46 protein-coding genes and 7 pseudogenes (1 of these 53 running past the window's edge) are annotated in these 57,671 nt (G+C 60.7%); 20 read left to right on the top strand and 33 right to left on the bottom strand.

Annotated elements, in window-relative coordinates:
* The 3 genes in view from AC0V2S_RS17285 to galB are tightly spaced (at most 2 nt apart) and all read right to left on the bottom strand, a layout consistent with a single transcriptional unit that may run on beyond the window.
* Positions 1–711: the 5' portion of a 4-oxalomesaconate tautomerase gene (locus tag AC0V2S_RS17285; RefSeq protein WP_475510805.1), read on the bottom strand. 387 nt of this gene lie to the left of the window's left edge; 711 of the gene's 1,098 nt are visible here — the first part of the coding sequence; the start codon lies at positions 709–711; its stop codon lies off the left edge, out of view.
* A gap of 2 nt (positions 712–713) precedes the next feature.
* Positions 714–1,430, bottom strand: coding sequence for a 4-carboxy-4-hydroxy-2-oxoadipate aldolase/oxaloacetate decarboxylase (locus AC0V2S_RS17280; protein WP_475510804.1), 717 nt, complete (start codon positions 1,428–1,430; stop codon positions 714–716).
* Positions 1,427–2,173: a 4-oxalmesaconate hydratase gene (gene galB / locus AC0V2S_RS17275; RefSeq protein WP_475510803.1), complete on the bottom strand. Its 747-nt coding sequence runs from the start codon at positions 2,171–2,173 to the stop codon at positions 1,427–1,429. The genes AC0V2S_RS17280 and galB overlap by 4 nt, the downstream gene beginning before the upstream one ends.
* A gap of 158 nt (positions 2,174–2,331) precedes the next feature.
* Between galB and AC0V2S_RS17270 the strand changes: the two genes are divergently transcribed.
* Entirely contained in the window at positions 2,332–3,528 is a 1,197-nt protein-coding gene (locus AC0V2S_RS17270; protein ID WP_475510802.1) for a LysR family transcriptional regulator, read from the top strand.
* A gap of 52 nt (positions 3,529–3,580) precedes the next feature.
* On the opposite strand, the gene AC0V2S_RS17265 is transcribed toward AC0V2S_RS17270, so the two are convergent.
* The 3 genes from AC0V2S_RS17265 to AC0V2S_RS17255 all read right to left on the bottom strand — a co-directional run bounded on the left by AC0V2S_RS17265 (position 3,581) and on the right by AC0V2S_RS17255 (position 7,548).
* Positions 3,581–4,828, bottom strand: a complete 1,248-nt coding sequence (locus AC0V2S_RS17265) for an OprD family porin (RefSeq protein WP_475510801.1) — start codon at positions 4,826–4,828, stop codon at positions 3,581–3,583.
* An 87-nt stretch (positions 4,829–4,915) separates the two neighbouring features.
* The gene (locus AC0V2S_RS17260) at positions 4,916–6,178 is read right to left on the bottom strand and encodes a gallate dioxygenase (protein WP_475510800.1); all 1,263 of its coding nucleotides are present in this window, start codon (positions 6,176–6,178) and stop codon (positions 4,916–4,918) included.
* Positions 6,179–6,210: 32 nt separating this feature from the next.
* A complete protein-coding gene (locus AC0V2S_RS17255; protein ID WP_475510799.1) occupies positions 6,211–7,548 on the bottom strand; it encodes an MFS transporter in 1,338 nt (445 codons plus the stop codon).
* A gap of 665 nt (positions 7,549–8,213) precedes the next feature.
* On the opposite strand from AC0V2S_RS17255, the gene AC0V2S_RS17250 reads away from it, so the two are divergent.
* Positions 8,214–9,203 (top strand): alpha/beta fold hydrolase, encoded by a 990-nt coding sequence (locus tag AC0V2S_RS17250; protein WP_475510923.1) that lies wholly within the window; start codon positions 8,214–8,216, stop codon positions 9,201–9,203.
* A 32-nt stretch (positions 9,204–9,235) separates the two neighbouring features.
* On the opposite strand, the pseudogene AC0V2S_RS17245 reads toward AC0V2S_RS17250, so the two are convergent.
* A pseudogene (locus AC0V2S_RS17245) lies at positions 9,236–10,029 on the bottom strand (SDR family NAD(P)-dependent oxidoreductase).
* A gap of 141 nt (positions 10,030–10,170) precedes the next feature.
* Here AC0V2S_RS17245 and AC0V2S_RS17240 point away from each other — a divergent pair.
* Positions 10,171–11,571: an MFS transporter gene (locus tag AC0V2S_RS17240; RefSeq protein WP_475510798.1), complete on the top strand. Its 1,401-nt coding sequence runs from the start codon at positions 10,171–10,173 to the stop codon at positions 11,569–11,571.
* On the opposite strand, the gene AC0V2S_RS17235 is transcribed toward AC0V2S_RS17240, so the two are convergent.
* A complete protein-coding gene (locus AC0V2S_RS17235) occupies positions 11,568–12,320 on the bottom strand; it encodes an SGNH/GDSL hydrolase family protein (protein WP_475510797.1) in 753 nt (250 codons plus the stop codon). The genes AC0V2S_RS17240 and AC0V2S_RS17235 overlap by 4 nt on opposite strands.
* On the bottom strand, positions 12,313–12,603 hold the full coding sequence (locus AC0V2S_RS17230) for a hypothetical protein (protein WP_475510796.1): 291 nt from the start codon (positions 12,601–12,603) through the stop codon (positions 12,313–12,315). The genes AC0V2S_RS17235 and AC0V2S_RS17230 overlap by 8 nt, the downstream gene beginning before the upstream one ends.
* A gap of 48 nt (positions 12,604–12,651) precedes the next feature.
* On the opposite strand from AC0V2S_RS17230, the gene AC0V2S_RS17225 reads away from it, so the two are divergent.
* The 4 genes from AC0V2S_RS17225 to AC0V2S_RS17210 all read left to right on the top strand — a co-directional run bounded on the left by AC0V2S_RS17225 (position 12,652) and on the right by AC0V2S_RS17210 (position 16,099).
* The gene (locus tag AC0V2S_RS17225) at positions 12,652–12,822 is read left to right on the top strand and encodes a hypothetical protein (protein ID WP_475510795.1); all 171 of its coding nucleotides are present in this window, start codon (positions 12,652–12,654) and stop codon (positions 12,820–12,822) included.
* Positions 12,823–12,932: 110 nt separating this feature from the next.
* Complete coding sequence (locus tag AC0V2S_RS17220) at positions 12,933–13,406, top strand: MarR family winged helix-turn-helix transcriptional regulator (RefSeq protein WP_475510794.1); 474 nt, start codon at positions 12,933–12,935, stop codon at positions 13,404–13,406.
* On the top strand, positions 13,393–14,565 hold the full coding sequence (locus AC0V2S_RS17215; protein ID WP_475510793.1) for an HlyD family secretion protein: 1,173 nt from the start codon (positions 13,393–13,395) through the stop codon (positions 14,563–14,565). Before AC0V2S_RS17220 ends, AC0V2S_RS17215 begins: the two co-directional genes overlap by 14 nt.
* The gene (locus AC0V2S_RS17210; protein ID WP_475510792.1) at positions 14,558–16,099 is read left to right on the top strand and encodes a DHA2 family efflux MFS transporter permease subunit; all 1,542 of its coding nucleotides are present in this window, start codon (positions 14,558–14,560) and stop codon (positions 16,097–16,099) included. Before AC0V2S_RS17215 ends, AC0V2S_RS17210 begins: the two co-directional genes overlap by 8 nt.
* A 137-nt stretch (positions 16,100–16,236) precedes the next feature.
* Here the strand turns inward: AC0V2S_RS17210 and AC0V2S_RS17205 are convergent, their stop codons facing one another.
* The 8 genes from AC0V2S_RS17205 to AC0V2S_RS17170 form a co-directional block, all read right to left on the bottom strand.
* Positions 16,237–17,370, bottom strand: a complete 1,134-nt coding sequence (locus tag AC0V2S_RS17205; protein WP_475510791.1) for a sterol desaturase family protein — start codon at positions 17,368–17,370, stop codon at positions 16,237–16,239.
* Positions 17,371–17,528: 158 nt separating this feature from the next.
* The gene (locus AC0V2S_RS17200; RefSeq protein WP_475510790.1) at positions 17,529–17,777 is read right to left on the bottom strand and encodes a DUF3077 domain-containing protein; all 249 of its coding nucleotides are present in this window, start codon (positions 17,775–17,777) and stop codon (positions 17,529–17,531) included.
* A gap of 395 nt (positions 17,778–18,172) precedes the next feature.
* The gene (locus tag AC0V2S_RS17195) at positions 18,173–19,471 is read right to left on the bottom strand and encodes a S41 family peptidase (RefSeq protein ID WP_475510789.1); all 1,299 of its coding nucleotides are present in this window, start codon (positions 19,469–19,471) and stop codon (positions 18,173–18,175) included.
* A complete protein-coding gene (locus AC0V2S_RS17190) occupies positions 19,392–19,835 on the bottom strand; it encodes a hypothetical protein (RefSeq protein ID WP_475510788.1) in 444 nt (147 codons plus the stop codon). Before AC0V2S_RS17190 ends, AC0V2S_RS17195 begins: the two co-directional genes overlap by 80 nt.
* Positions 19,836–20,234: 399 nt before the next feature.
* Positions 20,235–21,035 carry a hypothetical protein gene (locus AC0V2S_RS17185; RefSeq protein ID WP_475510787.1) on the bottom strand — a complete coding sequence of 267 codons (801 nt, stop codon included), beginning with the start codon at positions 21,033–21,035 and terminating at the stop codon, positions 20,235–20,237.
* A gap of 132 nt (positions 21,036–21,167) precedes the next feature.
* Positions 21,168–21,602, bottom strand: coding sequence for a hypothetical protein (locus tag AC0V2S_RS17180; protein ID WP_475510786.1), 435 nt, complete (start codon positions 21,600–21,602; stop codon positions 21,168–21,170).
* Between the two features lie 19 nt (positions 21,603–21,621).
* Entirely contained in the window at positions 21,622–22,590 is a 969-nt protein-coding gene (locus AC0V2S_RS17175) for a hypothetical protein (protein WP_475510785.1), read from the bottom strand.
* A gap of 259 nt (positions 22,591–22,849) precedes the next feature.
* Complete coding sequence (locus AC0V2S_RS17170; protein ID WP_475510784.1) at positions 22,850–27,691, bottom strand: NAD-glutamate dehydrogenase; 4,842 nt, start codon at positions 27,689–27,691, stop codon at positions 22,850–22,852.
* Between the two features lie 713 nt (positions 27,692–28,404).
* Between AC0V2S_RS17170 and AC0V2S_RS17165 the strand changes: the two genes are divergently transcribed.
* The 7 genes and pseudogenes from AC0V2S_RS17165 to AC0V2S_RS17135 form a co-directional block, all read left to right on the top strand.
* Positions 28,405–29,364, top strand: a complete 960-nt coding sequence (locus AC0V2S_RS17165; RefSeq protein ID WP_475510783.1) for an AAA family ATPase — start codon at positions 28,405–28,407, stop codon at positions 29,362–29,364.
* 5 nt (positions 29,365–29,369) lie between these two features.
* Positions 29,370–30,314, top strand: a complete 945-nt coding sequence (locus tag AC0V2S_RS17160) for a DUF58 domain-containing protein (RefSeq protein ID WP_475510782.1) — start codon at positions 29,370–29,372, stop codon at positions 30,312–30,314.
* Positions 30,311–30,805: a DUF4381 domain-containing protein gene (locus AC0V2S_RS17155; RefSeq protein ID WP_475510781.1), complete on the top strand. Its 495-nt coding sequence runs from the start codon at positions 30,311–30,313 to the stop codon at positions 30,803–30,805. The genes AC0V2S_RS17160 and AC0V2S_RS17155 overlap by 4 nt, the downstream gene beginning before the upstream one ends.
* The gene (locus AC0V2S_RS17150) at positions 30,798–31,847 is read left to right on the top strand and encodes a vWA domain-containing protein (protein ID WP_475510780.1); all 1,050 of its coding nucleotides are present in this window, start codon (positions 30,798–30,800) and stop codon (positions 31,845–31,847) included. Before AC0V2S_RS17155 ends, AC0V2S_RS17150 begins: the two co-directional genes overlap by 8 nt.
* Complete coding sequence (locus tag AC0V2S_RS17145; RefSeq protein WP_475510779.1) at positions 31,844–33,652, top strand: VWA domain-containing protein; 1,809 nt, start codon at positions 31,844–31,846, stop codon at positions 33,650–33,652. The genes AC0V2S_RS17150 and AC0V2S_RS17145 overlap by 4 nt, the downstream gene beginning before the upstream one ends.
* Before the next feature lie 3 nt (positions 33,653–33,655).
* Positions 33,656–35,296, top strand: a complete 1,641-nt coding sequence (locus AC0V2S_RS17140) for a BatD family protein (protein WP_475510778.1) — start codon at positions 33,656–33,658, stop codon at positions 35,294–35,296.
* Between the two features lie 157 nt (positions 35,297–35,453).
* Positions 35,454–36,620, top strand: a pseudogene (locus tag AC0V2S_RS17135) (IS3 family transposase); the annotation flags it as partial.
* Between the two features lie 77 nt (positions 36,621–36,697).
* Here the strand turns inward: AC0V2S_RS17135 and AC0V2S_RS17130 are convergent.
* The 15 genes and pseudogenes from AC0V2S_RS17130 to AC0V2S_RS17060 all read right to left on the bottom strand — a co-directional run bounded on the left by AC0V2S_RS17130 (position 36,698) and on the right by AC0V2S_RS17060 (position 53,794).
* Positions 36,698–37,519, bottom strand: coding sequence for a cache domain-containing protein (locus tag AC0V2S_RS17130; protein ID WP_475510777.1), 822 nt, complete (start codon positions 37,517–37,519; stop codon positions 36,698–36,700).
* Positions 37,520–37,621: 102 nt separating this feature from the next.
* Positions 37,622–38,422 carry a cyclase family protein gene (locus tag AC0V2S_RS17125; RefSeq protein ID WP_475510776.1) on the bottom strand — a complete coding sequence of 267 codons (801 nt, stop codon included), beginning with the start codon at positions 38,420–38,422 and terminating at the stop codon, positions 37,622–37,624.
* A complete protein-coding gene (locus AC0V2S_RS17120; protein ID WP_475510775.1) occupies positions 38,406–39,404 on the bottom strand; it encodes an NAD-dependent epimerase/dehydratase family protein in 999 nt (332 codons plus the stop codon). Before AC0V2S_RS17120 ends, AC0V2S_RS17125 begins: the two co-directional genes overlap by 17 nt.
* 10 nt (positions 39,405–39,414) lie before the next feature.
* A pseudogene (locus AC0V2S_RS17115) lies at positions 39,415–40,397 on the bottom strand (fumarylacetoacetate hydrolase family protein).
* Complete coding sequence (locus AC0V2S_RS17110; RefSeq protein ID WP_475510922.1) at positions 40,394–40,963, bottom strand: cupin domain-containing protein; 570 nt, start codon at positions 40,961–40,963, stop codon at positions 40,394–40,396. The pseudogene AC0V2S_RS17115 and the gene AC0V2S_RS17110 overlap by 4 nt, the downstream one beginning before the upstream one ends.
* Before the next feature lie 2 nt (positions 40,964–40,965).
* A complete protein-coding gene (locus tag AC0V2S_RS17105; RefSeq protein WP_475510774.1) occupies positions 40,966–42,033 on the bottom strand; it encodes a Rieske 2Fe-2S domain-containing protein in 1,068 nt (355 codons plus the stop codon).
* Positions 42,034–42,075: 42 nt separating this feature from the next.
* Positions 42,076–43,025 (bottom strand): annotated as a pseudogene (locus AC0V2S_RS17100) (PDR/VanB family oxidoreductase).
* A gap of 14 nt (positions 43,026–43,039) precedes the next feature.
* Positions 43,040–44,226, bottom strand: a pseudogene (locus AC0V2S_RS17095) (MFS transporter).
* Between the two features lie 130 nt (positions 44,227–44,356).
* Complete coding sequence (locus tag AC0V2S_RS17090) at positions 44,357–46,834, bottom strand: efflux RND transporter permease subunit (RefSeq protein ID WP_475510773.1); 2,478 nt, start codon at positions 46,832–46,834, stop codon at positions 44,357–44,359.
* Positions 46,835–46,838: 4 nt separating this feature from the next.
* On the bottom strand, positions 46,839–47,897 hold the full coding sequence (locus tag AC0V2S_RS17085) for a WD40/YVTN/BNR-like repeat-containing protein (RefSeq protein ID WP_475510772.1): 1,059 nt from the start codon (positions 47,895–47,897) through the stop codon (positions 46,839–46,841).
* Positions 47,898–47,950: 53 nt separating this feature from the next.
* On the bottom strand, positions 47,951–49,306 hold the full coding sequence (locus AC0V2S_RS17080) for a DUF1329 domain-containing protein (protein WP_475510771.1): 1,356 nt from the start codon (positions 49,304–49,306) through the stop codon (positions 47,951–47,953).
* A 10-nt stretch (positions 49,307–49,316) separates the two neighbouring features.
* The gene (locus AC0V2S_RS17075; RefSeq protein WP_475510770.1) at positions 49,317–50,987 is read right to left on the bottom strand and encodes a DUF1302 domain-containing protein; all 1,671 of its coding nucleotides are present in this window, start codon (positions 50,985–50,987) and stop codon (positions 49,317–49,319) included.
* A 126-nt stretch (positions 50,988–51,113) separates the two neighbouring features.
* Positions 51,114–52,253, bottom strand: coding sequence for an FAD-dependent oxidoreductase (locus tag AC0V2S_RS17070; RefSeq protein WP_475510769.1), 1,140 nt, complete (start codon positions 52,251–52,253; stop codon positions 51,114–51,116).
* A 269-nt stretch (positions 52,254–52,522) separates the two neighbouring features.
* On the bottom strand, positions 52,523–52,849 hold the full coding sequence (locus AC0V2S_RS17065; protein WP_475510768.1) for a Rieske (2Fe-2S) protein: 327 nt from the start codon (positions 52,847–52,849) through the stop codon (positions 52,523–52,525).
* 3 nt (positions 52,850–52,852) lie between these two features.
* Positions 52,853–53,794, bottom strand: coding sequence for a VOC family protein (locus tag AC0V2S_RS17060; protein ID WP_475510767.1), 942 nt, complete (start codon positions 53,792–53,794; stop codon positions 52,853–52,855).
* A gap of 278 nt (positions 53,795–54,072) precedes the next feature.
* Between AC0V2S_RS17060 and AC0V2S_RS17055 the strand changes: the two are divergent.
* A pseudogene (locus AC0V2S_RS17055) lies at positions 54,073–54,993 on the top strand (LysR family transcriptional regulator).
* Between the two features lie 26 nt (positions 54,994–55,019).
* On the opposite strand, the gene AC0V2S_RS17050 reads toward AC0V2S_RS17055, so the two are convergent.
* Positions 55,020–55,418 carry a GFA family protein gene (locus AC0V2S_RS17050; protein ID WP_475510766.1) on the bottom strand — a complete coding sequence of 133 codons (399 nt, stop codon included), beginning with the start codon at positions 55,416–55,418 and terminating at the stop codon, positions 55,020–55,022.
* A gap of 265 nt (positions 55,419–55,683) precedes the next feature.
* On the opposite strand from AC0V2S_RS17050, the pseudogene AC0V2S_RS17045 reads away from it, so the two are divergent.
* The 5 genes and pseudogenes from AC0V2S_RS17045 to AC0V2S_RS17025 form a co-directional block, all read left to right on the top strand.
* Positions 55,684–56,210, top strand: a pseudogene (locus AC0V2S_RS17045) (DUF3087 family protein).
* A gap of 117 nt (positions 56,211–56,327) precedes the next feature.
* Positions 56,328–56,651, top strand: a complete 324-nt coding sequence (locus tag AC0V2S_RS17040) for a hypothetical protein (RefSeq protein WP_475510765.1) — start codon at positions 56,328–56,330, stop codon at positions 56,649–56,651.
* A complete protein-coding gene (locus tag AC0V2S_RS17035; RefSeq protein WP_475510764.1) occupies positions 56,651–57,175 on the top strand; it encodes a GAF domain-containing protein in 525 nt (174 codons plus the stop codon). Before AC0V2S_RS17040 ends, AC0V2S_RS17035 begins: the two co-directional genes overlap by 1 nt.
* A 57-nt stretch (positions 57,176–57,232) precedes the next feature.
* Complete coding sequence (locus tag AC0V2S_RS17030; RefSeq protein ID WP_475510763.1) at positions 57,233–57,499, top strand: hypothetical protein; 267 nt, start codon at positions 57,233–57,235, stop codon at positions 57,497–57,499.
* Positions 57,439–57,671: GAF domain-containing protein (locus AC0V2S_RS17025; protein WP_475510921.1), on the top strand; the 233-nt coding region annotated here is incomplete at its 3' end. The genes AC0V2S_RS17030 and AC0V2S_RS17025, both read left to right, overlap by 61 nt.

Raw genomic sequence — 57,671 nt, 5'->3', positions numbered from 1 at the left:
CCCGGCTTGCAGGCGAATGGCTTCCAGGCGAACCTTCAATTCAGTGTCGAGGTCCAGCTCTTCGTGGCTTTCGTAGCCGCTGCGGCCCAGGTCCTCGGCACGCAGCAGCACCACGGGCATGCCGTTGTCGATGCAAGTCACTTCAATGCCATTGAAGCGGTCCGTCAGGTTCCCGGTGGGCAACAGCGCACCACAGCTGGAGCCGGCAACGTCATCGAACGCAATCATTTGCGCGGCCGCCATGCCGGGCACGCCGTCAATGCGCGCCTCCCCGCTGTAGCGCACCGCGCCGTTTTCGGTCGGCACGTGGGCGACGGCGATCTGTCCGGTGTTCTGCATGAAAATCCGCACGGCAGTCATGGCGCCGCTTACGGCGACCAGCCCGCGCTCGATAGCAAAGGGCCCGACGCCAGCGAGGATGTTGCCGCAGTTCTGCCCGTAGTCCACACGCGGTTCATCCACCACCACCTGGGCAAACAGGTAATCGACATCGGCGTCAGCACGGGACGATGGCTGAATGATCGCGACTTTGCTGGTCAACGAATCGGCCCCACCGATGCCGTCAATCTGTCGGCTGTCTGGCGAGCCCATGGCGGCTAACAGCACTTGATCGCGCACGGCTGGCGCAGCAGGCAAATCACTGGCGAGAAAATACGCGCCCTTGGACGTGCCACCACGCATCATCAGGCACGGAATACGGGTTTGGCTCATGGTCAGTGGTCCAGCTCGTCCAGGCTATCCACGTAGCGCAGGCCTTTCTCCGCCAGGCGCTCTCGCATGTTGTAGATGTCCAGCCCCAACTCGCCATTGGCCAGTCGCAGGCGTTTCTGCTCTTCCAGGTCAGCGCGCTTGCGGGTGGCGTCGCTCACCTTTGCCACCTCGTTGCGGCGCACCACGACCACACCGTCATCGTCGGCCACGATCACATCGCCGGGGTTGATCAACTGACCGGCGCACAACAGCGGCAGGTTCACCGAACCCAGTACTTCCTTCACCGTACCCTGGGCATTGATGGCGCTGGACCACACGTAAAAGCCCATATCGCGCAGCGTCTGCGTGTCGCGAACGCCCGCGTCAATGACCAGGCCGCGCACACCGCGGGCCTTGAGCGACGTCGCCAGCAGGTCGCCGAAGTAACCGTCGGTGCATGGCGAGCTTGGCGCTACCACCAGAATGTCACCGGGTTGGCACTGTTCGACGGCCACATGGAACATCCAGTTATCACCGGGCGCCACCAGCACGGTTACCGCCGAACCGCTGATGCCCACGCCCTGCTGAATGGGCCGCAGCTGGGTGCCCAACAACCCTTTGCGGCCCTGGGCTTCGTGCACGGTGGCCACGCCGTAACGGCCCAACTCGTCGACCAAGCCGGCCTCGGCGCGGGCGATGTGGCGCAGCACCACGCCGGTGGTTCCAATCAATGCGCTCATGCCAGGTTCTCCGTCACACGCGGGAAGATGCTCTGGTAGCCCTCGCCGTACACGATGTTACGGGTGGAAGCGATGCCGACATTGCGCTTGGCCTGCACGCCGCGCTGCAGCGCCACGCGGGTGTAGTACTCCCACAGGTGTTCCTGACCGGCCATGCATTGAATGGCCGCGTATTTCTTGTCCCACACCTCGGTGATATCCAGCAGCACGTCAGGGCGCCATTCGCACTGCTCGGGCTGATGCGGTTCGAATGCGTAAACCGGCGGCGCGCCTACTATTTTTTCGCCCGGCCGGAAGCCTTCGGCCTGAGCGATGATGCGTGCCTCCTGCGTCAGGTTCATGGCCAACGGATGATCGTAGTTGTACGGGTCTTTCAGCGAATGGCTGAGCACGAATTCGGGCTGCACGCGGCGGAATACATCGGCCAGGCGAAACAAGGTGTCTTTGTCAGCCCGCATCGGGTAGTCGCCGATATCGAAAAACTCCACGCTCGCGCCGAGAATCTCTGCGGCCGCCGAGGCTTCCTGGCGGCGTGCGGCTTTGACTTTTTCTTCGGTCATTTCGCCCTTGCGCCAGAGTTTGGCGGACTCGCCCCGCTCGCCAAACGACAGACAAACGATATGCACCGCGTAGCCCTGCTGAGCATGCAAGGCGATGGCACCGCCGGCGCGCCAAACGAAATCGGCGGAGTGAGCACTGACGATCAGTGCTGATTTTTGTGTAGTGGCTTGTACCTCAGACATCGCGGAAAACTCCTGCTGCGTTTTGCCAGAGCATGTCAGCCAGGCCGCGCACGGAGAAATGCGTTCAGCTGTTGCAGGTATGCTTTTTTCTTATTGCCTGCGTTCAGGTTCGCCGGCATAGTCCCGCCACAACAAGGCTGCGCAAGGTAATACCTGCTATGACCACTGATGAGCTGATCAACCTGATGCAGGTCCGTGCCTTTGTGCGGGTAGCCGAACTAGGCAGTGTGTCCAAGGCGTCCGAAGCGCTGTTTCGCGCGCAATCGGTGGTTACCCGGGCGATATCCGAACTGGAAACTCGATTTGCCGTGCCCCTGTTCGAGCGCCACGCCAACGGCATGCGTTTAAGCAATTATGGCGAGCGCGTGCTACCTCGTGCGCTGCGGGTGCTGGCCGAGCTTGGCAGCGTGCCGCCGCTGGTGGGTGCCAGCAAAAACGAACCGTTGTACTTGTTCCAGACCCGCCGCTTGCAGGTGTTTGTAAAACTCTGCGAAACCCACCATATGCAAACCGTGGCCAGTCATTTCGGCTTGAGCCAGCCGGCCATCAGTTCCGCGCTGAAAGTGCTCGAAGGTGGCTGCGGCATGGCGCTGTTCGAGCGCACGCCCAGGGGCTTGCAACCGACCCGTGCCAGCCAGGAAATCGTCTTCCCCATTCGCCGCGCCCTCAACGAGCTGCGCCATATGGAGACCGATATCAGCGCCATGCGCGGTGCCCTCAAAGGCGTGGTGCATGTCGGCGCATTGCCGCTGGGCCGCACCTCGATTCTGCCCGAGGCCATCGTCCGTCTGACCGTGCAACATCCCGACATTCAGGTGATCACCAACGAAAGCCCGTTCGACCTGTTGGCCACCGAACTGCGTGCTGGTGATATCGATTTTGTCTTTGGCGCATTGCGCTCGGCCAGCTACGCCAGCGATCTGACGGGCGAGCCGCTGCTCACCGAAGACATGGTGGTGCTGGCACGCCACGACCATCCGCTGCGCAGCGCGAAGCTGAGCCGTGACGACCTGCTCAACGCCCGCTGGGTGCTACCACGCGCCGGTTCGCCGGCCCGGCAGATGCTCGACACACGCTTTGTCGAGTCTGGTATGGCGCCGCCCTGGGCGGTGGTGGAAAGCGGCGACCTGGCGATTATTCGTGGGTTACTGCTGCGCTCGGACATGCTGGCTGTGGTGTCGACGCACCAACTGGAAATGGAGATTGCCTCGGGAGAATTGTGCGTAGTGCCGGTAGGCCTCAAACGCACCACGCGCGCCATCGGCATGACGTACCGCAGCGCCAGCTTGCACTCGCCGGTGGCGGAGGCGTTGATGGCAGCGATTCGTCAGGTGATCGGTGAGATGAGCGCTTAAAACCTTCACCCCAGTCCTCTCCCGCCTGCGGGAGAGGACTAGCGATCTGCGATCAAAGCAGCTTGAACGGATAGCTGACGATCAGGCGGTTCTCGTCGAAGCTGTTGGTGCTGCCCCAGTCACGACGCATGCTGGAGTTGCGCCATTTGACGTTGAAGCTTTTGAGCGTGCCGCTCTGCACGGTATAGGCCAGCTCGGTTTCACGCCCCCATTCGCTGCCGTCATCGGTGGCGCTGTTATGCACGTTGTCGCCGGACAGGTAGCGGTTCATCAACGTCAGGCCAGGTACGCCCAGTGCGGCGAAATCATAGTCGTGGCGCACTTGCCAGGAGCGTTCCTGGGCACTCTCGTAGCTGGAGTTGTACGCATCGTTGGCCAGCGTGCCGCCACTGGTGCCGTTGACGCGAAACCATTCATCGTCGCCCATGACTTTCTGCAGACCGACATAAAACGTGTTGCCGCCATATTTGGCCGAAAACAACCCGGAGAAGGTGCGGTTATCGAGATCGCCCGCCAAGGCACTGCCATCTTCCTTGCCCCAGAAGTAGCCGAGGTTGGCGCCCAGCACGAAGTCGCCAACGGGCTGCGAGTGTTGGATCTGCAGGTATTGCTGCTGGTAGATATCTTCCAGCTCGGCGGTCCACAGACCGATCAGCGTGTGGTCCTGGTTGAAGCGATATTCGCCGCCGGCGAAGTTGAAACGATCAGACTTGTAGGCGCTGCGATTGAACAGCGACATGTCCTCCATGCTGGCGTCGTTGCGAGGGCTGTTCCCCTGCATCTGGCCGCCGTAGAGGGTCAGGCCGTCAATTTCCCGCGAGGTCACTTGCGCGCCCTGGAAAGTCTGCGGCAACGAACGACCATCGTCCGAGCGCAGGATCGGCAGCACCACGCTCCACTCCCCCACTTTCAACTCGGTTTTCGAAATACGTGCTTTACCGGCTACCGCCAGCCGCCCGAAATCATCTGCCGGCTCACCATCGGTATGCACCGGTAACAACTGCGTATTGGTAGTGCCGGCGCCGCCGTCGAGCTTCAGGCTGTATAAACCCAATGCATCCACACCGAAACCTACGGTGCCTTGGGTAAAGCCGGATTTGAAATCCCAGATCAGGTTCTGCGTCCACTCCTCGGCTTTGCCTTGGCCGGTATCGCCGACAAAGTTGCGGTTCAGATAGAAATTGCGCAGCGTCAGCGTACTGGTGCTGTCGTCGATAAAACCAGCGGCGTGGACCTGTAGAGGCAGGCTGGCAGCCAACGCCAGGGTGCAGACCAGACGACGGTCAGGGGCGGTTTTCATTGTTGTTATTCTCCGTTTTTTGGGCAAAGCGTTGCCGGTCGCCCTGGTGAACAGGGCAACAAGCCAAGGTGTGTAGCGTTAAGGGAATTAGCGCGGCGTTTTGCCTGCGACCGAATAAAGAACCTGTTGATTACGGGTTTGCATAAAGTCTTCCAGGCTTTGCCCACGCATGGCGGCATACACCGCCAGGTTCGGCACGCCCACTACGGCCGCAAGCTTTTCCAGCACGAAAAAAATCGCGCCGTACTGAATCAATCCGCGCCAGTCACGACGGCGCAACAGGTCACACTCCAGCTCGCTCAACCCCGCCTCGGCAAACATGGCTTCGGGCTCGGCAAGAAAGCGCGTGCGCCAGGCCGGCTCGATCATGCGGTGCAGAAACTTGTTGAGCCGATAGCCCCTGGCACTGCGCTCCAGGGTGAAGGGGTAAGTGCCTTCGAGTTTTTCGATACCCGCCAGTTGGTGCTGCATGTGTTGCAAGTGGCGCGCGTTGGCATCCACCGGCAGCGGGCGGTCGCGGTTCTCCAGCAGCAGCGTGGCGATGCCGGTCATCGACGGCAGGTAGTAACCGTGGTGCAGCTTGTCTACGCAGGCCGTCAGGGCCCCGCGCATGATCAGCCAGGTAATCACTTCGGCGCCTTCCATACCGCCCAGCGTGGCGTATTCGGCCTGGGTCATGGCGGTGAGACGCTCGGGGTCGTTGACCAGCAACTCGATGAACTCGGCGTCCCATTCTGGGTTGTTGAAGCCACAGCGTTCGCCATGCACCTGATGCGACACACCGCCGGTGGCGACGATGGCCACCTTTAAATCTTCCGGGTAGCTCTCGATAGCCCGGCGCAGTGCCTGGCCCAGCTTGTAGCAGCGCTTGGCAGTGGGAATCGGGAACTGCAATACGCCCACCTGCAGCGGCACGATCTCAACCGGCCAGCCGGACTCATGCGGCAACAACGCCGACATCGGCGAGAAGAAGCCGTGATCCAGCGGCTTGTCGCGGAAAAAACTCATGTCGAACTCGTCGGCCATCAGGCTCTCGCCGATATGCCGGGACAACGCTGCATGGCCCCCAATACCAGGCAAATCGCGTGGATTGCCGCCCTCGTCCGCTACCTCGTAACGCTCATCCACGCCAAGGCAAAACGCGCCGTAGTGGTCGAAGAAAAACGAGGTCACGTGGTCGTTGAAGATGTAGAACAACACATCCGGACGTTTCTCTTGCAGCCACTGCTTGATCGGCTCGAAGCTTTGGAAGATCGGCGCCCAGGCGGCATCTTCCTGCTTGTCGTGATCAACGGCAAAGCCAATGGTTGGCGTGTGGGAGACGGCGAGGCCACCAATAATGCGTGCCATGGAGCGTTTTCCTGAGTAGCTGAAACAGTGAGTTATTGAGTGACCAGCGCATGTGTGGCACGCCGACGTGCCAGGCCGTTAGCCAGAATTGCCAGGGCCGCAACAAACGCCGGAAGGCCGAGCACGGTAAACAGAAACGGCAGGCTCAAGCCCAAGCTTAGAATTGCACCACCAATCAGCGAACCGAAAATGGCACCAAAGCGACCGATGCCCAGCATCCAGCTGACGCCAGTGGCGCGGAAGTCGGTTGGGTAGTAGCCCGGCGCAAAAGCATTCAAACCGGTCTGAGCACCACTCATGCAGAAGCCGGCCGCCACTACGCCAAGGGCAAACAGACTGGACTCCAGGCTGAACGCACCCAGCAGCACGATAAACAGGCCACCCAATGCATAGGCGGTTGCAATCACGCGGTTGGGATTGCGCCGGTCCATGATCCAGCCGACCACAATGGCGCCGACCGTGCCGCCAATCTGAAACAGGCCAGTGAAGGTCGCCGCCTTCTCAATCGACAGGCCGCCATCGCGCAGCAATGTTGGCAGCCAGCCCATGGTCAGGTAAATCACCAGCAGGCCCATGAAGTAGGTAACCCACAGCGCCAGCGTGCCCATGCGATAACGCTCGTTGAACAGCATGCTGACCGGCGCCTTGCCCTGCACCACAGGTTCGCTGACGGTGAACTGCGTCGTGGCAGAAAAGTGCCCGCCCATCTTGTTCAAGGCCTTGGCAATCACCGCACCTGGCGCATTGCGCGCGGCCATGAAGCGCGCCGACTCCGGCAACAGCAGCCACAGAAACGGCAGCAGCAACAACGGCAATACGCCGCCGGCAATCAACACGGCCTGCCAGCCGTAGCTCGGGATCAGCCACGCAGCCATAAAGCCGCCACCGCCCGAACCCAGGTTGAAGCCGGTAAACATGATGGTGATCAGCAACGAGCGATTACGCTCAGGCAGGTATTCAGACAACAGCGTGGTGCACTGCGGTAGCGCCGCGCCCAGGGCAATACCGATCAACAAACGCAAGCCACCCAGCTCATAAGGGCTACGGGCAAAAGCACAGCCCAGGCTCAGCACGCTGAACGCGGTCACTGCGATCAATAACACTTTCTTGCGGCCAAACCGGTCGGCATAGGGGCCGGCGGTCAATGCGCCGATAGCCAGGCCGATCATGCCGGCACTCATCACCGGGCCGAATGCTGCCCGCGACAAACCCCACTCTTGCATCAGCGACGGCGCAATAAAGCCCATCACCGCCACATCGAAACCATCGAACATCACCACCAGAAAACACAGGCACAGGATCAGCCACTGGAAGCGGGTGATCGGCTGATTGTCGATCCATTGTTTTACATCGACAGGTTGATTGAGCATTCGCATTCACCTTTTGTTTTTGTAATGGTGAAAATTCTGCAGGCAATCGAAATACCTGATGACCTGCAAGAATCACCTTCCCGCTATGCGGTGAGGGAAGACTCTATCCCCTGGCAACGCTGGGCCGCCTCTGGGAAATCTTTAAGCAGGTATCTGTTTTTGTTATCAGGTCAGCTTATCGCTGTGCGTCAACTTGCTTACAAAAGCGTGCAAAACAGGTGCTCGGCGAGCGGCAATGGTACCCGCCACGTAACCAGATATGCCCGTCTGATCCATCACCTGGGCGCGCATCACTCGGCTACGTCAGCTACACCAACCTCTTCAAGCAGCAGAGTTACTTCGATACGGCCGGCTCAATCGTCGAGCCTGTCACCGGCAAGAACGATGAGCTGAAATCTCCTCGGTCACGGTTCCTGGCAACGTGTATTGCGAGGCGCGTAACTTGATACTGTCTGTGAAATAGACGCTCTTGGATGAGGGCAGAGTCGGTTTTTTTGACTGCTGAACTCAGGGCCGATGGCGTACTGTCGTGAGGGCCGCTATCGGCCAGAGCAGGCGTTTACAGCAAAAAGTAAACGCGCCTGAGCCAAACCGGTCTGTTCTGCAGATCGACAATCCTTTAGGAGGAAATTACGTTGCGCTCATTAGCCCGGTTAAGCCTCGCCCTGATCTGTGCCTTGCCATCGCTTTACACGCTAGCTGCTGACGGCACGGCCGCCACTGGCTACGGCCAGCAACTGGAAGGCTTCAAATATCCGTACCCGCTGAACCACTACCGTTTCAGGTCCCAGGGCCAGTCGCTCGAAATGGGCTACATGGACGTCTCTCCTGACGGCCCGCCAAACGGCCGAACCGCCGTGCTCATGCATGGCAAAAACTTCTGCGCCGCCACCTGGGAAGACAGCATCAAAGCTCTGAGCGCCGCCGGCTACCGGGTGGTGGCGGCCGATCAGATCGGCTTTTGTACGTCCAGCAAACCAGAACACTACCAATACAGCTTTCAGCAACTGGCCGATAACACCCACGCGCTGCTGGCGAGCCTGGGCATCGACAAAGCGGACATCATCGGCCACTCCACCGGCGGCATGCTCGCCGCGCGTTATGCGCTGATGTACCCGCAAAACAGCGCGCACCTCGTGCTGGTAAATCCCATCGGCCTGGAAGACTGGAAAGCGCTGGGCGTGCCGTGGCGCAGCGTGGACCAGTGGTACGAACGTGAGCTGAAACTGACCGCCGAGGGCGTTCGCAAGTACGAACAGAGCACGTACTACGCCGGGCACTGGAAGCCTGAATATGATCGCTGGGTGGATATGCTGGCCGGTTTGAATTCAGGGCCTGGGCATCGCCTGGTGGCGTGGAACTCGGCGCTTATCTACGACATGATCTTCACCCAGCCGGTGTACTACGAGCTGCCTAACCTGAGGGTGGCGACGGTGTTGCTGATCGGCGATGCCGATACCACAGCCATCGGTAGCGACATCGCGCCGCCCGAGGTCAAAGCAAAAATCGGTAACTACAAGGCGTTAGGCAAAGACACCGCGAAACGCATACCGGGCTCCCGGCTGATCGAATTCTCCGGCAAAGGCCATGCGCCACAAATGGAAGACCCGGCGGGCTTTAACAAGGTGTTGATCGAGGCTTTATCAGGCAAGTGACGGCCCGAGGGCCGTCGCTGTTTACCGCTCACTCAGAGAATATCGTCCACTACCCCGCCATCGACCCGCAGCGCCGCACCGCTGGTAGCGGACGCTTGAATCGAGCAGAGATAGACCACCATATTCGCTACCTCATCCACCGTGGCCGCCCGTTGAATCAACGAGGTCGGCCGGTGCGCCATCACGAATTCGGCGGCAACCGCCTCGATGGTTTTGCCAGATTTGGCCCGTGTTTCTTCCAGCATCTCGGCCAAGCCATCGGACAACGTTGGCCCCGGCAGCACACTGTTCACGGTCACGCCGCTGCCAGCCACGCGTTTGGCCAACCCGCGCGAAACCGCCAGTTGCGCGGTTTTGGTCACGCCGTAATGCACCATATCTGCCGGAATATTTCGGCCCGATTCCGAGGAAATAAACACCACCCTGCCCCAGCCCTTTTTGACCATGGCCGGAACCAGCGCCCGGCTAAGGCGCACGCCCGACATCACGTTGGTTTGCCAATACTCTTCCCACACTTCATCCGAGGTATCGAAGTAATCGACGAGGCCGAAGATGCCCGTGTTGTTCACCAGAATGTCGACCGCAGGCAGCGCGGCTACCAGTTTGTCCGCCCCCTTCGCATCACTCAAATCGGCGGCGACACCACTCAAGGTCGCCTGCGGCGCCGCTTCACGCAGCCGCGCTATGGCTTTTCCACCGAGCCTTCGCTGCGACCGTTGATAATCACATGAGCCCCGCTAAGCGCCAGACCATGGGCGATGGCAAAACCAATGCCGCCGGTAGAGCCCGTGACCAGAGCGGTCTTGCCAGCCAGATTTATTTGCATGGGTTGTTCTCCGTTGCGTGCCAGGTACTATCCGAGGGATGCGCCAGCGAGTGATTGGGTAGAGGGAAAAGCCTAGTAGCCAACGTGTTAGTTCGCTGGCTATTTACAGGCGCCGGCGCGGGCACACAGCAAAGAGGATGTATGGGACTGTTTACCGACCTACCCGGCGATGACGGCGCCTCCGGCAAAGAACGGCGGCTGGCGACCATCGCGGTAATGACCACCACGGCGATGGCCGTGCTCGATGGCACCATCGTCAACGTTGCCCTCCCCTCGATTTCCACCGCCCTTGATGTGTCCGCGGCAGACGCAATCTGGGTCGCCAACGGCTATTTACTGGCGGCGGCAATGACCCTGATTACCTTCTCCGCCCTCGCCACCCGCGTCGGTTTTCGCGCGCTGTATGCCAGCGGCGCAGCGGTGTTCACCCTGGCCTCGCTGGGCTGCGCGTTATCGACCAACCTTGAAATGCTCACTGCCATGCGCGTGTTGCAAGGCATCGGCGGCGCGGCGGCGTTAAGCATTGGGCCGGCGATTTATCGCACGGTTTTCCCTACCCGTTTGCTGGGGCGCATTTTGGGTTTGAACGCCCTGCTGGTCGCCGCCAGTACCGCCGTCGGCCCAACCCTGGGCGGCGTTCTGTTGTCGGTGGCGGGCTGGGAATGGTTGTTTGCGCTAAATATTCCGCTGGGCATTGTGGGCGTCACCCTCGCCCTGCGCGCCATTCCCAAAACCGCAACCGTCAAAGGTCCCTTCGACTTGATCGGCGCGTGCCTCTCCGCCATCGCCATGGGCGCGGCAATTATGGCGACTGATGCGTTTAGCAACGGCCCGAATGCAGCGATTGCCGCTGTTTACAGCGTGGTAACGGTGGTGTCGGCGCTGGCGTTTGTGCGTCGGCAACGGCGCGCGCCCGCCCCGCTACTGCCGCTGGATATTTTTATATCTTCACGCTTTTCCCTGGCCGCCATGACCTCGCTGGCGGCTTTCGTCGCCCAGGGCATCATGATTATTTCGCTGCCGTTTCTGTTCCAGAACGCCTACGGCTACAGCGTGTTTCACGCCGCGCTGCTGTTTACCGCCTGGCCCATCGGCATCGTGCTGGCCGCACCGCAAGCTGGGCGCCTGGCCGACCACTACCGACCGGCATTGTTGTCCACCATCGGGCTCGGCCTGTTTACTCTGGGCTTGCTGTTACTGGCCTTTGTGCCGAGCCCGCAGGCACTGGATATTCTCTGGAAAGAGTTCCTATGCGGCGTGGGGTTCGGCTTCTTTCAAAGCCCTAACAATCGAGAAATACTCGCCAACGTAACGCGTGAGCGCAGCGGTAGTGCGTCGGGGGTATTGGCAATTGTGCGCACCTTCGGGCAATGCTTTGGCGCCGCGCTGGTGGCGATCATTCTGGCGACGTATACCAATAACTCAGGCGGCCACGCGGGAGCCGTTGCGGCGGATATTCATGCGATGCACCTGGCGATTGCGGTGGCTGCGGCAGCATCGGGGTTGGCGGCGTGCGTGAGTTTTGCGCGGATAAGAAGCTAGGCACGTGCGGACGTCGTCACCAACCGCCCACCCAACGAAACCGGATCGGCAAAATATCGCCGCAATGCGGTCGCCGTGTCCTCCGCCCAAATCGAATAAATGGCTGCCCCAGGGTGAAACCCATCCGCCGCCAACGCATCACCCTGCAACGCAAACTCGCTAGCCTGCAGCACGCAATCCACCCGCGCACCGGCCAACTGCGCCAATGCCACATTGAACTGCCGCGCCCGTCGCCCCAGGTACCAGCGCAACGGCTGCGGCAACGCCGGGAATAGCTGCATAGGCGGCACCGGCGCCAACAACACCTGGCGTGCGCCGTACTTCCACAGCAGCACATCCAGCAGCCGCCCCATGGCCACACTCCACTCGGACGCCGACAACCTGCCGGTTACGTCGTTTACGCCTACCGACACCAGCACCGCGTCATAGGGCTCAGTCGCCGTGCGATCGACCATGGCCAACACCTCGGCAATACCGAAGCCCGACTGCGCCATCAACTTCCAGCTCACGCGATAGTCCGCCGCCAGATTGGCAACCAGCCGCCCGCTCAGCGCCTCGGCCTGGCTGCTAACCCCAACGCCAGCGGCCGCCGAGTCTCCCAACACCAGCAACCGCATATGCGGCCCGCTGCCGCTTACGCCGTTCCGCTCACCCGCAGGCTCCGGCAGTTTCGGCGTAACCCGGCGCACATAGAGCCCTTGCAGCAACAGCAAAGGCGCCAGTAACAGTTTGATCAGGGTTTCAACCATGGATGCTCTGCCCTGCCCCTTTGAGGTAGCCGTTAAGCCGCCGTTTGATTCTGGCCTCCAACTGAGGGTCGTCCATCGCGACCAACTGCAGGCGTACCCACTCGCGCCACCCAGCTTTCTTTTCACCCCGGGCATCGAGCAAACGGCTGCATTCCCACGCAGCGTCTACCGACAGTTGCGCGTCCAATTCGAGCTGGCGTTGATAGCTTTCGAAGCAACCTTGGCGATGCTGTTGAATGGCCATCCGTTCGGCGGCAGGAAGCTGGCTGAGGTTGAAGGTCATGACAAAATCCCTGTAAGCTGGTTATGCATACAGTATTTGGAGCAAGTGATGAACTGTCAACACGCGTCTGAACACGATAGCCAAAATCATCTGGAAAACACCGACCCGCAGCCCATGGAAACCATGGATTACCTGCGCCTGGCCAGTTTTATCCAATACCTGCGCAATGGCACCGCAGAGCCCCACAACGCAGAGAATTCGGGCGTTGTAGAAGCCTGAGCCGCTCTGCTACGGGCATAAGCGGGCTGAAAACGCGCGCAAAATATCAATAGCCAGCATTCCACAAGCCTGATTATCATAAGCATGCTTATGTATTCTCAGGTGAGTGTATGGCTGTCCAGACTATTGGTTTTGCGTTGCATGACGTCGCGCGGTTAATGCGCAAACGCTTCGAACAGCGTGCCCGGCAATTGGACCTAACACGCTCGCAGTGGCAGGTGCTGGCCAAGCTGGCGCACAACGAAGGTATTCATCAGAAAGGCCTGGCCGACCTATTGGAGATTGAGTCGATCACCCTGGTCCGCCTGCTGGACAAAATGGCCGAGCGCGGCCTGATCGAACGGCGCCCCCACCCCACCGACCGCCGTATGACTTTGCTCTACCTTACCGAAGCGGCCCACCCACTGCTCGAGACAATGCGCGCATTGGGCGAGCGCACGCGTCAGGAAACCATGGCCGACTTCACCTCGGACGAACACCAACTGCTTCAGCAGTTTCTCGACCGCATGCGCAGCAACCTGCTGGAAGCCTGCGGTAACCCGGTTGATGAAGACGACGAGGAGCTTGCCCATGGCCACCTCTGAAATGCGCCCCGTAAAGCTCGACTCCCAGCACATTGACCGCCCCCAGCAGCCACCGGCCGAGCCCACCACCAGCGCCCAGCCGGCAGAAACCGTGGACCCCAAACGCCAACGCCTGCGCACCGGCCTGTTCCTGCTGCTGCCCGTTGCGCTCGTCGCCTGCGCCTGCCTGTATATGTTCGGCGGCCAGGTGGTAAGCACCGACAACGCCTATATCCAGGCCGACCGCGTGGGCGTTTCCACCGATGTGGCAGGCATTGTCGAAGCCGTTGAAGTCACCGATAACCAGCTCGTCAGCAAAGGCCAGGTACTGTTTCGTCTGCGCCCCGAGCCGTTCCAGATCGCGCTCAACAACGCCAAGGCGCAGCTGGGCGAAGTGCGTAATCAGTTGATGAACCTCAAGGCCAGCTACGAGCAAGCCCAAGCCGAGATCACCCAGGCCCAGGCCGACGCGCCGTATTACCAGAAGAACCTGGCCCGCTTGGAAAAGCTGGTAAGCGTGTCCGCCGTGTCGCAAACCCAGTACGACGACGCCCTGCATAACCTGCAAACCACCCAACAGAAAGTCGCCGTCGCCCGCGCCCAGGCGCAAGCCACCCTGGCGCAATTGGGCGGCAGCCTGGATCTGCCGCTTGAACAACAACCCACCTACCAACAAGCCCAGGCCCGCGTCGATGAAGCCCAGCGCAACCTGAGCAACTCCGTGGTGGTAGCGCCGTTTGCCGGCGTGGTCACCAACGTCGATTCACTATCTGCCGGCGCCTACCTGCAACCGCCGCAGTCCGGCTTTAGCCTGGTATCCAGCGAACATATGTGGGTAGCCGCCTCGCCCAAGGAAACCGAACTCACCCATATGCAAGCCGGCCAACCGGTCACCATCAGCGTCGACGCCTACCCCGGTGTCACCTGGCACGGCACGGTCGACAGCATCAGCCCGGCCTCTGGCTCGAGCTTTTCCCTGCTGCCCGCGCAAAACACCACCGGCAACTGGGTGAAAGTTGTACAGCGCATCCCCGTGCGCATCCGCATCGACGACATGCCCGGCAAGCCGCCGCTGCGCCACGGCATGAGCGTGGAAGCCGACGTCGATACCGGCCAGGCCCGCGGTTTGCCTGACTTTCTGACCGGCCTGTTCGCCGCCAAAGCCCAGGCCCATGAGTGACACCAATGCCGTAATGGCGCCCTCCACCGAGCGCCTGATGATCACCGCCTGCGTGGTATTGGCCGTGATCATGCAGGCGCTGGACACCACCATCGCCAACGTCGCGCTGCCCTATATGCAAGGCAGCGTGTCGGCCAGCTCCGACCAGATCAACTGGGTGCTCACTTCCTACATCGTCGCCGCCGCCATCATGACCCCGCCGTCGGCCTTTCTGGCCCGCCGCTTCGGCCGTAAGACCGTGCTGCTGTGGGCCATTGCCGGGTTTGTGGCAGCGTCGGTGCTGTGCGGCATTGCCCACTCGCTTGGCGAAATCATCACCTTTCGCCTGCTGCAAGGTCTGGCGGGCGCCGCATTGGTGCCGTTGTCGCAAGGCATTCTGCTGGATATCTACCCGCTCGAAGAGCGCGGTTCGGCCATGGCGCTGTTTGGTGTGTCCGTCATGGTCGGCCCGGTGCTGGGGCCCATGCTCGGCGGCTGGCTGACCGAAAACTTCAGCTGGCGCTGGGTGTTCTTTATCAACTTGCCGATTGGCCTGCTGGCCTTTGTCGGCATCGTTCGCTACGTGCAGGAAACCACGGCACAAAAGGACGCACGCCTCGACTGGTTAGGCTTTGGCGCACTGAGCGTGGCGATTATGGCGCTGCAATTGTTCCTCGATCGCGGCGAACAACTGGGTTGGTTTTCATCGGTGGAAATCCTGATCGAAGCCGTGGTGGCCGCCTCGGCCGTCTACATCTTTCTGGTCCACACCTTCACCTCGAAAACACCCTTTATCAGCCCCAAGCTGTTCCACGACCGTAACTTCGCCTTGAGCGTGGTGTTTATCTTCATCATCGGCATCACCTACCTGGCTTCGCTCGCGCTGATGACCCCGTACCTGCAAAACCTGATGGGCTACCCAGTGCTAAAAGCCGGCATGGCCATGGGGCCGCGCGGCCTTGGCACCATGCTGACCATGTATGTGGCCGGCAACCTGATCGGCAAAGTCGACACCCGCTTGTTGCTGTTTTGGGGGCTTGCGCTGTCGTCTGGCTCAATGTGGCTGATGACCGGCTGGACGCCCGACGTGTCGATGCAAACCATCATCTGGGTCGGCTTTATCCAGGGCGCCAGTTTGGGCCTGCTGTTTGTGCCGCTATCGACCGTGGCCTTCGCCACCCTGCCCGCCCATTTGCGCGCCGACGGTACGGGCCTTTACAGCTTGTCGCGCAACGTGGGGTCCAGCGTCGGCATCTCTATCGTCACCGTGCTGCTCTCGCAGAACATGCAGGTGAACCACGCCGAGATCGGCGCCCATGTCACGCCGTTCAATCGCCTGTTCAGCGCCTGGCCCATCAGCAGCTTTCTCGACCCAATGACCGCCAGCGGCCGCGCGATGCTGGATGGGTTGATCAGCAAGCAGGCGGCGTGGGTGGCCTATATCGACGACTTCAAACTGCTGATGGTGCTGTCGCTGCTGGTGATGCCGCTGTTGGTGTTTATCAAGCCGAACGCAGCGCCGGCGGCCAGTGACCACGGCCCCGTGTTGGAGTAATCCGCTGTTGCTTTTGTAGGGTGTGCTACGCGCACCATGGCGTATTCCCAGGGATCGCTTGGTGCGCATAGCACACCCTACAAAGGCCAGATCAAGCGCAACAAAAAGCCCCGCACTTGGCGGGGCTTCTACTTTCACTAAACCGGCTCTTTCTTCTTCAACGGATACACCAACTGCTTGAGCATCCCGTTAGGCAATTCCTTGCCAAACACCCCATAACGCTTGGGCCACTCGTTCGGCGGCAGCTTGAACGTGCCGAACAGCATGTCCACCAGCGGCGTGTGAATCGCGTAATTCTTGTAGATGTAATCAATGTGCCGCGCGTGGTGCCAATGGTGATAACGAGGCAACACCAGAATGTAATTCAGCCAGCCGCCATTGATCTTCACATTCGCATGCGCCAACACCGCCTGCACGCCGATCAGAATTACATAGGCATTCATCGCCTCGGTCGAAAAGCCCAGCAACATCAGCGGCACCAACACCCCGGTGCGCGTCAGCAACACCTCGGCAAAATGCACCCGCGAACCCGCCAGCCAGTCCATGGAGGTGCTGGAGTGATGCACCGCGTGGAACTTCCACATCCACGGCACCACGTGATACAGACGATGCAGCCAGTATTGGCCCAGGTCCGCGACAAACACCGCCATCACAAACTGCACCGCAATTGGCAGGCCGCGAACGAACCCCTGCACCGTATCCGACACCGCCCAACCGGCCAGAAAGCTCGACGAGGCCGTGACAAAAATCAGGATAAATTGCACCGCCATATGGCTGACAAAGAAGTAGCACAGGTCCGTGCGCCAATGCGGCCGCAGAATCTTCAGCTCCGGGTCTTTGGCGTACAGCTTTTCCAGCGGAATAAACACGATGGCCGACACCAGCAACGCCAGAATGAACCAGTCCAACCCCAGCGAATACGGCGAATGCCCCACCGTGTCGAACTGAATATTGGTGCCACCCAGCAATAGCGCCGCCCCCGAACTCACCATGCCGGTGATGCCCAGGCGCTTACGGTTGTTTAAAAGAATATTCAGCGTGCCCAAGGCAAAGGAAACGGCCAGCCCGATCAGCAGCGCCGTGCGGGCAAACTGCTCGCTGTATACCTTGCGAAACTCGGCAAAGGTCAGCCATTCAGGAAAGAGAAAACACAACACCGCCAGCAAACTGAGCAACCCGGTGGCGGCCGAGATATAGCCACTGATACGGCCCTCGCCGATGCGAAATGCATCCGAGCCATGGCGGTCGAAATAGGCTTTGATTTTTTGCATGCACGGTTCTCCTTGTGCGCGGTGTGAATATCAGATGCCAGGTGCAGCAAATTCATCACAGCATCCGCTGTGACAACCCCCACAACTCCGCCCTACAGAAACCAAGCCTATAAAAAAGGGGGCTACGCCCCCTTCTCCGCACGCCCGGCAAACACCCTTTAGGCAGCCGCGCCCTGGCACGCTCTAGTCAGCGCTTTAGCCATTTCACTCAAGGTCTGCAGAATGGCCCGCTCGTGATCTTTATTCATCAGCGAGTCAGCGGCAGCCAGGGTTTCGACGTACATCATCAAGTCGGCCGCTCGTGCGAGCGCCTCTTCGACAGGTGCGCCGGCATTGACCAGGAACAGCGGTTCGCTGCCCGCGAGGTCGAAGGGTTGGAACGTGGTTATTTTGGATTTTGCTTTCATGGTGAATCCTTCCGAAAAGTGAGAGGACCGCCACGACTCGTCGCCAAACGATAGGGTGGCAGCTGTACACGGGTTGGCGAACCGGTTCGGAAGCACACCGGCATACCCGAAGGTATCCCGCGCACAGCCGCCATAGCTGTGCAGCGGACGCAAAAAAAGCGCCTGCTTCACAGAGATGGGCGCTTATGCGCATTCCGAACTTTGGGTCGCCAAACCCAATCGCTAATGTGTAGCGACGGCGGGACTATAGGATGGGCTCGGCGGAGATGGCAACGGCTTTTTTGGGCTAAAAACGTCTGCGGGAAATGTCACACGTAGGGTGTGCTGTGTGCACACCAGCTTTTTCTTTCCGGAGATTCGTCCACCTATTGTCGGAACACGAGACGAGTTTGTTCCTAACGAACCACCAGCCTTGCCGCCATCGCCAACACTGCGTCATGACCCACCAGCAAATCTGCGACGTCCAGCGCCACCTCTATATCCGGTTCAATCCCCACTCCCTCAAGTGCGCGCCCATCGCTCAAATACTCACGCCTCGCACCGACGGCAAAAATCATGTCGGTACCAATCGAAGTGAAATACGGTTGCCCGCTACTGCCAAACGTACTCTCCCCCACTAGCGTGGTTCTCGGGCGTTGTTTGAGTGCCAGAATCAGGTTCTCGCAGGCGGAGGCGCAGCCTCGATCAATCAGCACGATCAACTGGCGGGTAAATACGGGGTTGGATTTCTTCAGTACTGGTTGTTTGAAACGTAGCGCCACACGCGTTTTCTCGAACAGTTCAAGGCTCGGCGGATCGTCTCTGATCGTGGCGGTAGATAACTCAGCCTCCCGCCCGCTTTGGTGTTCTCGCTCGCCGATTTTCGGCCAAAGCCACTCGGCCATCAGGGCGCCAATAAGCCGTACCGGTGTGCTGCCGCCACCATTGCCACGCAAATCAAGAATGAGCGAAGAACGCGCGGCATTGGTCGCGAAAAAGTCGATGGCTGCGCGTTCAAAGTCTGGATGGGAGAACGATTTGATCGGGTGGTAGATGGGTGCGAGTTCGTCGGGTGGTCTATTCAATACCGGTTCGGCCAGGGCTTCGGAGCGGTCGATGGAAACCGTCACGCCCGTCCCTAGCGTAAGGGAGAACACCTGCGGCCAAAGCGCAGCTGAACTGGTGAGTTTGGCTGCGCGCGCGCGTTCGCTACTGGCCGATATCAGGGGCGCCAGCTCCAGATAAAACTCGTCGATGGCCTGACCGTCGATTTGCTGCACAGTGCTGCCCACTGGGAGTTGCTGCCGCTGGGAACGCACCACCAACCACGCGTTATCAACCCGGTACAGCGCAAACCCGAGCGGTTGGCCAAAGCACCTTTGCATCCAGCTATCAAAGAAAAAGGTGTGGGCGTTTTTCAGGCTGGCGGCCAGCCGCAGCAACGATTTTGCGTAGTCGGCTCTGCTGTTGCTGGCAACCGACTCCTCCAGGTGTGCGTTGAAATTCACCTCAAACTCAGCGCGCGACCCCCCTTCCCAGTGGGCAAAGTACTTATCTACCGCCGCATACACCCGCGCAGAATAGTGCAGGCGTTGAGCGAGCGATAACGTGCTGGTGTCTCCAAGCGAACTCACGTCAATCCTTCTCGCTTGTGGCGCCAGTAGACGAGCCTGCCTGCCCACCAAACGGCTCAGTCGTTGCTGAGCGTTGAGCACCCAGCAACATCTCAACTCCAAACGGCTCCTCACCCAGCGGCTTTTCCTTGGCAGGCGTGGCGGCGACGTTGGCCAGGCGGTTATCGGCCACCGACTTGGCGCGGGCTTTACGCTGCGACTTGGACGGTATCTGCTCGAAACATTGCAGCCGGGCAGCTTCGTTCTTGATGTCCTTGCAGGTGGCCTGCATGGCCAGGCGTACGCATTTGGGCGAATCGCTGAGCCCTGAGCCACCCATACATGGCACCGCGAACACGGCAGCCGAAGCAGTGCCCCAGTTGCTGGATTCATCGGCCTGAGTAGTCGCCGAAAGCGGCGCCAATAGAAGGATAAAAGCGAGGTTACGAAACTGCGGTTTGACCATGGACGTTCTCCTGAACTGACGACACTTAGTCCCTTATGAAGGCAATCGCATACACCGTCGTTTGATACACGAAGCGCATGACATTTCAAAGGACAGATGCGGCCGAGGGTCCTGGTCAGGTGTCAAGATTGCAGAATCGGCTTGAGCCTTGACGGTCTTTACTCGGTTTCCCGATAGAAGCCCATAAGACCTAAAAGGGGGAGGATTTATTAATTCGTCCTGGTTTAGGTTTTCCCCTCGCAGTTAATTCTCAGCGCTGTTATCGCTCTCTAAACAAGCGTTCAGCGAATCCGGTTTTTAAAATACTCTACGCAATAAAATTAGAGCCGCTTGATAAATCCGCCCTCCTTTTGTCTTTACATCATCTAGATAAGGCATTCCACATCTTCACCATGTGCGTTATTTAGCTTCCAAAGTACCAATGTACTCTCGTATTCTTTTATCGAACTCAATCCAACTGCCATCAACTAGATGACTGCCATAAATCAAATACCTTACTTTCAACCCCGGAGCCACTCTGCTTACAACTTTACAAGAAAAACTTTTTTCACCCTCGCCAGAGATTGGAGGTGCCGCACAGGATGCGTAAGCATAAGAGTAATTTGTCGAAACATATATCCTCCTTCTTTCACCGCACTCATTAAGTCGAGCAATGGTCGCGCCATCTTTGCCAGCGCAATTTACATCATCGTACAAATAGGTATTTTTTACGTCGCTGGGAATAATTCTATAACTTCTATTCCCCACTTGCCAAAAATCAACCTCCCGCCTCACAAACTCATCAGACGACTCTTCTTCATCTGCTGCTGAAACAGTTAACTGCCCTGAAGAAATGTAACTAATTTCACTCCCAGCCAAAGGCCTTAGATCTCTAAAACTAATGACTGGCCTAATCTCTTGTTTTGTCACATAGACGGACAAGACGACATCAAATTCGTACCGCCTTAGATTACCAATCCCTTGCATTTCGGGCGGAATTCTCAGGGTGAATTTCGTGCCGTTTGGATCCGGCACATAACAGGGACCGGTTCCTTTGACCTCTACGCTGCAAGGCACCTTCTTCCCTTTTGATGTAATACCGACCAATCTTTCTTTATCGTGCTCAAAAAAACCAAAGAATTGAAAACCGATGGACAGGCTCAACAAAACGAAAATAACCACAACCAACCTAACTAGACCAGCTCTAACCGACCTAATCATTACTCGCTCCTCATTACTTCAGATACTTACCGCAATCTCTGGAGATAAAAAAGCGGACAGATTTATTAATCTGCTCTAATTTTGGCCGCCCCTTCCCGTCTCTTCTTTCTCGCTAGTCAGGCGCCATTTAAGCTAATAATCTGAAATCTTCTCCAAAACCCCTCCGATTCCACCTTGCACTCCGCAGAAGTTTCTACAGTCACCTTCACCCTTGCTCACTTCCACCACATTGCCTTTGAAGCTGAATAAAATTACGCATTGAGCACTTTTTTTAGAACTCACAAGATAACCTTCGAAGTTACCTTTCCACCGTTGGTGTTCCGGGTCGTTGCGGAACACATAAGTCTTTTCTTGTGGGGTGGTGGGCGTTGTTTCAGTTGCATAGCCAGGCACTTCACAGCGAGAAAGCGGCGATTCGGACACATACTTAAAAACAAGGTGATCCCCCTCATCCATGGCTAACAAGGTCTGATATCCATTGGCGCTAGACGCCCGCCATACACCATCTGCTTTCGCCATGCTGATTAACGCCGAACTAGCAACGATCACCAAAATACAAGTTCGCATTTCTCCGGTCTCCCCGGTTTTAGTTGGCGTCCGCACCAAGCCGCGCGACCCCAGCCAAACGCCCACGTCGAATGCTTCCAAGCCGCCTGGAGCGTTTCATATTGCGATATAGCCTTGGCAGCTCCGGCATTGGCGCCGTGCCCAATCGAAATGCCCAATAAGCGACGCCTGTGGTCACCATCAATATCCGTCGCTCTTTGCGTTCCTGTAGCTCTAGAAGTTCTTTGATAAAGCTGAAGAAACTCGCCTGACTTAGGTAGTCGTCGTTGGCTTTTTCAATAAGTCGCTCGGCAACTGATCGCGCGCTGCCTATCAGCGATGCCAGCGGGATTACCACGACGGCAAAGGGAAAGACCAAGTGTTTGGTTATCAGCCAGGAAATTTCGCCGATGTCGCTGAAAAGTGTCGGCAGTTGCGCATAAAAGGTTTGCTTATCCAGCAAGGTTACGACGATGGCCGCCACCACCGCGAGAAGCCCGCCCAGGTATGAGGCAAAGTTGCTCGCAGCGGGAATACCGAAAAAGGCTCGCGCTTTTTTAACAACCGGGTCACCGGACTTGGCGTCGATTGACTGGTGCCATTCCCACTTGTCGATTAGCGATCGGGCCAGCACTTCGAAGTCTCGTTGCTCGCCAAACAGCTCGATGATGGTGGCGACTCGCTCCTTCTCAGTAGCCATTAACGCACGCCGAAGTTTGGGTTCTGCAGCGCCCGGGTTTGAGCGCAAGTAGCGGCGTTTATTGGCCTCTACGATCAATTGAACGAAGCCACATATCAGCGCCAACTCGACAGACAGAACGACCCAAGGAATGTGGGAGTAAGCGGTTGAACCGTAGACCACACTGGCTATCACGGACAGCGCGATAGCCGCCGTCAGAACAGTGGCGAGCGTAAAAGTCAGACAAAAGATACGTGAGTTGAACACGTAGGAAGGGATCGGGCGGAATTGCCGCCGGTAGGTTTTGACCTTGTGCGAGATCGACCGCATTTACACATCCTTGTCGTAGCAGTTGCGCGCTACTAGAGCACATGGCCACGGGCATTGCGATAGTTGGTTGGGCGGGGCTGGCATTTTCGTTTACAGGAATCGAGGCTGAAGCGCTCTCCCACAAGAGCGCGCAATACATGTGGGAGAGACCGGTCCGGCGCTCCGGTTAGCCTCGATAGCCTTTACTCAGTGTCCCGATAGCACCCATAAAAAAAGCCCCGCACTAAGCGGGGCTTCCTTTTGCTGCGTTACACAGCCCTCACCCGCGCTGCGACAAGTCCATCAACTCCCGATTCGCCACTGCATACATGGCGTAATCCGTCCCCGTGGCTGCACGCAGTTCGCCGAGCATGGCCTTCCAGCGATCAACCATCGGCCGATGCTGTTCGATCCACACCTGGGTGCGTTCTTCCATATCCGCCGGGGCGTCGGCCATTTGTAGTACCGACACGGTGATGGCCCGCTGTTGCCAGTCGAGGTCGTCGCGAAAGGCTTCGCGGGCCAGCGCTTGCCAGTTGTTTTCTACCGGCAGGCTGGTGATCTGTTGCAGGTACCACGACAGTTCCAGCGTGCCACCCACGGCGAAGTACGCGGCCGCCACCTGGGCCGGGTCCTGGCCGGTGATGTCGGCGGCTTCGATGATCGGCAGCAGGGTGTAGAGGTGGCTGGTGCCGGCCACTACGCGCGCCAGTTCTTCGGGTACGCCTTGTTCCACGTAGTTCTGGAATTTGGCCAGCCATTGTTCACGCGCCGGGCCTTCGAGCAGGCCGTCGAGCTGTTTGGCTAACGCTTCCAGGCGTGGGGCGAAGTGGCCGACGTCGCGGGCGGCGTCCAGTTCGTTGCGGCGGCTGCGCAGGAACCAGCGCGTGGCGCGCCGGCCGAGGCGCATCAGTTCGTCCATCAGCTGCAGCTGCAGGTCGGCGGGCACTTTGTAGTCGAGTGCTTCGATCTGCGCCCACCAGTACGGCAGACGGAAGACGTCCCGCACGATCACATAGGCGCCGGCCACGTTGGCGGCGCTCATGCCGGTGGATTCCTTCAGGCGCTGCACGAAGGTGATGCCCATGTGGTTGACCAGGTCGTTGGCGATCTGGTTGCTGACGATCTCGCGTTTGAGGCGGTGGCGGCGCATGGCTTCACCGAACTTCTTCGCCAGCAGCGGCGGGAAGGCGATTTCCATTTCGCGCGCCAGGTAGTCGTCGTCCGGCACCAGGGAGGTGAGCAGCGATTCCTTGAGGTCGATTTTGCTGTAGCTGATCAGCACCGACAGCTCCGGCCGGGTCAGGCCATGGCCGTTGGAGACGCGCTCGGCCAGTTGCTCGTCGGTGGGCAAGAACTCCATGGGGCGGTCGAGTTTGCCGGCGGCTTCCAGGGCGGTAATCAGGCGTTTGTATTCGCCCATGCTGCCGCGTGCGCGGCGTTGGGCCAGGGACAATGCCTGGGTTTGCTTGTAGTTGTTGGCCAACACCAGGCTGCCCACGGCGTCGGTCATTTCGGCCAGCAGTTTGTTGCGCTGTTTGCCGGTCATGTCGCCGGCGGCGACGATTTCGTTGAGCAGAATCTTGATGTTCACTTCGTGGTCGGAGCAGTCCACACCACCGGCGTTGTCGATAAAATCGGTGTTGCTCGCGCCGCCATTCAGGCCGTATTCAACGCGGCCCAGTTGGGTCATGCCGAGGTTGCCGCCCTCGCCCACCACCTTGGCGCGCAGTTCGCGGCCGTCGACGCGCAGGGCGTCGTTGGCTTTGTCGCCGACGTCTACGTGGCTTTCGGTGCTGGCTTTTACGTAGGTGCCGATGCCGCCGTTCCACAGCAAATCCACCGGTGCTTTAAGCAAGGCGTTGAGCAGTTCGGTGGGTGGCAGCTTGTCGGCGGTTATGTCGAAGCGTTCTTTCATTTCCGGGCTGATGGCGATGCTTTTGGCGCTGCGCAAAAACAGACCGCCGCCTTTGGAAATCAGCGAAGCGTCGTAGTCGGCCCAGCTGGAGCGCGGCAGGTCGAACAGGCGTTTGCGTTCTACAAAGCTCGAGGCTGCATCCGGGTTCGGGTCGATAAAGATATGCAGGTGGTTGAAGGCGGCGACCATTTGCAGTTTGTCCGACAGCAGCAGGCCGTTGCCGAATACGTCGCCGGCCATGTCGCCGATCCCGATCACGGTGGTCAGGTCTTTCTGCACATCGATGCCGCGTTCGCGGAAGTGGCGTTGCACCGAAACCCAGCCGCCTTTCGCGGTAATGCCCATGCCTTTGTGGTCGTAGCCGGCCGAGCCGCCGGAGGCGAACGCGTCGCCGAGCCAGAAGCCGTATTCGCCGGCAATGCCGTTGGCAATGTCGGAGAAGGTGGCGGTGCCTTTGTCCGCGGCCACCACCAGGTACGGGTCGTCTTCGTCGTGGCGTACGACGTTTTGCGGCGGTACTACGTCGCCTTCTTTCAGGTTGTCGGTAATGTCCAACAGGCCGGAAATAAAGATGCGGTAGCAGGCGATGCCTTCGGCCAGCACTTCATCGCGGCTGCCGCCAATCGGCATGCGGCGTGGTACGAAACCGCCCTTGGCGCCCACCGGCACGATCACCGCGTTTTTCACTTGCTGGGCTTTCACCAGGCCGAGCACTTCGGTGCGGTAGTCCTCTTCACGGTCGGACCAGCGCAAGCCGCCGCGCGCTACTTTGCCGCCGCGCAGGTGCACGCCTTCCACCCGTGGCGAGTACACGAAGATTTCGAACAACGGCACCGGTTTCGGCAGGTCGGCGATGGTGCGCGAGTTGAATTTGAAGCTGAAGTAAGGCTTGGCTTTACCGTCGGCATCGGCCTGGTAGAAGTTGGTGCGCAGGGTGGCTTTGATCAGGTCCAGGTAGCGCCGCAGGATGCGGTCTTCGTTCAGCACCGCTACGTCGTCCAGGGCGGTGAGAATCGCCTGTTCTAGACGCAGCTGTTTGTCGGCCAGATCGTCAGCCGTCAGCTTGCGCGCCAGGTAGAAACGGGTTTTGAACAGACGCACCAGTTCCTTGGCGATGTCGACGTGGTTGAGCAAGGCGCTGGCGATATAGCTGAGGTCGAAGCCCAGGCGAATCTGTTTCAGGTAGCGGGCGTAGGCACGCAGCAAGGCCACGTCGCGCCACGGCATAGCGGCGGTGAGGACCAGGCGGTTGAAGGCGTCGTTTTCGGCGGCGCCACCGACGATCTGCACGAAGGCGTCTTGCAGCGTGTCGTTGAGTTGCTGGATATCCAGGTCCAGGCCTTCGGCGTAGGTGAAGGCGAAGTCGTGAATCCAGAATTCGCGGCCGTTCTGGTGGTGCAGGCGGTACGGGAATTCACCCAGCACGCGCAGGCCGAGGTTTTCCAGAATCGGCAGCACGTCCGAAAGCGCCAGCGGCGTGTCGGCGTGGTAGAGCTTGCAGTGCAGTTCCTGGCCACCGGCGCTTAGCGGCTGGTAGAAGCTCATCACCAGCGGACGTTCGTCCGACAGGCTCAGCAGGTGCTGCATATCCACCACAGCGGAGTGCGGTGCAAAGCGCTCGCGGTAGCCGGCGGGGAAGCTTTTCGGGAAGTCGGCAAGCACGCGGGTGCCTTTGGCTTCGCCGAGGCTTTCCACCACAAGGCCGGCGTAATCGTCTTTCCACGAGCGGCAGGCTTGAATGACTTCGCGCTCGATCTGCGCCTGGTCGATGTTCAGCTTGGTTTTCGGGTCGATGCGCAGAATGAATTGCACGCGGGCCAGTACGGACTCGGAGAAGTAGGTCCAGAACTCGCAGTCGGTGGCTTGCAGGCGGTCGACCAGCACTTGCTGAATGCGGATGCGGCTTTCGGTGGAGTACACGTCGCGCGGCACATAGGCCAGCGCGTACACAAAACGGCCGTACGGATCGGCGCGCAGGAACAGGCGGATTTTGTTGCGTTCCTGAATCTGCACGATGGCCAGCGAGGTGTTGTACAGCTCGTCGACCGGGGTTTGGAACAGGTCATCGCGCGGCAGCACTTCCAGCACTTTCACCAGCTCTTTGCCCAGGTGACCCTGCGCGGTAAAGCCTGAACGCTGCTCGACCTCGGCAACCTTGCGGCGGATATACGGAATGCTGCGCACGCTTTCGCTGTAGGCGATGGAGGTGTAAATGCCCATAAAGCGGCATTCCTTCACGACCTTGCCCTTGGCATCCAACTCACGGATGGAGACAAAATCCGGGTACGCCGGGCGGTGCACGCGGCTGGGTTGCGCGGCCTTGGCGAACGACAGCAGCACCGGCTCGCGCAGGTATTTTACGGCGTACTCTTCGATATGCAGGTCCGCGGCGGTGAGGCCGGTGCGCAGGCGCTTGGACAGCCCCAACAGGCTGCTCTCGTCGTAGGTGATATGGCCGCCTTCGGCCTCATCCGCCACGGTGAATTCTTCGTAACCCAAAAACGTGAAGTGGTGTTCCATCAGCCAGGCGAGGAACACTTTGATTTCCGCCAGCTCAGCGGCGTCAACCTTGAGCTTGGCTTTGCCCAACCAGGTGAGCAGTTCGGTGACCTTGTTACGCATCGGCTGGAAGTCGGCGACGGTGATGCGCACTTCTTCCAATACTTCGAGCAGCGCATTTTCGAGCGTGCGCATATCGGTGGCGTTGGCGCTGCGGTCGATCTCCAGAAAGATCAGCGACTCTTGCTGCACGTCTTTGCCGGTGGCGCCTTTGGCCAACACTTCCAGCAGCTCGCCTTTCTTGTTGCGACGGGTGCTGAGCACGCTGTTTTGCAGGGTATGGATGCTGTAACCGCGGCGGTTCAGTTCCATGCGTACCGAGTCGACCAGAAACGGCACGTCGGGGTGCAGCACTTCCACGGCGGTGTGGGTGGACTGCCAACCATGTTTTTCGTAATCGGGGTTGAAGACCCGCACCTGCGGCTTGGCGCTGTCGAAGCGCTCCAGCAGGCGCCAGGCTGACAAGGTGCAGCCGACGAGGTCAGAGAGGCGACGCTGGGTCAGTTCCTCGAGGGCGATGATGCCGAAAAATTGCTCGGCGAACAGGGCAACTTGTGCCAATGCCTGTTCGCTAACGTGCTGCGCCAGTGCCGCTTGCAGTTGCTGCTGAAAGTCGGCTTTGCTGGCCGCCGTAAAGAACGCCATGGTTATGCTCCGCGGGGTTTGTTATTCATGGAAGAGCTCGCTGAATTCATACCTGACCGAACGCGCCGTGTGCCGGTGCCGACAATTACATGGGCAGGGCACCTTGCTATTCGGGTTGCACAACAGTCTAGGCCATTGTTGAAACCCGCCAGTGCACGCGGCGACCATCAAGTCACGCGTAGCTTAACGATAGGCTGTGACCGAGGGATTGCGATGGGGCGACATATTCGGTCAACAGATGCGGTGCTCTATTCCGGCGCTTGTACACCAGTCGGTACAAAACCACCGTCGTCCCAGCGCAGGCTGGGACCCAGTGGTCCGGCATTCCGGATGTCGGAACGATCACCGCTCTCCTGAACGACTCTGGATTCCTGCCTGCGCAGGAATGACGGAAGTTGGGCGCAAACCTCCGTCGCCCCAGCGAAGGCTGGGACCCAGTGGTCCGGCATTCCGGATGTCGGAACGATCACCGCTCTCCTGAACGACTCTGGATTCCTGCCTGCGCAGGAATGACGGTGAAAACTTTCACACCATCGACATGCCTGCGCTGGAACGACGGTGTTGTGCGTGACCCGCCGCTCATTCCCCCCGCGCACGATAGCCGCCACTCCTCGTTATGCATTAAAGTGTCACGCCATTCGCAGCCACCCCGCAGGCCTAGCCGCTGGCTGTGAGCCGTTGCACCTCGTCAATCCGCCAGGAAACCTTCCACGATGGAACACCGCGAAGCGCTAGTCGCCCTGCGTCAATTTCTCTCCACGCAGATTCTGGGCCAGGAAAAACTCATCGAGCGGTTGTTGATTGCCCTCCTCGCCGACGGCCATATTCTGGTGGAAGGCGCGCCAGGTCTGGCCAAGACCAAGGCGATCAAGGAACTGGCAGAAGGCGTCGAGGCCGAATTCCACCGCATTCAGTTCACCCCCGATTTGCTGCCTGCCGACATCACCGGCACGGAAATCTATCGTCCGGAAACCGGCAGCTTTGTGTTCCAGCAGGGGCCGATTTTCCACAATCTGGTGCTGGCGGACGAAATCAACCGGGCCCCGGCCAAGGTGCAATCGGCGTTGCTCGAAGCCATGGCCGAGCGCCAGGTGAGTGTGGGGCGCAGCACCTACGATCTGTCGCCGCTGTTTTTGGTAATGGCCACGCAAAACCCGATTGAGCAGGAAGGCACCTATCCGTTGCCCGAGGCTCAGCTCGACCGCTTTCTGATGTACGTGAAAATCGGTTTCCCCGACGCCTCGGTGGAACGCAAGATTCTCCAGCAAGCTCGCGGCGAAGCCCTGAACGGTGAAACCAAGCCGGAACATAAAGTGAGCCAGCAAGCCATCTTCGCCGCGCGCAAAGAAGTGCTCGGCTTATATATGGCCGACGCGGTGGAGGAATACCTGGTGCAGCTGGTGATGGCCACGCGCACCCCGGCCAAGTTCGACCCGGAACTGGCCGAGTGGATTTCCTATGGCGCCAGCCCGCGCGGTTCCATTTCCCTTGACCGTTGCGCCCGCGCCCACGCCTGGTTGGCCGGCCGTGATTTCGTGTCGCCGGAAGATATTCAGGCCGTGCTGTTCGACGTGCTGCGTCACCGCATCATTCTGTCGTTCGAAGCCGAGGCCGCCGGTATCGACCAGGACCGGGTGCTGCAACGCATCCTCGATGTGGTTGCCGTGGCCTGATCGCCATGCAACCTATCGCCGCCAGCGAACCGGGCATTCGCGTCAGCCTGGCCGAACTGATCGACATGCGTCACCGCATTCGCGAAGTGCAGCTGTTTTCCACGCCGGCGCGGCGCAGCCCGCTGGTGGGTTTGCACCACTCGAAATTGCGTGGCCGTGGCGTGGACTTTGATCAGGTGCGCGTGTACCAGCCCGGCGACGACGTACGCACCATCGACTGGCGCGTAACGGCGCGTACGCAAGAGCCGCACACCAAGCTGTTCCATGAAGAACGCGAACGGCCGATTTTTATTCTGGTGGAGCAAAGCCAGCGGCTGTTTTTCGGCTCAGGCCTCGCCTTCAAATCCGTACTGGCCGCGCAAGTGGCGGCGCTGATTGGCTGGGCCGCACTGAGCCATAACGACCGCGTCGGCGGCCTGGTGTTTGGCGACAACGAGCACCACGAAATCAAACCCCGGCGCAGCAAGATGAGCCTGCTGCAATTGCTCAACCGCTTGGTGCGCGCCAACCAGAATCTTAATGCCGATATTCCCGCTGGCCGCGACACCTTCGGACTGGCCCTGCGCCGCGCCCGTGAAGTGTTGCGCCCTGGCAGCCTTGCGGTGGTGCTGTGTGATGAGCGCGCGCTGAACGACAGCGCCGAACAGCAACTCACCCTCCTCGCTCGCCACACCGATTTGCTGTTGCTGCCGATATCCGATCCGCTCGACCACGCCCTACCCGCTGCCGGCCTGCTGCAGTTCAGCCAGCGCAGCGCCTTGCTGGAACTCGATACCCACAACACCGAGCTGCGCGCGACCTATCACGCCCTCGGTGAAGCGCGGCAAACGCGCTGGCAAGTGTTGGCGCAGAAACTCGGAGTTCCGCTGTTTCCGCTGAGCACGATGAACGACCCGATTGAACAACTGCGCGACCACCTGCAAGCGCAGCGGCCGAGAAAGAAACAATGAATCCCCTCGACCAACTGCAACCGCTGATTGCCCCGCCGCCGGTTTCCTGGTGGCCGCCCGCGCCGGGCTGGTGGTTGCTCGTCGCACTGGTTCCCGTGCTGTTGTGGGGGTTGTGGCGCCTGCGTCATCGCCTGCCGCAACGCAATAAAAAGAACCAGACCAACGTGCCGCTGGACCCACTGCGCCTGGCCGCCCTGCAAGAACTCGGTCAGCTTAAAAAGCCCTACGACGGCGTTAACGCAGGCCCTTGGTTACAGCAACTGAATGCCCTGCTCAAACGCCTGTGCCGCAGCCATTACCCCAATAGCCAAAGCCACACCATGAGCGGCCGCGCCTGGTTGGCCTACCTCGACAATCGCTGCCCGGCTGCTGGCCTTACGCGCTGGATGATTCTGGTGGAAGGCGGTTACCGGCCGGAATCCAAACTCGACGACAAGGCCGTGGATGGCCTCAACCAAGCCGTCGACACCTGGATTCGCAAACATGTTTGAGTTCACCTGGCCCTGGCTGTTTGTGCTGCTGCCACTGCCGTGGTTGCTGCGCCTGGTATTGCCTGCGGCGGACAGCGGTGAAGCGGCGCTGAAGGTGAGTTTTCTCAATGAACTGGAAGGCCTCGCCGGCCGCCGCGCCCGCGCCAACCTGCCGGCCTGGCGGCAACAAGCGCCGTTCGCTTTGCTGTGGTTGTTGCTGCTGTGCGCGGCCGCGCGCCCGGCCTGGGTGGGTGAGCCGTTGCCGGTGTCGGCCAGTGGCCGCGACCTGCTGCTCGCGGTAGATGTGTCCGGCTCCATGGACTACCAGGATATGCAGTGGAACGACAACGACGTCAGCCGCCTGACCCTGGTGAAAAACCTGCTCGGCGACTTTATCGAAGGGCGCAAAGGCGACCGCGTGGGCCTCATTCTGTTTGGCAGCCAGGCTTATCTGCAGGCACCACTGACTTTCGACCGCCACACCGTGCGCATCTGGCTGGACGAAGCGCTGATCGGCATCGCCGGCAAAAATACCGCCATCGGTGATGCCATCGGCCTGGCGGTAAAACGCCTGCGCCAACGCCCGGCCAATAGCCGCGTGCTGGTGTTGGTTACCGACGGCGCGAGCAACGGCGGGCAGATCGACCCGCTTACCGCCGCACGGTTGGCCGCAGAGGAACAGGTCAAGGTCTACACCATCGGCATTGGTGCCGACCCGGAGCGCGGCGCCTTCGGCATGCTTGGTTTGAACCCTGGCCTGGACCTGGACGAAGCCACCTTGCAGAAGATCGCCGACATGACTGGCGGCCAATACTTCCGCGCCCGTGACAGCGATGAACTGACCCTGATCGAAGCCAGCCTGGACAAACTTGAACCCGTGGCCCAACAACCCACCATCGCCCGCCCGGCCCTTGAGCTGTATGCCTGGCCGCTGGCCGGCGCGCTGCTGATGAGCCTGATTCTGGTGGCCAATGCACTGTGGCCGCACCTGCTGCAAACCCGCCTGCAACAAGCCCTGCCCGCCCGGCCGAAATGGCGTCCACGTATGAGGAAGCGGCAATGATCGCCCTCTGGCCCCATTGGTTACGCCCGTTCTGGCTGCTGTTGCTGCCACTGCTGGTGTGGCTGCTTTGGCAACTCTGGCACCGCCAACGCCGTGCCGGGCGCTGGCAAATGCTGCTGCCACCGGCCTTTCATAAAGTGCTGCTCAGTGGCGGCAATCGGCGGGTCAGTCGGTTGCCGTGGATTGCCCTCGGGTTGTCCTGGTTGCTCTGTGTGCTCGCCCTCCTCGGCCCGAGCTGGCAGCACGTGGAACAAAGCACCCAGAAACGTGCTGACCCGCTGGTGGTCATGCTCGACATGACCCCGTCGATGCTCGCCGGCGACGTACAGCCCAATCGCCTGGAACACGCCAAGCGAAAAGTGCTCGACCTGCTGGAAGCGCGCCACGATGCGCAAACCGGCATCGTGCTGTATGCCGGCAGTGCCCACACCTTGGTGCCGCTGTCTGACGACCTGGGCACCGCGCGCAATCTTTTGGAATCGGTAAAGCCGGCGATCATGCCCGAAGCCGGGCGCCGCGCCGATCTGGCTGTGGGCAAAGCGTTAACCCTGCTCGACCAGGGCTCGCAGGGCAAAGGTCGCTTGCTGCTTATTACCTCGGGGCTGGATGACCAGGAACGCCAGGGCATTCGTCAGGCGCTGGGGAAAAACGGCAGTCGTCTGGAAATTCTCGGCGTGGGGTCTGCCCAAGGCGCACCCATCGCCCAGGAAGGCGGCGGTTTTCTGAAAGACGCCCAGGGCGGCATTTTGCTGCCGCGTCTGGACAGCGGCGGTCTGCGCCGTTTCGCCAGTGATCTGGGCGGCAACTACTTACGCTCACGCCTGGACGAGACCGACCTGCGCGACCTTGGCCTGCTGGAAAACACCGAAAGCCTGCGCGACAGCGAACCCACGCAACTGGAAACCTGGGCAGACCAGGGTTACTGGCTGCTCTTGCCTCTGTTGCTGTTGGCCGCCTGCGCCGGTCGGCGTGGCTGGCTATTCTGCCTACCGTTGCTGCTGATGATGGGCCCGCGCCCGAGCTACGCGTTCGACTTCACCGACCTGTGGCTGAACGCCGATCAGCAAGGTGCTCGCCTGCTGCATCAGCACAAAGCCGCTGAAGCCGCCGACACGTTCAACGACCCGAAATGGCAAGGCCAGGCGCTCTATGAAGCCGGCGACTACGCCGGCGCCGCCAACCGTTTTGCCACCGGTAAAAGCGCCGCCGACCACTACAACCGCGGCAACGCCTTGGCCCGCAGCGGCGAACTGGAAGCGGCGCTGGATGCCTACGACCAGGCCCTGGAACGCCAGCCCGATCTGCCCCAGGCACTGAAGAACAAAGCGCTGGTCGAAGACCTGCTGAAAAAACAGCAGCAACAGGAAAAAGAACAGCAGCAAAAAGACAAGCAGCAGCAAAAGCAGCAAGGCAAAAAGGGTCAGCAAAAGCAGCCCGACCAAAACCCCGGCAGCGACGCGGACAACAAACAACCGCCGCAACCGCAGCAGAGCCAGCAAGACAAGCAGGACGAACAAAACAAACAGCAAGACCAGCAGCAAGCCGGCCAACAAGGTGCCAAGCAAGACGCCAAAGCCGATCACCAGAGTGACCAGGCCGGCGGCGAAAGCGACGCCAAGCAAAACAAGGCCGAGCCAAAGGAAGGCGGCAAACCCCAGGCCGATGATGGCCAACAGCAGCACCTCGGCGCCGAACAGCGCCAAGCCATGGAGCAGTGGCTGCGGCAGATCCCCGACGACCCGGGTGAGCTGCTGCGCCGCAAATTCTGGTACGAACAGCAACAACACCAAGAACCCAGGAACTAGTTGATGACCCGTCTGTTTTGTTCCTTTTTGCTGTGCCTGCTGGCCATGCAGGCCAGCGCCGCCAACTTCACCGCCTCGGTGGATCGCAGCCGCCTGAGCGAAGGTGAAACCCTGGAGCTGTCGCTGGAATCCGACGATGCCACGCTGTTCGGCAAACCAGACCTGGCGCCGCTGGATGAAGCCTTCGACGTGCTCGGCACCCGGCAGATCAACCGCCTGACCACCATCGACGGCTCGGCCCGCGCCACCACGCGCTGGATTATCACGCTGCAACCCAAAGACGTCGGCACCGTGGTCATTCCGTCGATCAGCCTGGGCGACAACAAAAGCGAGCCCATTACCCTGCAAGTGATAAAGACCGAGCAGAACGCCGACAGTGAATCGGTGGCGCCGGTGTTTATCGACGCGAGCCTTGATGCAGACAGCGTCTACGTGCAGGCCCAGGCCATTCTGACCTTGCGCATTTACCACTCCGTGTCGCTCTACGACGACAGCGCCCTCACCCCGCTGCAAATCGGCAATGCGCGCATCGAATCGCTCGGCGACCCGCGCACCTACGAGAAAGAAATCAACGGCGTGCGCCATGGCGTGATCGAGCTGCGTTATGCCATCTACCCGCAGCAAAGTGGGGAGCTGGAAATTCCGTCGCTGGTATTCAGTGCCACGGTTGCCGACCGCAGCCAGAACAACAACACCTACCAACCCTTCGGCCCGCGCCCTGGGCGGTTGATGCGGGTTAAGTCGCCGGTAATTCCGCTGGAGGTGAAAGCCAAACCCGACGACTACCCGGCCGATGCGCCGTGGCTGCCGGCACGTGCTGTGGCACTTAACGAAGGCTGGAGCCCGGAGCCAGACAAAGCCCAGGTGGGCGATTCGCTCACCCGTAGCCTGACATTGAAAGTGGACGGCCTTTCCAGCGCCCAGCTACCGCCGTTGCCGGCGACTTCCGTACCTGGCCTGCGCCGCTACCCGGACCAGCCGCAACTGAGCAACAGCACCAATGAACGCGGCCTGATCGGCAGCCGTGAAGAACGCGAAGCCCTGGTGCCCAACCGCAGCGGGCGCATCGAGCTGCCCGCCGTGGACCTGGTGTGGTGGAACACCAAGGAAGACCGCCTGGAAACCACCAGCGTGCCGGCGCGCACTTTGATGGTCGCCAATAATCCGGCCATGGACGTGGAAGCGCCGGTGAGCACCGACAGCACCGAACCGCTGATTGAAGGCCCACCGTTGTGGCCGTGGCAGCTGGCGACATTGGTGCTGGCCCTCACCACCCTGCTCGGCTTTGGCCTGTGGTGGCATGCCCGTCGCCAGCCAGCGGTGTCGCGCACCACGCAACCGGGCCCCAGCCCACGCAGCTTGCTGGACGACCTCAAGCGCGCCTGCCTGGCCAACGACTCGCAAGCCACCCGCCAGGCGCTCGATGCCTGGGCGCGGCAACAGCCGGAAACCCTGGCCGATATGGCGGCGCGGTTTGTGCCGCTGTCGGAAAGCCTGGATGGATTGAACGGCGCGCTGTACAGCGAGAGTGGCCAATACTGGCAAGGCGAAGAACTGTGGAAAGCCATCCGCGCGTTGCCGGCGGCTGAAGCGCCAGCGGCGGCGCAGGAAACCAGTCCGTTGCCGCCGTTGTATCCACGCTGATTAAAGGCAAAAGCGACCCTCTCCCCTAGCCCCTCTCCCGCCAGCGGGAGAGGGGAACAGCCCGCGATTCGCCGATCCTGCGCGGTCGGCCTGAAGTGGCCTAATGATTCTGGACACCTCGATAGGGCGTTAAGATTCGCCCACAGCAGAGGTGGATATGAACAGAAGAGTGTTTAGTTCGGAATTCAAACTGGAAGCAGCGGGTCTGGTTGTGGACCAGGGATACTCGGTACCGGCAGCCTGCAAGGCGATGGGTGTGGGAGAAACTGCCATGCGCCGTTGGGTCGAACAATTAACGCTTGAGCGCAACGGCCGAACACCTGAGCGCAGCAAGGCTCTGACGCCTGAGCAGCGGCGCATTCAGGATCTGGAAAAGCAGGTTCGCCGCTTGGAGCAGGAGAAAGAGATTCTAAAAAAGGCTACCGCTCTCTTGATGTCGGGCGCGCTCGACTAGTTCACCTGGTCGAGGCATTGGGCGAGCAATACCCTTGTGCACTGCTTTGTCGCTTGTTCGAAGTGAACCGCAGCAGCCTCTATGCGGAGCGTCAGAGCCGCAAAAAGGAGTCGTTGCGGCGTGATCTTTTGCGCCAGCGTGCGATGACATTGCATGCTCAAAGCCGGCGATCTGCGGGCGCGAGGAGTCTTTCGGCGGCCTTGCACAAAGAGGGATTTAAGGTCGGGCGTTTTCTCGCTGGGCGTTTGATGCAGGAAGCCGGTTTGTTCAGTACTCAACATCGCCGCCATAAGTACCGTCAAGCAGACGGTGAAAGCGTTATTGCCACCAATGAACTGAATCGCCAGTTCACCACCAGCAAGCCAAACCAAGTGTGGTGCGGCGACGTGACTTACCTCTGGGCTGGCGCGCGCTGGATCTATCTGGCGGTTGTAATGGATCTGCATGCACGACGAATTGTCGGCTGGGCCATCTCTGATCGGGCGGACTCGCAGCTTACGAAACGCGCTTTGCGCGTCGCCTTTGAGGCTCGCGGATGCCCTCAAGGACTGCTTTTTCACTCTGACCAGGGCAGCCATTACAGCAGCTTGGCGTTTCGCCAATTGCTTTGGAGTTATCAGATTCGCCAGAGCATGAGTCGGCGGGGTAACTGCTGGGATAACGCACCTATGGAGCGTTTCTTCAGGAGCCTCAAGTCAGAATGGATCCCTTCGTTGGGGTATACAACGCAGGAGTTGGCCGAGCGCGATGTTCTGCGTTACATCACCGAGTACTACAACCATCAACGCCCACACAGCTACAACGAATACCAAACACCAGCAGCGCGCGAAGCGCTGGCTGGTTAAACCTAAACCGGTGTCTAGTTTTAGTTGACCACTTCAGCCCCCTCTCCCGCTTGCGGGAGAGGGCTGGGGAGAGGGCCAGCCGTTACGCGGTTACCCCGCAAATCACGGCTTGTAGTAACCCACCGCCACCAGATACTTGCCCACCTTACGCAACAACGCGTGCTTGGCTTCCACCTTGCTGGTCACCGGGTTCTTCCAGCGGTAGTCGTACCCGCCTTCGTTCTGCTTGGCCATCAACGCCAATATCGGCGCGCCAACCGGCTTGCGTTGCGGGTCTTGAATGGTGGCGAAGTCCACGCCCACCAGGCGCAGGTTGTAGCCGTGGGCGACGTAGCGATGGGTGGCCAGGTCGATCACAAACACATACAGGTCGTCTTCGTGGAAGTCGGGATCCAACCCGTTGATGGCCTTGAAGCTAGCGGCCGGGTCTTTTTCGATGGCCTGCGCGGCGTGGCTGAGCAACGCCTGCGCTTGCTCCGGCGAGGCCCGAGGCACGTACTCGCCCACGGCAATAACGCGGTCACCCACGCGCTGAAAATACGCGCGCTTGCGCTCGATCTTGCCATTGGCCCAGCTCTTCCAGCGGTACTCCGCCGTTTGCACGCCCGCATTGGCATCAGTCTTCAATGCCTGCTCGAAGGCACTGTGCAGTTCTGGCGGCAACACCGTGGAAACATCACGGCCAATCAGTACGGCCGAGGTGCCGCCGCTGGCGAGCATGATGCCGTGGGTGTCGACGACAAACACGTAGCGCTCAGCAGTGGTGAACTCACCCTGACGGCTGAAGGCGGCCAGCGCGGCATCGCCCTGCACCTGGTAATACTCCACCGCCCGTTGCAACAAGCCCTGGGCCGTTTCGGCCGCGCTCGCTGCCTGGGCAAACAGCACCACGGCTAGCACCACCAACGCTTTTATCGATTTCATCGCGGACTCTCTTATCAAATACGGTGACCCTAATGCCGGGCACGGCAATAGACCAATCACGAAAGTCGCTAGCCGGTAGTGGCGTTGGTTATGGCAGCGCACTCACTCGTTAAAAATCGCCACCGCACGCACAAACCCGGCAGAGGCATGTTTGATCTTGTACGGGAAGCACGACACCACAAAACCGGTCGCCGGCAGGCTCTCAAGGTTGGCGAGTTTTTCCATCTGCCCGTAGCCGATATCGCGCCCGGCCTTGTGCCCTTCCCAGATCAGCGACGCATCACCCGATGCAGCAAACCGCTCGCGGGTGTATTTGAACGGCGCATCCCAGCTCCAGGCATCGGTTCCGACCACGCGCACACCGCGCTCGAGCAAATACAGCGTGGCTTCGCGGCCCATGCCGATACCGGCGTCCAGATACCCAGGCTGGCCAAACAACGCGCCGGCGCGGGTGTTGATCAGCACGATATCCAGCGGTTGCAGCTGATGGTCGATGCGCACCAGCTCCGCTTCCACCTCGGCAGCCGTCACCACATGGCCGTCGGGCAGGTGGCGGAAGTCCAGCTTCACACCGGGTTGCAGGCACCAGTCCAGCGGCAGTTCGTCGATACCAAAAGCCGGCTTGCCGCCGTCGGTGGTCGAGGCGTAGTGCCAGGGTGCGTCCATATGGGTGCCGCTGTGGGTGGTGATCTGCAGGCGCTCGGCGGCCCAGCTTTCATTGCCCGGCATCTGCTCCAGTTGCAGGCCGGGGAACATCGCGGCCATCTCCGGCCAGCCTTGCTGGTGGTCCATGTAGTCGATCTTGGGCAACAACGGCGGCGGATCGGTATAGGGGTTGTTGTCCAGGGTGACGGACAAATCGACCAGGCGGCGTTTGGATTTCAATTCAGCGGCGTGCGACATGGGCAGGCGCTCCAGCTAATGACAGGGGCCGCGGGGCGGCAGGATTAAGGGCGTTGCGGATCAGGGCGGCGGCGTTGCCGTCGTGGCTGAAACCCAAGGCGCGGGCGTGTGGTGTTTTTAGCGGCGGCAAGCGCCCGAATAGCGCTTCAAGGTGTTCATCGGCGGCAAAGCTGATCAAGCTGCGGCGGTCTTCGCCGTAGGCGGTGGCCAGCGCATCCAGTACCTGGGCGATGGACAGGTGCAGCACCGGCAACTGCCACACCCGTTGCAGACCGAGTTCAGCGCCGTCCAGCTCGGCCGCGCGCAGCAGGTTGTTGACGCAGCAGCGCGCCGACATCCACCAGCACGTCGCCTCGGCTGCCACCGGGCAGCAATAGGGTTCGCCGGCCGCAAACGCGCGCAGCAGGTCGCTCATAAACGCCGAACGCAGGCCGTTGGGTTCCCGTGGCCGCGCGACGATACCGGGCAGGCGCAGCACCCGGCCGTCCACTTCGCCACGCCGCGCCAGGTCGTTGACCACCGACTCCACCATTGCTTTATGGGTGCCATACGACAGCTGCGGATTCACCTCGGCCTGCTCGGTCATCCGCGCCGGCAAGTCGCCGCCGTACACCGCCACGCTGCTGGCGTACACCAACACCGGTGGGCGGGCTTTATTGCGCAGTTGGTTCAGCAGTTCCAGGCTGGCCAGCAGGTTGACCTGATAGCCCACGTCGTACTGCGCTTCGGCGGCACCGCCGGGCACGCTGACCAGGTGAAACACCACGTCCACGCCATCGGCCAATACCCGGCGCAGCAACGCGGCGTCGGTGATATTGCCGGCTTGCTGGCGCACTCGAGGGTCGGCGGCAGGCTCGGCAAATTCGCGGTCCAGCAGCAACAAAGAGTCAATGGCTTGGCCACGCAAACTGCCGCGCGCCAATAGGCAACGCACCAGTTCACGGCCGACAAACCCGTTGGCGCCGGTGATCAGTACCCGCATACGCAGCTCCTCATGGCTTCGCCTGCACAACGCGCTGGTCGATGCCGCCAAACAGCGACTGACCGGCGCTATTCAGCACCTCCATCCGCACCCGGTCACCGAAGCGCATAAAGGCGGTTTGCGCACTGCCCTGCTCGATCATCTCGATGGCCCGACGTTCGGCAATGCACGCCGACCCCACGCTGCGATCGGCATTGGACACAGTGCCCGACCCAATCACCGTGCCGGCCCGCAACCGCCGGGTGAGCGCGGCATGGGCAATCAATTGCCCGAAGTGGAAATTCATCGCGCCGCCATGGGGATGGCCAAACCACTCGCCATTCCACTGCACCTGCAACGGCAGCTGCACGGCGCCGTCGCGCCAGGCATCACCCAGTTCCTCCGGCGTCAGCGCCAGGGGCGCGAAACTGCTGGAGGGTTTGGCCTGTAAAAAGCCGAAGCCGGTAACCATTTCCCGTGGTGCCAGGGCACGCAAACTGACGTCGTTGATCTGCACAATCAGCCTGATGTGCTGCAAAGCCTGCTCGGCGCTGCAGCCCATCGGCACCTCGTCGACGATCACGCCAAACTCGCCTTCAAAGTCGATGCCCTGGGCTTCGCTGGGTAGCGGAATGTCGTCACGGCCACCGAGAAAATCATCGCCCGCGCCCTGGTACATCAGCGGCGTGTGTTCGGCGCCGTCGATGGGTTTGAGGTTGAAGGCTTTTGCATCAGCGCGCCATGGCTCATAAAGGCCGAGCCATCGCACCACTGATACGCGCGCGGCAACGGCGCCATCGCCGCTGCCGGGTCGAACGAAAAAGCGTCCACTGCCCGGCCCGCATTAAGCTCATCGGACAGCAGACGCAAACGCGGTTCGGCGCTGGCCCAATTCTCCAGCGCCTGTTGCAAGGTTGGCGCAACCGGCGAGGCATCCAGCGCCCACTGGTTGTCGCGCGATATCAGAACCAGCTGGCCGTCACGGCCGCCGTTTTTCAGGGTGGCGAGTTTCATTGGCCGCCTCCCAGCTCTGCGGCAAAACGGCCGTCGAGCAAAATAAACACCATGCGTGCCATGGCTTCAGTGCGGTTGCTCCAGGCGTGGTTGGTGCCGCGCTGCACCACCACATCGCCGCGCTTGAGGTGCACCTCTTCCTCGTCCAGCACCAGCCACACTTCACCCTCGGTGACGATGCCGTAGTCGAGGGTTTCGGTGCGGTGCATCAGTTTGTGTTTGGAATCGGCCTGACTGGTGCCGGCATGGGCTTGGCCGATTTCGGCAAAGGCGGCGGCCGCGTCTTCAGGGCTGATCTGGTTTTGCAGGCTGTCCGGCGGAATATCCACCACACGGATCACGCTGCCCAAGGGGCTCGGGCTTAGCTGCAACGGTTTGGCGGTGGGGTCGCTGGCGTTGTCGAGCACGGCCGGGCTGGCGGTGCTGTTCCAGATTTCATAGAACACCGTGCCGGGCACGGCGGCTAACGGAAACACATCGGGCGTCGGCCCGCTGCTGGCGACCACGGCCTGGCCGCTGGCGTTATGGCCGGTGACGACGCGTTTGAACGATGGCAATTCGTGCAGGCTCATACCTGGCCCTCCTTGAGCAGGCGGTCGACGATACGGCGCGCGCGATTGGGGCCAACATCCACGTGGATATCGATCATCGGCAAGGTGCCAAAGCGGCGCATATTGGCGAACTGCGCCTCGATGATTTGTTTGTCTTCATCGAAGGTCTGGCGGGTCTGGTCCACCACTTTGCGCGTGGTGCCTTCTGGGTCAGTGAGCGGGTTGGTGGCCATGGTCCAGAAGTAGTGGCAGGTGGTGGCGGTTTCCGGCGTGATGCCATGGAAACCACGCATATGAAAGCCACCGCGATCAGGGTTGGCCACCGGCTCGCTGCCGGCGTCCACCGCGCCGGTCCAGATTTTCAAATGCGACAGTTGAAATTCAATTTCCTGCCAACGGTCGATGCGCCCTTTGAAGGGGTACGCGGCGGTGTAAGTGGGCGGCGGCTCCGAGTCGAGCATATGGCGCACGACTGTCACCGAGGACTCGTCCCCCGTCACCTGCATCTGCGCGTTCATATGAATGCTCGCGTTGCCGCCAATGGTCAGCAGGTGCACGTAGCCCAGGTGGCTCAAGTCCAGCAGGTTGTCGTGGATAAGCTGCCAGGGCGCGTCGTAGTGGTACACGTCGCCCTCAAACAGGTACTGGCCGCTGCTGTGGTGCGGATAAGCCGGCGGTTCTTCGACGGGCGTGGCATCGCCAAACCAGAGCCATAGAATCTGATCGCGCTCGCGCACGGTAAACGCCTTGACCAGCGCTTTACCCGGCACCTTTACCTGGCCGGGGATTTCCAGGCACTGGCCCTGGGCGCCGAACAACAGGCCGTGATAACCACAGCGCACGCCCTCGGCTTCCAGCGTACCGAGCGACAGCGGCAGTGCGCGGTGGCAGCAGCGGTCTTCCAGTGCAGCCACTTCGCCACTGGCGGTGCGGAACAACACCAACGGCTGGCCGAGCAAGGTACGGGCTAACGGTTTATCACCCAGTTCCCAGGCGAAGCCGGCCACGTACCACTGGTTGCGCGGGTAGCTGGCTGTTGTTGCGGGTGCCTGCGGGTCGCAGGCTTGGACGGACGGATTAGGCATAACGGTCTCCTGGCCCGCAGGCGCGAGGTAAACACAGGCGGTTCATAGGTCCAGCACCAGGCGCGGGCTTTTTGCCCGTGAGCAACACGGTGTGAATTGGTCGTTGCGGGCGTGTTCGGCGGCGGTCATGAACTGGTCGTGGTGTTCCGGCTCGCCCTCCAACACGCGGGTCAGGCAGGTGCCGCAGATGCCAGCCTCGCAGGACAGCGGAATGTCGATGCCGGCCTCCAGCAGTACCTCGGCAACGCTGCGGTCGGCCGGAATCTGCAAGCATTGCCCGCTGCTCGCCAGTTGCACTTCAAAGGCACCGCCCGCATCCGTAATCGGCGCGGCGGCAAAGTATTCGCGGTGCAGATTGGCCTCGTTCCAGCCGATGCTGCGGGCGCTGTCGAGGACGGCGTCCATAAAGCCGTTGGGGCCGCACACGTACACATGGCGCTCGCTGCTCACTTGCGCCAGCACCGGGCGCGGGTCAAACCGTTTAGCCGCTTCGCCCTGACTGAAATGCAGGTGCACGCGATGAGCAAACAGGACTCGCGAAGGCGTTGGACGAAGGCTGCACGGGGTTCGGAATGGGCGCAGTAATGCAGCTCGAACGCGGCACCACTCAGGGCCAGCCGCTCGGCCATACACAGAATCGGGGTGATGCCGATACCGGCGGCAAACAACACGCTGTACTGCGCGTCGTGTACCAGCGGGAACAAGTTGCGCGGTTCACTGATTCGCAGCTGACTGCCGGTTTCCACCTGCTCGTGCAAGGCCTTGGAACCGCCACGCGAGGCCGGGTCCTGGAGCACCGCGATCAGATACCGGTCGCGCTGTTCGGTCTGGTTGCACAGCGAATACTGACGCACCGGACCGTCGCCAACTTGCACATCGATATGCGCGCCGGCGCTGAAAGGCGGCAGGTTATGAGGTGCCACGGCCGCTAGTTCGAAGCTGAAAATGGCCTCGGCTTCGCGGCGCTTGGCGGTGACTATGACGTCGATCATCAGGCGGCACTCGTTCAGTTGAGGGTGTTGGCAGGAGCCAGGCTGGGCGAATGGCGTAGCCCCAGGCACACCAATGCCACCAGCAACTGCACCACGGCGACGGCAATCAGCGCCGTTGGCAGTTGCGCGTTGTCGCCCGCCGTCATCGCCAGTACCACCAACGGACTGATGAACTCACCGGCAAAGATCGCCGCGGTAAAACCACCGGCAGCGCGGCCACGGTGTTCGAAGTCGACGTAGGACATGATCCAGGTGATCAGCGTGGGCAACATCAGACCGATGCCCAGACCGTTCACCAGCACCGCAATCACCACCAGCGCATGGCTGCCTGCTACGCCATCAGCAAGCCGCCAGCACTGGCCAGTACAAAGGCCAGCAGTAACTGCCGGGAAGCGCGCATACCACTCAGCACACCAAAGCCCAGGGCGCCGGCCAGCACGCCGAGTTGGTTGGCGCCCATGGTCATGCCGATCTGTTGGGGGGCGTCGACGTGCAATAAGTTGAGCAAGAAGCCCGCTTGGACCGGCACGATAAACAGGCTGATCCCCGCCAATACGGTGAGCAGGTACAGCGGCAGCAAACGGGCCAGCGGGAAGTTACGGGTGCTAGTCGCAACATGCGTGGTCTGCGCCTCTGGCTCCCAGAGCAGCTTGGCCATCAGCGGCAAAAACAGCAGGCCCACTGCATACAAGGCAAACGGCGTACGCCAGCCGTTCTCACCGAGTGCGCCGCCCACGGCCATAAAGATGGCGGCCGACAACGACGTGGCAACCATCTGCAAAGCGAACAGGCGCTCACGGCGTGCGCCGCTGTAGTAGTCGCCCATCAGCGTGGTGCAGCCGGTCATGATCGCCGCTTCCGCCAGGCCGATGCCGGCGCGGCTGGCGACGATGGCGGTGAGCGAATCCAGCCACAGCGGCAGCAGGCCACAAAGGCTGTACAGCACCATGGCCCAGAGCAGCAGCGGTTTGCGCCCTACCCGGTCGGCGATCAGACCGGCAAACGGGGCGACCAGTGCGATGACCAGCGCCGGCAAGGTCAGCGCGATAGGCACCAGCACGGTGGCGCCGGGGGTGTCGGCGAAGTGTTCTTGCATACGCGGCAGCACCGGCGCGAGCAGTACTGCGCCGAGTACGGGCAGGCAGCTACCGAGTAGAAGCAGCAGCGATTGCGGCAAACCGGCTTGGCGGTTAGTGGGCATGGTGGGCTCCTGCAACTGTCGAGGTTTGCAGGAATCGAGGCTGAAGCCTCTCCCACAAGGGAATTCCGTCAACTGTGGGAGAGGCTTCAGCCTCGATGCTTTTCAATTCAAAGGGCATGGCGGTTCTCTCTTATTGTTGTTTGGCGAAAGCGGCGCGCACGGGCGGTTTGGCCGCAGGCTCAGGCAGCGTTTCGCGCACGGTCACAGGTACAAAACGGGTCTGGTTTACCGCACGGGTTTGCGGCAACAGGAAGTAGGCCAAGGCCGGCAGCAGAATCAGCGCGCCTACCATGTTCCACACGAACATAAAGGCCAGCAGCACGCCCATGTCGGCCTGGAATTTGATCGGCGAAAACATCCAGGTGCCCACGCCGATGGCCAGCGTCACGCCGGTCAGCATCACCACCTTGCCGGTGAACAACAGCGCCCGGTAATACGCCTGCGACAAACTCGCGCCCTGGCGCAACTGGGCCAGCACGATGCTCATCACATACAGCGCGTAGTCCACGCCGATGCCGACACCGAGGGCGATCACCGGCAAGGTCGCGACCTTCACGCCGATGCCCAGCCACACCATCAGCGCTTCGCACAGGATGGACGTGAGCACCAGCGGCAGCACGGCGCAGAGCACCGCACGCCAGGAACGGAAGGTGATCAGGCACAGCAGAATCACCGCGCCATACACCCACCAGAGCATCTCGTGGCTGGCCTGTTTCACCACGATATTGGTGGCGGCTTCGATACCAGCGCTGCCGGCGGCCAGCAGAAATTGCGCCTGCTCGCTGTCGTTGTCTTTGGCGAACGCCTGCACGCTGTCCACCACGCGGCCAAGTGTGTCGGCCTTGTGGTCGGTGAGGTAGGCATAGAGGGTCAGCAGGCTGCAGTCTTCGTTGTACAAACCGCGTGGCGCACCAGCCGTGACCATATTGAGCGTGGCCTGGTTATTCACCAGCTCGTACCACTTGGGATTGCCTTCGGACAGGCCGACCAGCACCCGGCGGTTGAGCAGTGCCAGGGAGTTGGTGGAGTCCACGCCCGGCAAACCGCGCAGTTGCCAATCAAGATTATCTACGCGTTGCAACGTGTCGTAGCTGGAGCAACCGCCAGCCGGGGTTTTCACCATCACGGCAAAGATGTCGCTGCTGGCGCCGTAGTGTTGGGTCAGGTAGGCGTTGTCGAGGTTGTAGCGCGAGTCGGCACGCAGCTCGGGCGCTCCGGCATCCAGGTCGCCGATTTTCAAATGCAGGCTGACCCAGTAACCGCCGCCAGCCAATACAGCCGCCAGCAGCACGCAAATCGTGGCCCAACGACGTTGGGTAAACAGATCGAGAAACCGCCAGATCGCCTGCTTGCCGGCGCCATCGATTTCCGCCTGTTCGCTGCGCAGACTGCGCACCGCCGCTGCCGGCGTAACACCGACATACGAGAGCAGCACTGGCAGCAGAATCAGGTTGGTAAAAATCAGCACGGCCACGCCGATGCTGGCGATTACGGCCAGGTCTTGAATCACCTGGATCTTGATGATCATCAGCACCGCAAAGCCCACGGCGTCGCACAGCAGCGCGGTAAGGCCGGCGAGAAACAGACGGCGGAAGGTAAAGCGCGCCGCCACCAGGCGGTGCATGCCGCGCCCGATGTCTTGCATGATGCCGTTCATTTTCTGCGCGCCATGGCTCATGCCGATGGCGAACACCAGAAACGGCACCAACACCGAATAAGGGTCCAGCTGATAGCCCAGCAACGGCAGCAAACCGAGCTGCCACACCACGGCTACCAACGAGCAGGCCATCACCAATGCGGTGCTGCGCAGGCAGCGGGTGTACCAGTAAAGGACCACGGCGGTGATGACGATGGCGGCGGCAAAGAACAGCAGAATCTGCCGCAGGCCATCGATTAAATCGCCGACCACTTTGGCAAAGCCGGTGATGCGAATTTCGATGCCTTGCTGCTGGTATTTACCGCGCAGGCTTTCCAGCTCCTGGGCCAGGGCGCTGTAGTCCAGCGGTTTGCCGTCGACGTCTTTAGCCAACAGCGGCAGGTAGATAATGCTCGACTGCTGGTCGAAGGCCACCAGTTGGCCGATCTCGTTGGAGCGTTCGATATTGCGTTGCAACGCTTCGAGGCTGGCGGCCGAACCGTCGTAGCCATCGGGAATCACCGGCCCGCCTTCCAGGCCTTCTTCAGTGACGCCGACCCAGCGGGTAGACGGCGTCCACAGCGATTTCATAAAGGCGCGGTCTACACCGGGCAGCAAATACACCTCGTCATTGAGTTGCTGCAGGGTTTGCAGGTAGGCCGCGTCGTAGATGCTGCCTTTCTGGTTGATGACCGCAATACGCACGGCATTGCCCAGGCCGCTGAGTTCCTGACGGTGCTCCAGGTAGTTGGCAATAAAGGGATGATCGGTGGGGATCATCTTTTCAAAGCTGGCATTGAGTTCCAGGCGCGTGGCTTGCCAGCCCAACAGCGCTGTCACTAACAGACAGATCAGCAACACCAGACGCCGGTGGTTGAACAGCGCGCGCTCGAGCAGCGAGCCGGAGCGGCTGTCGAAGTCGTCCAGGGTGCTGTGAATAGGCGTCGCAGCGGATGAACTCGGGACGTGCATGGGGTTACTCCGCAATCGATGGTTGGGGTGTCGCCAAGCGCTGCGGCCCGGCAAAACCAACGCCTACCAGGGCGCCGTCGGCGGCCTGGGTGACGGCCAGCAACGGCGCGCCGGGCGGCAAGGCAACCGGGCGCAGGGCATCGCTGCTCACCGCGCCTTGCAGCAGCCCGCCGGCCTGGTTGACCAGCAGCAATCGGCGGTCGATGACCACGGCCGCGTTGATGGAAATGGGGATGGGATTGGTCAGTGCCTGAAAGCTCGCGCCCTGGTCCACCGAGCGGAACAGATTGCCGCGCAGGCCACCGACGACCACGCCGCCGGCTGGCTCCAACGCCAGGCTGAAAAAGCTGCCCTCATAGGGGCTGGTGAGCGTGCTGAATTGCCCGCCACCGTCTTGCGAACCGAGCAGCAAACCTTGCTCGCCGGCCAGGTAAAGCTGCTGGCCTTGTTGGGCCACGGCGTATAGATGCAGGCCGCGTGGGTTGGGCAGACGGTCCATCCAGGAGGTCCAGGTGGCGCCGCCATCGTCGGTGTGCAGGGCCAGGCCATAGGCACCGACGACCAGCCCTTCACGGTTATTGTTGAAGCTCAGCGCCAACAGGGGTTTATCCGCCCCATCGGCCACCAAGCGTTCGGCATTGGCTTGCCGAGGTGCATCACCGGCGGCCTGTGCAGCCGCCAATTCCGCGGCGGCGGCGCGTTTGCCATCCAGCTGCAACGTCCAGCTTTCGCCACCGTCGGCGCTGTGCAGCACCACGCCGGCATGGCCCACGGCCCAGCCCTGTTTACTGTCGACAAACTGCACCGCCGTCAGCGTGCTGCTGACCGGCACGCTGGCCTGGCGCCAGGTAACACCGTTGTCGTCGGAGAGCAGCGCAATGCCCCGCTCACCCACCGCCACCAGCCGTTCGCCGGCACGGGTAATGCCGAGCAGCACCGCGTGTTGTGCCTGCATGCCTTGCACGGCCGGCTGGCTCAGCACATCCAGTGCCGTAACGGCACCGGCATTTGCGCAAGCCATGGCCAACACCAACAACGCCAGCGCTTTGCGATTTTTACTCATCACGTGTGCCTCTAAAAAACGGGCAGCGGCCTTGACCCCGCTGCCCTGCCCACTTAGCGAATGCCTTCACCAGCCAGTGCATCGGGGGTGAATACCGAGTCGGCGTATGGCGCGACGATGCGGTACTGCTCGTTCTTGCCGGCGAACAGGTCGCCCGCAAACCAAGCCCCGGAGAGCAGGTCATAGAAACCGTTGGTAACGGTGACTACACCTGGCAGGTCGGGCAGCACGATCGGCGTGGTCCACAGCACTTTGGCCAGTTGGTTTTTGCTGTCGTAGCGCTCGCCCAGTACGGCGGCCCAGGTGTCTTCGTCGAGGTAGTAGGTGCTTTTCGGCATCACGTGGCGCTTGCCGCTTTTCAACGTGGCTTCCACCACCCACACGCGGTGCAGTTCCCAACGCAGTGCGTCAGATTTGAGGTGGTGTTCATCCAGTAACGCTTCCGGCGAATCGGCATTCAGCACGCGGTTGGAGTTGTAGGGGATGTACAGCTCCTTCTTGCCCACCAGCTTCCAGTCGAAGCGGTCAACACGGCCGTTGAACACATAGAGTTCGTCAAAGCTCATCACCCCAGCGGTGGCCGGTGTCGGCGTGTCGCAGCAGGCGTTGGGCAGACGGCGCACGCGGCGTTGGCCTGGCAGGTAAGTCCAGGCGCCGGCTTTGTCTGCGTCCAGGTTTTCGCGGCCGAGAATGGCTTCGCCGGCACGCAGCGGTGGCCCGTCGTTGATCAGGCGAATAGCCCAGAACACGCCATCTTTTTCAGCACCACCGGGCAGGTAAAACGGCATTTGCATGTCGGCCCGCGAGTCGTTGGTCAGCACATGCTTGCCATCAGTAGTGGTCAGATATTGAGTAAAGGTGGTGTGCCAGGACGCCCCGCGCCAGCGCAGCAAATGGTTCCAGATAGCCTCGGCGCCGTTTTGTGGGATCGGGAATGGAATACCGCCCTGGGCATTCTGCGGTGCCGGGCCAGAGGCGCCATCCACCAGCTTGGCACTGGCGGCGTTGGCAGCCGTGGCGTCGTACACCGCTTGCGGTGCTGCGGCGGTACGGTGGGTTGGGTAGACATCCAGGCGATAGCTATCCGGGTATTTTTTCAGCATCGCCAAGGTGCCGGCACTGAGCTTGTCGGCGTACTGCGCGGCGTTCTGCGCATTGATGCTGAACAGTGGTTTTTCGCTGGCGAACGGGTCGCTGCGTTTACCGCCGTCTTTGTAGTTCGGGTCGGCTTTGGTCAAGCCGCCGTCCCAGGCCGGAATGCTGCCATCGGCGTTGCCGGCGCGTTCGGCGCCCAGCGGCGTCAGCGTGGTTTTCAGAGAGCTGGCATCGGCGGCCATTACGCCCTGGGCGAACAGCAACGAAGCGGCCAGCGCAGTGAGCAAGGCAGTAAAGGGGTTACGTGTGTGCATCAGTAGCTCCTCAGAACGTGCGGCTAACGCTGACGGCGACGAAGTCACGGTCTTTCAGCGATTGCTCGAACGTGTAGTTGTTATTGGCATCGAGGAAGGTGTTTTCCGGGCCGTAGAAGTGCGTGTAGGTCAGGCCCAGACTCCAGGTATTGAGGTAGTTGCCCTTGATGCCGATGTTCAGATCGCCACCGCGGTCGGCACCAAAACCGGTACCCAGCGATTCAGACGCGCCATGGGTGTAGCTCGCGCCCATCGGTACGCTGATATCCATGCCGGCGAAGGCTTGGCGGTACATTGGCTCGTACACCATGCGCAGGCTCCAGGCGTCGCGGTCGGCGTTGGGGTCGACGGCGTCCGGGTTGCGGGTGACGCTCAAGGTGCGGTTCCAGGCGATCTCGCCAATAAAGCTGGCTTCCGGCGCCACGAACGACGGCTCCAGGCTGGCCAGCCACGACAGGTTGGCGTGCAAGGTGCGGCCGGTGGCATACACGGCGTCGTCGGCGTCATTGCTGATACTTTCGTCCACGGCCAACGCATGCTGGTTGGTGGATGCCAACGGTTGATGCCAGCGAGTGGAGAGTTCACCCGCAATGTTGAATTGCTCGACCGTGGTGGAGAAGCTCGCGCCCACCGACTCGATGCCTTCCGGGTACACCCAGTAGTACTCGCCGGCCTTGCCGGTGAAGGGGTCGAGAGCGGCGAAGTTGGGGCGCACATTCAGCTGTGGCGACTTGTCGTGGAAGCGAATGGCGTAAAAACCCCAGTCCACGGTTTCGGTGCGCCAGCGCAGTTGCATACCGCCCTGCCCCGAGTCTTTCGCGTCTTTGTCTTTGCCGTGGTAGAAGGCCAGCGGCTCGCCACCGGGGAACAGCGGCGCGCCCACATACATGCGCTCGTTGCCATCGCCGAAGAAGTCATCGGTGGAGAAGTAGCTGCCAGCGGCCGGCAAGCGGTTGGCTTCCCATTCGAACTGGTAGTAGGCGCCGAAGGTGACATCCGGGGTCAGTTGCAACTGACCGGACACCTGCTCAACCGGGCGAATCAGTTCTTTGAACTGGGTGTTGGGTACCGACAGGCCTTTCACCACGTCGATAGGTGCCATACCGCCGGCAATGCCGTTCATGCCGTAAAACAGGCTTTCGCCCCACTGCATGGCGTATTGACCGATGCGCCCGGACACCGGCATATCGCCGATTTCCGTGCGGCCAAACAGAAACGCATCCAGCAGCTCGCCCTTGCGGCCGTGCAGCTTGCGGGTGTCGTCGGTGAAGTGGTCGGGGTCTACCGAGTAGCTGTTGACGTTGCCATCAGCATCGTTGTCGTTGGGCTTGTTGTAGACATCGTCATACCAGGCTGCGCCGCTGACGCGGGCGCCGATATTTTTATAGGTGATGTCCATTTCCGAGAGCACATCCAGACGGTTGGAGATCAGCCCCTTGTCGAGGTTGTTGTCGCCGTCGTTGAGGTTTTGTGCCTCGCTGAGTTTGTCGGACTGGCCCTCGGTACGCCACGCGGCGCTGTACTTGAGGGTGTTGTCCCACCGGGCGCGCAGGTCCGGATTGCCAGTGTCGAACTCAAATGCCTGGGCATTTGCGGAAAGTACGCCAACCAGCAGCCCCGCCAAACTGAGGGCAAAGGGAGGGCGTCCACCGCGAAATGCGGCAGTTTGGAAACGAGCCATGGAGAAACCTCGCTATTGTTCTTCTTGTTATCGCCCTCTGTGGGGCGCGGTCGCATCGCAAGTCTTACGGTTACAACTCGGAACCACCGAGCGCGCCGGGTGGCGCCTCGGTGCGGATCTTTTTCCTCAGATAGGCTCAGCCGTACGCGCCAGCATTTGCTTCACCAAGCCGATGCGGTCGAACTCGCGGTCGTGCGCCATCTCTTTGTCGCCGGCCAGCACCGAGCTTTCGCTGATGTACTGGCAACGCTCGAAACGTCGCGCCATAAACCGCTGCAGCTGCTGCTCTACGCTGCCGCCGGCGGTGAGTTCTTCGCTGAGCACCACGGCATCCTCAATGGCCATGCCGGCGCCCTGCCCCAAGTGCGGGGTGGTGGCGTGGGCGGCATCGCCAATCAACAGCACGCGGCCGCGGTACCAAGGCTCGCTGACGAACACCACTTCCATCGGCTTGTAGACCACCTGGCTGCTGTCGGTGATTTGCTCACGCAGCTCGCCGATCAGGCCGGTAAAACCCTGCAGGCGCGCACGCATCTGCTCGGCCAGGGTGGCGGTGTCCATCCACGGGTTGTTCGGTTCGTGGGAGGTGAGGAACAGGTACATCAGGTCCCCGGCCAAAGGCACCAGGCCGGCATTGCCATCGGCGCTCTGGAAGTTGGCCAGGTGGTCGATCTGTGGCGCGCGGGGGAAGTTGTAGCGCCATACCGATTGGCCGGTGAAACGCGGGGTGTATTTGTCGCCGAACAACAGGCCACGCACTTTCGAGTACAGGCCGTCGGCGCCGACCACCAGGTCGTAGTCGCCGCTGCTGCCATCGGTGAACAGCGCGCTAACGCTATCGGCGTGTTCGGTAAGGGTTTCCACGCTCAGGCCCAGGCGCACATTGGCACCCAGTTCGAGGGCCGTATTGCACAACACGTTATGGAGTGCGAGGCGCGAGATACCGACGTTGGCCGGGTACTCGGGGCCGGCCAGACGTTGGCCAGGAATGCGCGCCAGCAGTTGGCCGCCGGGGCCGTAGATGGCCACATCTTCAAAGGCGTAGGCAGCGTCGAGGTAGCCGTCGAGAACACCCAGTTTGGCCATCTCACGGACCACGTTGCTCTGCTGGATGATGCCGACGCCGTACACAGTCCATTCGGCTTTGAGTTCGATCAGATCAACCGCGATGCCCTTGCGGCGCAGGGCAATGGCGGCGCATAGGCCACCGATACCACCGCCTACGATCAGGACCTTCTTCACAGATGAAGAGTTGACTGCATTCATGGCATGTCTCACTTGTTATTTTTGTTCATCGAACGGCGCAGGCGCCGCTTCGTTGTGGGCCACTTTCCCGGCAAAGCAGGAAGATGACTAATCGCTTATAGGGATGGGATGTATCGCGGCGCGAGATACCAAATAAACTCCCCCGCCTTGCTCCCCTCTCCCGCGTGCGGGAGAGGGGCCGGGGGTGAGGGCCGGCCGCGCCGCAGTTCTGCGCGCGCACTCCAAACCCAAATCCCCTCACCCTAACCCTCTCCCTAAGGGAGAGGGGACTAGAGCAACACCAACCATCCCCCCTCTTCCCGCCACGCCACCGCCTGTAATTTCTCCCCCAAACAAGGCCCATAAATGCACTCACCCGTACCCGGCAAAAACTGCGCGCCGTGGGCGTAGCACATGATCAGTTGGCCATCGGCCGACATAAATCGGTCCTTGCGGTATTCCAGGCGTACATCCAGGTGCGGACAGCTATTGCGGTACATCCGAAGCTGGCCGTTATGGCGCAGGGCAAAAATGCTGTCTCTGCCCTGCCCGTGCGGGTCAAACCCACGGGCCTGGCCTTCGGCTAATTCGTCACTGCGGCACAGGGGAACACCCACCACTCAACCCTGCTTCGGTGGCGGACCACCCGGCGCCCATTTCTCTTTCGAGGTGAACAGAAACAGCTGCGAGTTATCGGCGGTCAGCGGTGCCACGCGGGCTACCCAGGCGTCGTCATGCTTGTCCATGTCGGCGTCGTATTCGATGTGGCAACCCAGCGGGCTGTTGAAGTACCAGAACCAGTTGGAGCCAAACAGGTGGCGGCCCGGGCCCCAGAAACTGGTCCAGCCCTTCTGCTCAAAACGCCGGCCGGCGAGCAGCACTTCGGTGCCGCTGCCCATATGGAAGGTGAAGTGCTCGCAGCCTTTCATGTGCGGCGGGGTCTGGATCATGAACAGGCAGTGGTGATCGTCCGAACCTGCCGGGCGCATAAATGGGCCGGCGCCGACAAAGGTGTCGGTGGTTTTAAAACCCAGGCGGTTGGCGTAGAAGGCTTCGCCCTTGGCAGCGTCCGGCACGAAATACACCACGTGCGACAGCGTGCGCGGCACGGCGGGCATATCCAGGGTGATGCCGGGCTGGTTCAGCGGACGCTGCGGTTCATGGCCGGGGGCGTTGCTCAAATCATTCGGCGCGGTGAAGGGCTTGCGTACGGTGAGCTGGAAGCCGATGGCAAAGCCCAGGTCGTCGACGCTGTGCACCGCGCCCTGCTCGTCTCGGGTTACCAGACGGTCGCGGCCCAGTTCGTCTTCGATGGCGTCCAGGTCCGCCGCACTGGCTACGCCGTAAACGGTTTCGCGAAGCGATGGGCCCGGGCCGATGGCCGCCGGCAACTTCCCATCGTCGGCACGGCGGATGATCACCGCGGTGCCGTCGAGCGCTTCAAAGCGCCCGCCGTTGGCATCTACGCCGACAGGGTGCAGGCCGTAGTCACGCAGGCAATCGGTACAGGCTTGGATGTCATCGACACCAAAGATCAGGGCGTCAAGGCCAATGATGTTCATGGCTACCACTCCATTGAAATTATGATCCGGCGGTGAATGAAGGTGCCGGTGGTGGTGTCGGTCACGGCCGACTGCGGCGAACTGTGCCGTCGGCGTTGGCAGCTGACTAATCGCGTGTCGGGATGCGACCTATCGGCAAACGCGATACCTGTTGGCACACCAGTGCTTTCGCGGAAATGGCTAAAAACGGCGTGGGGGATTTCTTAGGAAGGGTTGACGCGCTGATACTTTGACCGGAATGTATCGCGAAAATAAATACAACAAAGAGATTGGCCGCCATGCGTTTCAACCACCTGGACCTGAACCTCCTGGTGGCGCTGGATGTATTGCTCGAAGAGCAGAACATCACCCGCGCCGCTGAACGTCTGCACATGACCCAATCCGCCACCAGCGGCGTACTGGGGCGCTTGCGCAACTACTTTGAAGACGAACTGCTGGTGCAAGTCGGGCGCAAGATGCAGCCAACCCCCTACGCCTTGGAGCTGACGGCGCCGGTACGTGAAGTGCTGCTGACCATTCAGAGTTCCATCACCGCCAAGCCGGTGTTCGACCCCAGCACCAGCAAACGCCACTTTCGCCTGGTGACCTCCGACTACCTGATCAGCGTGCTGTTTGCTCAGGTGATCGAGCGTATTCACGCCGAAGCCCGCATATCACCTTTGAAATGATCGGCCCCAGCGACAACTCGGGCGAGCTGCTGATGCGCGGCGAAGTCGACCTGATGATCGTGCCCGACCGCTACATCGTTGAAGGCCACCCGTGGCAACTGCTGTTCGAAGAAGAACATGTGTGCGTGGTGTGGAACGGCAACACCCAGGTCGGCGAACACCTGACCCTGGAGAAGTACATGGAGATGGGGCATGTGTCGGTGGGGTTTGGGCGCACCCGGCACATGAGCATCGAGGAATGGTTTATCACCCAATACGGCTTCAATCGCCGCCTGGAAGTGATCACCAACGACTTCAACACCCTGCCGCAACTGGTGGTCGGCACTCAGCGCATAGCCACCATGCACCAGCGATTGGCGCGGTTGTATGCCGCGCATTTACCACTGCGGATTTTGCCGCCGCCAGTGAAAATTCCGGTGATGCGCGAAGTGATGTTGTGGCACCGCAGCGTCGATGGCGACCCGATGCCGTTGGCTGCGAGACAAGATCAGCGCGTTTATTCAGACCGTCGATCAAGCCAAGGCGGCCTGATGGTCGGCGGTGGGTGTGAGGCCGCGTTAAGCAGGCCTACCCCGACCGACCAGGGGTTCCCTATCACGCGCAAACCGTTTTTCCACGGCAAACGCCGGCAACCACCCTTCGCGCCTGACCGTCCAGCACTCATACGTCGGCACGAACTGATCGATCTTATCCAGCGACCCCAGGTTCACCTCCACCTCATCCCCGGAACATGCAAACACCGACGACCCACACTGCGGGCAAAAATGCCGGCCCTTGTACGCGCGGGTTTGCCCCTCGATAACCACAGCGTCGCGGGCAAAAATCGCTGCTGCAAAAAACAGCGCGCCGTGGTGTTTGCGGCAGTCCAGGCAATGGCAAGCGCCAACTCGATAGGGCTGTCCACTCGCTACAAAACGCACGTCGCCGCACAGGCAACCACCGGTGAATGTCTCCACGTTTTCTCTCCTCATCAAATGAACCGAGTGCGGTTGCGGCCTTACTTCCAATGCGTTGGCGGAGCTGGATGCCACCAAGGCCCGCGTTCGCCACAAAAGTCTGGGTCCCCGCTTGCGCAGGGACGACGGAGGTTTCTCGTAGTCCACCGTCATCCCTGCGCAGGCAGGGATCCAGAATCTTGAAGCAGTACCCAGACCTCTAAAACCACCACCCGCTCGCGATAGGTAATAATGCGCCCCACGCATTCCCTGCCAGAGTCGCCAAATGTTCGAAATCCAGCCGCAAACCCCGAAACCTACCGCCAGCAAACCCGCAAAAGCACCTTTATCATTGCCGTTATCTTTATCGCCCTGGCGCATGCTTTCCAGCCTGGCGGTGATGCTGTTCGGCACGCCGGGCGGCGATAACTTTCGCTGGAACGCTGGCGGCGTGGTCCTGGCCGTCGTCGCGCTGGCGGCCTTGTTTAAATTCAAACTGTTGTCGCAGCCCTGGATGAGCGCTGCCGTTTACGGTTGGCAACTCAGCGCGCGCTGATGAGCATCACCAACGTTATGCACCAGGTGGAAGCCGGGGTAAAAGCCCAGCAGCCAGAAGCCATGAGCTACTGCGTTTCTACTATCAGGGCATCACCCAGATGTACCAGCTGGATGCCAACTCCAGCTCACTCAGCCAGATGGTGCACGAGATCGACGCCCATAAAGCGCGATGCAGGCCCAGGGCCTGACACCGACCAGCCGCGCCTCAACCCCGAATGGTTAGCCGCCGTAAAAGCGCTGCCGAAGGCAAACTAAGCCGCTATCCAGGCCATTAAAAATTTCTGAAACCATTTTCCGCACCCTCGGCTCTGATCAGGTGCCAAGCCGTAATGCCAGCCCACCTCACGTGGCTTTGGCCTGAAAGGATGCAGTATGAATACCCTCGCCGCCGACTCGCTAACCGCCGCCGTAGAGCGTTGCGCTGACGAACCGATCCATATTCCGGGCGGTATTCAGCCCCACGGCTTCCTGTTTGTGGTGGCAGCGGCAGACCTCACGATTGAGCAGGTCAGCGACAACGTTCGCGAGTGGCTGGGGCTGGAAGCGAAGGATTTACTGGGCTTGCAGCTGGCCGATTTGCTCAACGAGCCGGAGTTGCCGCACGGCTGGCGGGTTTGTCCAGTGAAGACCCCAATCCATTTCACCTCGGCGATGTGCGTTTTGCCCGCGGCACCGCTCCACACGAATTTGCCCTGATGGGCCATCGCAACGACCAGCACCTGATTCTTGAATTCGAGCGCGCCAGTAACCCCGGCGAGGCGTACGGCATTCTGTATCCGCTGATGCGCACTTTTGTCGCCGAACTGCATGCCGCCAAAGACCTGCAAGCCATCTGCGAATTGGCCGTGAACGAACTCAGCCGGATTACCGGCTTTGGTCGAGTAAAGGCCTACCGCTTCGACGACGCCGGCAATGGCGACGTGCTGGCCGAACATGCCGAACCCGGCTACGCCAGCTACCTGGGCCACCATTCCCAGCTTCGGACATTCCCCCCAGGCCCGCGCGCTGTACTGCAAAACCTGATTCGCCTGATTCCCGATGCCAACTACGTGCCCTCGCCGCTGGTGCCGGTGCTGAATCCGGCCACCCAACAGCCGCTGGATTTGGGCTTTGCCTCGTTGCGCAGCGTCTCGCCGGTTCACCTGCACTACATGCGCAACATGGGCACGCTGGCCTCTATGTCGGTGTCCATCGGGTGCGCGATCGCCTGTGGGGCCTGATTTCCTGCCACGACCACACCCCGCCAGCTCAGCCATAAAACCCGCACCACCTGCGAGTTGCTGGCGCGCATTCTGGCCCTGCAAATCGACGCCACCGAAGCCGGCCTGCAAGCCCAGCGCAAGCTGGAACTGCGCCACCTGATCGTGCGTTTGCTGGCCGGCATGGCCGACTACGACAGCGTGACCGAAGGCTTTAAAAACCTGCCCGAGGTGGTGCTGGCGTTTGCCCAGGCGCAAGGCGCGGCCATCGTGACGGCCGACACCTGCGTGCGGGTCGGCGATGCCCCGAAGATGCGCAAATACTGGAGCTGGCCAACTGGCTGAGCAGCCAGGACAACGGCCCGCTCTTCAGCAGCGACAACCTGAGCCGCGACGTGCCGCATCTGTCTGAACTGGCTGCCCACAGCGCTGGCGTGCTGGCGGTGTCGATTTCCAAACTGCACGCCCACTACCTGATCTGGTTCCGCCAGGAACGGGTGAAAACCGTGAACTGGGC

The organism is Pseudomonas sp. CC11G (assembly GCF_056174845.1).
Note: the sequence above shows the minus strand (reverse complement) of the source record. Positions and strands in the feature narration are given on the sequence as shown.

Coding starts and splice junctions, on each gene's coding strand:
- AC0V2S_RS17280 (WP_475510804.1), bottom strand. CDS start 1,430: ATGAGCGCATTGATTGGAACCACCGGCGTGGTGCTGCGCCACATCGCC.
- galB (WP_475510803.1), bottom strand. CDS start 2,173: ATGTCTGAGGTACAAGCCACTACACAAAAATCAGCACTGATCGTCAGT.
- AC0V2S_RS17270 (WP_475510802.1), top strand. CDS start 2,332: ATGACCACTGATGAGCTGATCAACCTGATGCAGGTCCGTGCCTTTGTG.
- AC0V2S_RS17265 (WP_475510801.1), bottom strand. CDS start 4,828: ATGAAAACCGCCCCTGACCGTCGTCTGGTCTGCACCCTGGCGTTGGCT.
- AC0V2S_RS17260 (WP_475510800.1), bottom strand. CDS start 6,178: ATGGCACGCATTATTGGTGGCCTCGCCGTCTCCCACACGCCAACCATT.
- AC0V2S_RS17255 (WP_475510799.1), bottom strand. CDS start 7,548: ATGCTCAATCAACCTGTCGATGTAAAACAATGGATCGACAATCAGCCG.
- AC0V2S_RS17240 (WP_475510798.1), top strand. CDS start 10,171: ATGGGACTGTTTACCGACCTACCCGGCGATGACGGCGCCTCCGGCAAA.
- AC0V2S_RS17235 (WP_475510797.1), bottom strand. CDS start 12,320: ATGGTTGAAACCCTGATCAAACTGTTACTGGCGCCTTTGCTGTTGCTG.
- AC0V2S_RS17230 (WP_475510796.1), bottom strand. CDS start 12,603: ATGACCTTCAACCTCAGCCAGCTTCCTGCCGCCGAACGGATGGCCATT.
- AC0V2S_RS17225 (WP_475510795.1), top strand. CDS start 12,652: ATGAACTGTCAACACGCGTCTGAACACGATAGCCAAAATCATCTGGAA.
- AC0V2S_RS17220 (WP_475510794.1), top strand. CDS start 12,933: ATGGCTGTCCAGACTATTGGTTTTGCGTTGCATGACGTCGCGCGGTTA.
- AC0V2S_RS17215 (WP_475510793.1), top strand. CDS start 13,393: ATGGCCACCTCTGAAATGCGCCCCGTAAAGCTCGACTCCCAGCACATT.
- AC0V2S_RS17210 (WP_475510792.1), top strand. CDS start 14,558: ATGAGTGACACCAATGCCGTAATGGCGCCCTCCACCGAGCGCCTGATG.
- AC0V2S_RS17205 (WP_475510791.1), bottom strand. CDS start 17,370: ATGCAAAAAATCAAAGCCTATTTCGACCGCCATGGCTCGGATGCATTT.
- AC0V2S_RS17200 (WP_475510790.1), bottom strand. CDS start 17,777: ATGAAAGCAAAATCCAAAATAACCACGTTCCAACCCTTCGACCTCGCG.
- AC0V2S_RS17190 (WP_475510788.1), bottom strand. CDS start 19,835: ATGGTCAAACCGCAGTTTCGTAACCTCGCTTTTATCCTTCTATTGGCG.
- AC0V2S_RS17185 (WP_475510787.1), bottom strand. CDS start 21,035: ATGATTAGGTCGGTTAGAGCTGGTCTAGTTAGGTTGGTTGTGGTTATT.
- AC0V2S_RS17180 (WP_475510786.1), bottom strand. CDS start 21,602: ATGCGAACTTGTATTTTGGTGATCGTTGCTAGTTCGGCGTTAATCAGC.
- AC0V2S_RS17175 (WP_475510785.1), bottom strand. CDS start 22,590: ATGCGGTCGATCTCGCACAAGGTCAAAACCTACCGGCGGCAATTCCGC.
- AC0V2S_RS17170 (WP_475510784.1), bottom strand. CDS start 27,691: ATGGCGTTCTTTACGGCGGCCAGCAAAGCCGACTTTCAGCAGCAACTG.
- AC0V2S_RS17165 (WP_475510783.1), top strand. CDS start 28,405: ATGGAACACCGCGAAGCGCTAGTCGCCCTGCGTCAATTTCTCTCCACG.
- AC0V2S_RS17160 (WP_475510782.1), top strand. CDS start 29,370: ATGCAACCTATCGCCGCCAGCGAACCGGGCATTCGCGTCAGCCTGGCC.
- AC0V2S_RS17155 (WP_475510781.1), top strand. CDS start 30,311: ATGAATCCCCTCGACCAACTGCAACCGCTGATTGCCCCGCCGCCGGTT.
- AC0V2S_RS17150 (WP_475510780.1), top strand. CDS start 30,798: ATGTTTGAGTTCACCTGGCCCTGGCTGTTTGTGCTGCTGCCACTGCCG.
- AC0V2S_RS17145 (WP_475510779.1), top strand. CDS start 31,844: ATGATCGCCCTCTGGCCCCATTGGTTACGCCCGTTCTGGCTGCTGTTG.
- AC0V2S_RS17140 (WP_475510778.1), top strand. CDS start 33,656: ATGACCCGTCTGTTTTGTTCCTTTTTGCTGTGCCTGCTGGCCATGCAG.
- AC0V2S_RS17130 (WP_475510777.1), bottom strand. CDS start 37,519: ATGAAATCGATAAAAGCGTTGGTGGTGCTAGCCGTGGTGCTGTTTGCC.
- AC0V2S_RS17125 (WP_475510776.1), bottom strand. CDS start 38,422: ATGTCGCACGCCGCTGAATTGAAATCCAAACGCCGCCTGGTCGATTTG.
- AC0V2S_RS17120 (WP_475510775.1), bottom strand. CDS start 39,404: ATGCGGGTACTGATCACCGGCGCCAACGGGTTTGTCGGCCGTGAACTG.
- AC0V2S_RS17105 (WP_475510774.1), bottom strand. CDS start 42,033: ATGCCTAATCCGTCCGTCCAAGCCTGCGACCCGCAGGCACCCGCAACA.
- AC0V2S_RS17090 (WP_475510773.1), bottom strand. CDS start 46,834: ATGCACGTCCCGAGTTCATCCGCTGCGACGCCTATTCACAGCACCCTG.
- AC0V2S_RS17085 (WP_475510772.1), bottom strand. CDS start 47,897: ATGAGTAAAAATCGCAAAGCGCTGGCGTTGTTGGTGTTGGCCATGGCT.
- AC0V2S_RS17080 (WP_475510771.1), bottom strand. CDS start 49,306: ATGCACACACGTAACCCCTTTACTGCCTTGCTCACTGCGCTGGCCGCT.
- AC0V2S_RS17075 (WP_475510770.1), bottom strand. CDS start 50,987: ATGGCTCGTTTCCAAACTGCCGCATTTCGCGGTGGACGCCCTCCCTTT.
- AC0V2S_RS17070 (WP_475510769.1), bottom strand. CDS start 52,253: ATGAATGCAGTCAACTCTTCATCTGTGAAGAAGGTCCTGATCGTAGGC.
- AC0V2S_RS17060 (WP_475510767.1), bottom strand. CDS start 53,794: ATGAACATCATTGGCCTTGACGCCCTGATCTTTGGTGTCGATGACATC.
- AC0V2S_RS17040 (WP_475510765.1), top strand. CDS start 56,328: ATGAATACCCTCGCCGCCGACTCGCTAACCGCCGCCGTAGAGCGTTGC.
- AC0V2S_RS17035 (WP_475510764.1), top strand. CDS start 56,651: ATGGGCCATCGCAACGACCAGCACCTGATTCTTGAATTCGAGCGCGCC.